Source organism: Falsibacillus pallidus, from assembly GCF_003350505.1.
Lineage (GTDB): Bacteria > Bacillota > Bacilli > Bacillales > DSM-25281 > Falsibacillus > Falsibacillus pallidus.
This window is the reverse complement of record NZ_QQAY01000010.1, coordinates 57672-103100: the sequence shown is the minus strand read 5'-3', so window position 1 is coordinate 103100 and position 45429 is coordinate 57672. Positions and strand designations below refer to the sequence as shown.

Sequence of the window (45429 nt, the reverse complement as noted above, 5' to 3'; positions counted from 1 at the left end):
TCCATAAAAGTCATCCTTTCATAAAGATTTCTTTATGGAAGGATAACGGATTTCACCCAATATTTACACCTTTTCGCTTAACTTGACGGCTATGGGGACAGGTTCCTCGTCCCGGTTGCGGGACAAGGAACCTGTCCCCGGTGTCCCGTATTCTCTTTGATAGGTAATCCATGCCGGAGCGGTTTCGAATGGAAACGACTTCATGATTGCCATTGCTGCTTCATCCGTTGTATCAAATTCACCAATGAGGCAGGAAACACCCTTTCTTCTTGAATAGTAGATTTGATGGCTCACTAAATGGTTTATGACATCGGTGTATTTCTTTTGGGACTCCCCGCACCATCCTAATTCATATGCATCATCCTCTTCCGAATCATGAAGGAAAGAATAGGCAGCTATCTCCCCTCCCCTTTCATCTAAGCAAATGTAGCTTCCATCCAGCAATGTGTCATCGGCCAGTATCAACTTTTTCCAATCATCTATTTCCATCTGTGCCACCGGATTTGCCAGGTGGGTATTTTCATAGTTGGTTTTGACAAGCCGGGCCAGTTTATTCATTAACGGTTCATCCAGCATAATCTCTTTCAATGTCTTAATTTTGAGATCAACATGAGTGGATGCGCGAGGTGGTGCTGCATCTCCCACCTTTAGCCTTGGCATATAGGTTCTTCTGATTTCTTCAAATCCCATTTTTTCATAAGCCTTTATTAATTCATGACGAGTCTCCCATAAAGAGGTTTGCAGCGGCAGCTCCATCTTTTCCTGCTCCTGTACCCATGCCAGTAATTGTTCCGCCGTCTCCGTTTCATCTTGACTTGGACTGACAACAATTCGAAAATATAGGCAAAAAGGATGAAACCTGCCAGTCCATCCAAAGAATAAAGCCGCTAATTCAGCCTCTACAAAAACACCATAAGCAATTTTGCAAGATGGACTCTTTAACATCTGCAAGATATTTTCATCTTCAGATCTCGCTTGTAAAATCTCAATTAACTGTTTTTCATATTTGGTTTCGTATTTTTTTATTGTGAACTGCATTATTTGCTCCTTAAACAGATCTTGGAATTGAATAGCTTTAATAGAACTTCTCCAAACCGAAGCATGTTCCCTTTATTTCAATAGGAATTAAAAGGAAGATAATTCTATTTCCATACTCTATAATGAAAGGGACGGAGGGACAAAGAACCTGTCCCTCCGTCCCATATGGAGCTATTGGAGGATGTCATATTGTGAGTACGTTTGTTTATATGGTAAGGCACGGCGATTCACCTAAGGATGGAAATGAAAGAACACGAGGATTAAGTGGAAAAGGGTATTTAGATGCCCAAAGAGTGACTGAACTTTTGAAAGAAGAACAAATTGATGCTGTAGTTTCAAGTCCCTATCTGCGCTCCATACTGACTGTCGAAAAGTTAGCTGAACATATAGGGCAGGAAGTGTTGGTCATAGAAGATTTGAAAGAGAGGAAATTTACGGCTGAGGACAATCGAATAGCTGATAAAGAATTGTTGCCACTTTTAGTGAAGTCGTTCGCAGATCCGCATTACTTCTTAGATGATGGAGAATCGAATGCGGACTGTCAAAGAAGAGCAGTTACCGTTTTAAAAGAACTATTAGAAATTTATAAAGGGAAAAGAATAGTGATAGGTTCTCACGGTGCTGTGATGACGCTGATGATTGGGTATTTCGATAACCAATATGACCTCACTTTCTTGCACAGCACATCAAAACCTGACATTTACAAAATGGAATTTCACGAACAGGAATTAGTCAACGTAGAAAGGCTATGGAGCAGCGGGACATAGGGACAGGTTAACTGTCCCTATGCTCCGCTGTGCTTATCTTGTTGGGGACGATGAACCTGTCCCCATGTCCCAGTTCACCCCATAATATCTTTAAGATGTTTGTTTAACCTTCTTGAGATTAGCCAAAACAAAAATAATACGCTAAATAGCACACACAAAAGAAGCGGTGTTTGGAAGAAACTCCAAGTGCTCGGCCCATAATAAGTCAATTGGTGATGCCTCTCGACAGTTGGCTCATATGAATGTTTATATTCATATTGGATGATCCAGTGTTTATTTGCCATCACAACGGTACCCAAGTCGTAGCCACTAGGCTGAATTGTTTCATCCTTCCTAATGATCCCTTCATTCCCAATGACGATAGCAGCTTTTTTGTATTCAATAGGATAGATTGCTGTAGGTTTCTGTTTAACTACTTCCTTATCCTGCAGCCATTTTTGATTTTCTTCTGCTGGAAAAACAGCCAGAAGGTTTAGTTTCCCGCTATACTTCTTAAAAGTGGCAAGCAATTTCTCTTCTTCTTGTTTAGATAATTCAGTTGATGATCCAAGAATCTGAAATACATGATTCATGATTTCATGTTTATCTTTTTCTACTACTTTTAATTTCTCAACTTCTTTTTTATGTTCATTAAAATTCATCAGTGAAGGAATTAAGAAAATGAAGCTAAGAATGAGCGCGGATAAGGCAGCCAGAAGCAAATATCTCGCAAGTCTCTTTTGACTATTGAAGAATCCAGCTATTTTTTGAAATGGCTTCTTAACTTCCACTTGATATATTTCATCTACCCCATCAGAAATATTGATATCTTCCTTCATATTTTCTAACACTTCCCTGCATTCAGCACAGGATTTGATATGTTCTTCAATAAATAAAACGCTATCCTGACTGCATAAATGGTCGATATAAGAAGGCATTAAATCCCTCACTATGCTGCAACTACTCTTTTCCATAATGATTCTTACCCCTTTCCCGTAATTTCATCTTGGCCCTATAAAACGTTACACGTGCCCAATTTTCATTTTTCTGCTGGATCTCTCCTATTTCGTTAAAACTTAGTCCGCCTAGTATCCTTAAAAGAAAAATCTCTTTATAGGGTTCTTCAAGCAAATGGATCAATCGATATAAAGCAACTTTATCTTCTGAATGCATCAATTCAACTTCCGGTGAGGTATGAAGTGCCGTATCTTGATTCATATGTAGTTGTTGTTTCAGTTGTTCTTTCTTATGGCGATCAAGATATTTATAATAAGTGTGCTTTGCTATCTGACAAAGCCAGACTGACATTTTGCATTCACCATTGTATCTATCAATGGATTTTACCGCTTGATAAAAGGTTTCCTGTGCTAATTCTTCAGATAAATCTGCATTGTGACAAAGACACATTAAATATTTGAAAACTTCTTCACCATAATTGCTGTATATTTCATCTAATTCCCCCAACCCATTGCCTCCTTTCGCCTATATATCCGATTCAAGTCCCATTCGTTACAAATTTCTATTAATTTTTATAATTTTTTTATTATACCGGGACATAGGGACAGGTTAACTGTCCCATTTTCTGCTGGATGATACTATATTTATTGGGACAAGAAACCTGTCCCCTCGTTCCAAGGAGGAGAGTACTCTTTTTTGTTGAATCTTATTATATATAGTCTATGAGATTATAAAAATCTATAGAGGGTGGCATCTATGTACTTTAATTCTCTACAAATCAATCTATACGTAGAGAATCTTGTAAAATCCAAGGAGTTTTATGAGAAACTTGGCTTTACACAAACGTTCGTCGCAGAAATTGAAGGTAAGCCGGTACATTATGAACTTCAATTAGATGGGTTCAAGCTAGGAATAGCCACTAAAGATTCTACGAAAGAAATCCACGGATTAAATCCTGGTGAAAATATGGGATGCGAAATTGTAGTATGGACTGAAGATACTGATTCTGCCATTCAGTATTTAATTGAATGGGGAACTGTAATGTTATCTGAGCCCCATGATTTTTTGGAAGGTAAATTAAGAGCAGGATGGGTCCAGGATCCTGATGGGAACCCGATACAGATTGTTTGTAAGAGGAATTAGTAATGTACTTTGGAGTTAGAAATGGCTATTTTTAATTTGACTTTTCAAAAAGGAGAGAAAGGACTCATGGGGGAAGAAAAAAATCTCTCACAGTTTGTTAGTCTGACGTTTAAAAAGATGAATATTAAATATTAAATGCTTCATTCTCCCACCCTCATCCTTGTGTAGAGGTTAATTTATTTGCCTTTAGACTTATAGGGCAAGAAAATATGTTCGTTTCAGCACTATACATTAATTAGTTGGAAGGTACCCCTTCCATTTTTCCCAAGCCACCATATAAACATCAAGGTCGTGCGGGTGCACATTTATACATACTCCAATACGTGTATATAGTTGGAAAAGCACTTCATCCAAAAGCTGTTCCTCAGTTATAGAATTCCCACCTTCCCATAATGAAAACAATGGAAGAAGGGTGTTTAAATCTAAACTATCTGGTGAAGAACAAAATGCGTAAGTAAAATCATAAATACTTGGCCCTATTAATGGTGAAGGATCAATTACTCCTCTTAATTGGTTGTCCAAATATATAAAATTATGTACGCCAGCATCACCATGCAGATAATACTTTTGCTCGTTATGAGGATATTCTTTTAGCTTATTTGCCAATTTTTCTACTCTTTTATGGTCCTCACTTGATAGAAAATCTCCAATATTCATTTGGGCAGACTCAAAACTTTCTTGATTGAAATCCGACCAGGTATTTCGGCTGATCCCATTGATTCTTCCCCACGTTGTTATTTTATCGACTTTCTTGTAATTATTAAAAAGTTCTTTTATCAAGATTGTCATCCATTCTATTTTCAAACCTCGATTGAAGTGGGTTTCACCAGAAATATATGAGTACACAATAAATCCTTTTTCAACATCTGAAAAAAGAAGATCAGGCAACAACCTTACATTTTTATATTCGTTAAGAAAATCATGTGTAGCAGAAATAATCATTGGGTTGTCTATTTTTATCACATAGCTTGGAATTTTGTTGATATGGAGTTCATATAATACACCATCAGTAGTACCACTTTTTAGTTCCTTCCAGTTCAAATCCTCATTTATGATCAATCCATTATTTAGAAGAATATTACTAATATCCTGTATTTTTTTCAACGCTTAAACCTCATTTGTTCTGTTCTTCAATATTATCTTTCAATTTCTTAAAATTAATGGGTGATACCCCTAGAAAAAACTCTTAATGTCATCCCATTCATATGTAAGAAGATTTAGCTCTTTACCACCGTTAATAATTTTCTCAGACCTATGTAATTTCGAACCGTGATATTCATAGAAATAACGTGTTTCATTCTCCTTTAATACTTCAACAAAAACATGATTGATATTCAATTCTACAAATTTAAGAAATACTTGCTTCATCAGTTTTTTCCCAATTCCACACCCTTGGTATTCTTTAAGAAGATAAATGGATGTCAAGTCGCCGGAATTTTCAACATTGTTTTTTTCTCTCTTTCCACGATCCGCAAATCCAACAATTTCTCCAGTGTTATCTTCTGCTACAAATACATAATTCCCTTCCCTTAATAAATAAGCCGAATACCAAAATCGCATACTGAACCGAAAATCGATTATTCAAAAAACACCCGATGCCCTCGGACTTTCAAGTATAATGAATCATAATCAGTTTATGTATATGATATTTCTTTACGAGAATCCTATATATAATTCGGATAATACAGTAAAAGAGGTCTATACATGAATGAAAAAAGCTTTGAAAAATACCATTTAAGCAATGAAATCAAGAGAGCACTTGAATTGTTAAAATATGAAATGCCCACAGAAGTTCAAGAAAAAGTCATCCCAATGGCTTTGGACCATAAAGATCTAGTAGTGAAATCTCAAACAGGCAGCGGCAAGACTGCTTCCTTTGGCATCCCCCTTTGCGAATTGGTGGAATGGGAAGAGAAAAAACCACAGGCATTGATTCTGACACCCACCAGGGAACTTGCCGTTCAGGTAAGAGAAGATCTAACGAATATTGGCCGGTTTAAAAGAATTAAAGCTTTGGCCGTTTATGGGAAAGAGCCCTTCTCCAAACAAAAAGAAGAATTAAAGCAAAAAACACACGCAGTCGTCGGTACACCTGGACGGGTAATGGACCATATTGATAGAGGGACGCTAGATTTGGATCAAATAAAATATTTGATCATCGATGAAGCAGATGAAATGCTTAATATGGGGTTTATCGACCAAGTGGAGGAGATTATCAATCAACTTCCTTCCAACAGAGTGACGATGGTATTCTCCGCAACTTTGCCAAAAGATGTTGAAGATCTTTGCCATAAATATATGACCGCTCCAATCAATGTGGAAATCAAGGCTGACGGCATCACGACCAATACAATCGAACATCTTTTATATGAAGTGAAGGAAGAAAGCAAACTGCCGCTTCTCAAAGATGTGACTGTTATCGAAAACCCAGACAGCTGCATCATTTTTTGCAGAACAAAAGATCAAGTCGATAAAGTATTCACGGAATTAGATGATTTAGGATATTCTTGTGAAAGACTGCACGGCGGCCTGGAGCAAGAAAGCCGATTTGCTGTCATGGATGGCTTTAAAACAGGGAATTTCCGTTATCTTGTCGCAACAGATGTTGCTGCCCGTGGGATTGATGTGGATAGTGTGACGCTTGTCATCAATTATGACGTTCCGATGGAAAAAGAAAGCTATGTTCACAGAACGGGAAGAACCGGTCGTGCCGGCAATAAAGGAAAAGCGATCACGTTCGCGACGCCTCATGAAGGAAAATTCATAAAAGCCATCGAAACATACATTGGCTTCGAGATTCCCCAATCGGAATTTCCAAAACCACAGGATGTTGCCAGAAACAGGGCTTCTTTCGAAGAAAAATGCAGTGGACGAAGAGTCGTGAAAAACAATAAAACGGCACGAATCAATCAGGATATCCTGAAACTGCACTTCAACGGCGGGAAAAAGAAGAAGATCCGGGCAGTCGACTTTGTGGGAACGATCGCAAAAATCCCCGGCGTCACAGCAGACGACATCGGCATCATCACCATCCAGGATAACCTGTCCTACGTGGATATCCTGAATGGCAAAGGCTCACTCGTTCTTCAAGCCATGGAGAACGCAACGATCAAAGGAAAAAAACTCAAAGTCAGCAAAGCGATAAAATAATAGCAACTCAGCCAGGGCGGTTATCTAACGATGATCGTCCTTTTTGTTTTTTGTTATGGCTGTTTTCGTAACGAATGTTAAAATCCTACTGCCGATTTTAACGCCAAAGTAGCTACTTAGTGCTTTGAAATATAATATCCAGCTCTTTTCTCTTCATTTACGCTATTTTGAGTTAAATCATGGCTTAAACAATCCCACTTTATTAGCTAAAGCAACAAAGTATGAGAAAAGAGCCTTTGTTATTTTTCTCCCTTGAATTTTTTCGATTGTCCAATCAACCATTGCCTCAGCAAAATAGATATACAATGTAGTGAATTGAATGGAGGGTGAAATAAATGACATTTGGATTTAGAGGATTTAATCGCAGTCACTCCTGATAAACAAGTTATTCTCTCTATTATAACTCTAGAGAACGATTGGGATTAATTTACTTTTTATGGTATCTTATAAGAAAATGTTATTCAGCTAAAATTGCAGTTAATTAATTGATTAGGTGGGGTGTTCTTCATTATTCAACCAATCTTTTCCCCAAAAAAGAATTCATATTTATTACTATTTGGATTGGGCATATCAACCTTAGGAGACTTTATTTATCTGGTAGCCATCAATGTATTAGTTTTAAAACTAACTGGCTCCGCTGCTGCTGTTGCTGGCTTGTGGATTATCGGGCCTATAGCCTCCATGTTAACGAAGTTTTGGTCCGGGAGTATCATAGATCGCTTAAACATTCGAAGGATAATGATCGGAACAGATATCATTCGAGCTGCTTTTGTAGCCATTATCCCATTCTTCAGCTCTATTTGGCCTATTTATGTATGCCTTTTTATTCTCTCAATCTCCAAATCTTTTTCTGAACCCGCCACAATTACCTATATCACTAACATTGTTCCTGAGAAAGGACGAAAACAATTTAACTCCTTTAGAAGTTTGATATCTTCAAGTGCCTTTTTAATCGGTCCAGCTATTTCCGGATTATTACTCCTCGTTTTCTCAGTTAGTGTTTCTATTTGGATTAATGCTTTTTCTTTTATTGTTTCAGCAATAATGGTGTACTTATTGCCTAACTTGAATATCGATTCTAATAAAGTCGTAGGGAAATTTAGCTTGAACATTTTAAAAAGTGACTGGAACAAAGTATTTAAATTCAGTCAAAGTAATCCATATATTGTGAAGGTGTACTTCTTATCTCAAATTTTTATGATTGTCGCACTTGGAATGGATGCTCAAGAGGTGGTATTTACACAAAAGGTGTTAAATCTGTCTGAAGCTGACTACGGTTTACTCATAAGCTTAACAGGAGTTGGATCAATTTTAGGGGCAGCAACCGTTTCGCTGGTTGTTAAAAAGTTGTCGATAAGATCTTTAATCACCCTTGGTTATTTTATGGTATCGATTGGCTATTTGGTATATGCCTTCTCTTTTTCATTTTGGACTGTAGCTATTGGTTTTATGATATTAGGATATTTCAACTCATTTTCTGGGACAGGGTTTATGACTTTTTACCAAAATAACGTACCAGTCCAGATGATGGGGAGAATTTCAAGCATTTATGGTATGTTTCAAAGTTTTCTTCAGGTTATCTTTATTTTAATGATTGGCTTTACAGGAGATATCATACCAGTGAGATACACTATCAATGCAGCCTCCACATTAATGTTATTGCTAAGCATTCTACAAATAAAGTTAGTTCTTTTGCCAAGCAAATCCATGTACTTTGAAGAGGAACATGAGCTCAAGAGCACCTCTTAATATTTCGACAAAAATAGACTAGGATTCATAGAGGGAAGATATTGAAACAAGTTGAAAAGAAGAAATCATTTGCAAGGACATTGCGCAGTATACGAATAATAAGTGTATAAGTAATCCTTTTGTTTATAAATTAACCGGCTGTAATAACAAGCGTAAAATTCTTGATCAAACAAGGTAAAATTTTATACTGCTGACACAAAGTGAAGTCATTATGATTTCACCTTTTCATTTATTTTTAATTTTACTGAACATCTTTCAATTCCTCAGCAATCTGGATCGCTAGTGATCTTTCTAATGGTTTCATTCCCATGTGCAACATAACTGTATAAAATAAATCCTTCTTTTTAAAAGATATGATTGTTGGATATTCTGGTCTAGTGGCTTCTATCATCCAAGCTTTTTCACCAGAACTCATCAAATGGTTATTCTTATAATCGGGATTCGATTTTGGACTGACCTTGATACTTAGATGATTTCTGGAAAAGTTCTCACCTAAGTATTCAAAATTAATGGATGAAGTATCGGGGTCCACTTTAGCATATTGATACGCAACCTTGAAAGGTATATCACTAGGCAGGATTAATCCTTTTTTATTATATTGTTTTAGGGCATTATCGAAATCTGTATAACCCATTAATTCATATGCTTTTTCCACTGACATAGGCTGCTCGGTGGAAATCGGATCTTTCCCCTCAACAACGGAACTTCCATTCCATAAAACCATCATTATTAAGATTGAAATCACTATTTTTGACATATTGTTCATTCCACTCCTAGCGCTAGAAACAGATGTACTAGGAATTATTGTGTGTATTTTAAAGTGATGTATACAAATATGGTATTCTTCGCTTGATGAAGCTTTAATCTAGCCCTAGCCATTCACCCCAACTATAGTCTCATCCAATCTCTGAATATTTGAGTTGGAAATTAAATATACATTGCCAAAAATGTCGGTTTTGTCTCCCTTAATACGTACAGCACAATCTTTGTTTGACGCATAAATTTTTATTTCCTCCGATAAGTGAGACAGTTCTCCTTGTACGAGCGCAATGTTATTTTCAAGATCAAAATGAGAAAGTATGGAAAAATCGTCAAGGCCGACCCCCTTATAAATGGAGCTCGTTTCTACTTCAAACCCTAGTTTTTTCGAGCATAACCATTTTGCGGACATGTTGATTGCACCAGCGCTTGCCCCAATGACAACGGCACTGCTTGCTTTTATGAAATCCGATAATTCATATTCCATCAAAAAACTATTTTGGTTAAGAGGATCTCCACCCAATAAGAAAATAACTGAAGCATTTTGAATTAATATTTGGGCATCTTCCTTTTGGACGCGATAATTAATTAAATGATATTCATCAAACATAATGCCAGCATGGTCAAGCCATGATTTTTCAGCCGCTCCTTCATGTTCATAAATAGAGGGATTCGAGCTAATCATGACAATTGATTTTCTATCAGTGATATCCTCCTGTAAAACCCTTCCCAGACTCTCTGGAAATAAGTTTGTAAACCACCCTAAATAATAGTGAGTTTTCATAAGTTTCCTCCATAGCAAAGTGTAAATAACTTAAATTCCCTATGGTTCTCATTCTGTCTTCTTGCCACGAACATGTAATTTGGCTGCTAAAAAAGGTGAAATACACCAAGAGGGAAAATCAACAACGATCCCTAATAGATTGTCTAATCTTATGTAAAAACAAAGTCTCTTACCCAAAAATCTGGGCTGCAATTCCATACAATGTATTGTTCCTAGGTGGCATATCAAGAGAATTGATGACCATTATAGGGGGCTCACTTACCTTAATGAATCCACCTTTCTCTAGCATCGCCATGAACTCTTCATTATTTGATGGGACATCAATTCTTAATTTCCCTTGATGTTTAGACGATAATTTATCAATTAATAGAGAAGCTGTTTGGAAGTCTGGTGCTGAAATGGGCCCTAATATAAGATTGACAGGTCCTAAGATAGACATTCCATACCCCACTATGGTTCCGCTATTATCTTTCACAACCAGACATTTTTCTGATTGCTCTATTCTATTTTTAAGAAACCGGCTTCTTCTATCCCCGAAAGCATCTTCATCTATCTTAAGTATTTCATTAATATCATTCTCGCTGAATTCTTCAATGATTACATCATTTCCAGTCAATCTGGAAATAGGTACATAGTTATCACTAATATACTTATGAATAACATCTACCTTGGTAAATCCCATTTTTTCATAGAGGCGTTTTCCTTCTTCTGTTGCAATTAGCATAATGGTTATGTTCTTTGAAACACTATTTATACATTTTAGAGTAGCCTCTTTCCCTAGTCCCATTCCTCTATAGCCATTATTCACAATAACCATACCAATCGTAGCTAAAGAACTATCATAGGGAATTATTGCAGCACTAGAAACGATTTTCCCATCAGCATTTTTATGCCCGAAAATCTCTCCTGACTCCAATACAGTTCCAATCTCGTTCTCATCATAATCCCATCCGACTGATGCAGAAAGCTCGATTAATCCCGTAATATCATATTCATTAAATTTAACGAGTTCTAGTACTGATTTATTGCATCTCTCCATGAATACTTCTCCTTCTTTAGGACATTTAAATATATGTTTTATGTAAAATTATACCATGACACTTCAAGTTCGAAGTAGGAAAGAAAAAAGTGAAACCACAAATGATTTCACTTTTTTTGACTTTCTTATGTATTGATTTCAAAAGGACTATTTGGTTGTACTATAAAAATGTGTGATTTGTAACCACATTAATAGTGCAATCGTCTAAATGAATACGGAGGTGAAAATGTATGAAACGATTCGTTTTAGCCTTAAGTCTAGTGCTGATAGTGAGTGGCTGCAGCAGCTTCTCGAAACCGAAAGTTACTGAAGAAGAAGCAAAGTCAATTGTGATGAAAGATCACTCTAAACACATTGGTACAGTGGAAATAATATCCGTTAGTCATAAGGGCAATCAATATATTGTTAAGTGGAAGAATGAAGATAATTGCGAGAACGGAACCGACTATGTTGATGACCAAAGCGGCAAAATTAAAAACGGTATTACTTCTATATGTTAGATGTTCTCTACCAGCTGGCAACTCTAAAACAGCAGTTCTTCTCGATTACTTACTCCTAGCCTCAAATAAGTATCATATTTTAGGCTAGATAACCTACAAAGAAAACAGCAATAATTACTGAGAAAACTGATATGTACTTCAAGACGCCCTTTTCTTTTTTTGCAAAAGCCATAACACCAAAAATGACACCAAAAATGAATATTGCGATGCCAATCGAAATCACTCCGAAAAATCCTTCCCAACTCGATGAACCATAATAAAACTTTGCTAAAGTTACTAAGATACCTATTAGTATTAAAATTGAAGAAAGCGTGCTAAATCTCTTGTTCAAACTACCACCCCTAAAACCATATTATTCCACCATATTGGATATATTGCTTCCATGTCTTTAATCAATGAAAGCTTAGCCATTAAAGTAGGCTGTTTAACCTAACGTTACTTACCTAAAAATCCACCTTCTGATTTGATAACTTGACCAGTAATCCATTGTGATTCATTACTAGCCAAGAAATTTATTAGATTTGCAGCATCTTCAGGAACCCCCACCCTCCCCATTGGGAAGAGAGTTGTTAACTGAGCTTTAATATCATCACTCATCCATCCCGTATCTGTAGGACCAGGATTAACAGAGTTCACTGTTATTCCAATTGGGGCTAAAGCAATCGATAAGGGCTCTGTAATAGCAATAATGGCACCTTTAGTCGCAATGTAGGCTAAGTTGTTAGGGTCCGGGCCGCCAGAAACTAGATTAATAATCCTTCCACCCTTTTGTCCAGAGAAGACTTTTTCATATCTCTTTGCAAATTCTGTACTTAATATAATCGTACCAAAATTGTTCACTTGATAATGTCGATAGAGAATGTCAGCATTTAAACTCCTGAAGTTGGATGGAGATTCGAATGTTGCATTATTTACAAGAATTGAAGGAGTGCCAATTGTTCTCTCTACTTCGCTTAGTAATTTCAAGGCGGAATCAGCTTTAGATAAATCCAATTCCATATGAGCACACCTTACACCTAAATTAGTTATTTTATCAGCTAAAAACTCTGGAAACCCTTTTTCAATACCATTTCCTTCATTCTCATCAAAAGGAGTCCAACGGGTAAAGAAAACATCTGCACCAGCCTCTGCTAATGACATACAAACGGCTGCTCCAATTCCATTAGCTCGACTGGCTCCAGTCACAATAGCGATTTTATCTTTAAGATTTTTTGTCAATATTAACCCTCCAATAAGAAATTAGTATAGTTATAGTCATTAATTACTCATTAGAGAGTTGGCGTTTAAACGGCTTGGCATTAAGTAGGATTATGCATCATGTAGTAAGATAAAGTTCTCCCCTCGTACTCTCTATCCTCTACAAAAGAAAAACCAAGTTTTTTTATCACGTTCTTTGACTTACCATTACTTGATCTAATTCGTGCATGAAGGGTATCGATTTTTAGAGATTCAAATGCAAATTGCACAGCAGCAGCTCCAGCTTCTGTTGCAAATCCTTGTCCCCAAAACTTAGGCTCTAAAAGGTAAATAATCTCTACATCCTGTGTCTCGTTAAAACACCTTAAACCACAATGGCCTATAATTCGATTATTAATCTTACTTATTACCGCCCAAACACCAAATTTATGAATAGTCCAGTGATTAATAATCGTATTTATATAGTTCTCCGATTCTACAAACGTCATTCCTCTTTCTACCCCGAGCCATTCTCCGACTTCATGCTTCTTAACTATTTCATAGAAATCAATTATATCTTCATCTTTGAATTTCCTTAGCAACACTCTCTTTGTATGGATTTTAGACTCAATCATCATGTTCTTTTTCCGACTCAATTTTATCTCCAACCTTTTCATTAACTAACTAATGGGGTTTACACAGAAAACACTTCTGTTGGATGGAAAAATATCATTTAGATTCTTTTCTTACTCTCTTTAAATAGTAGAATAAATAAAAGCATTAATATTGGGGTATAACCGATAAACTTTAACTCGTTTTCAGCACCAAGAAAGTAATAAGAAACTGGCAGAAATGATACAAGACTAATTATCATAGAGATCCAAGACCGTTTAAATAATCCGTAGGCAAAAGAAATAATCGAAATACCACATGAGAACTGCCATAGAAATACGATCCAATTCAATGTATTCAAATACCCCTCACTCCTTCATCAATATAATAACATATATTTCCATATCACTTATAAAAATATTGTAGGCATTTTCAAATTTAACTTAAGTCGAGCAAATTCAACTTTAAACCCTTAACTATGGGTTAAATAATATTGTTAATAAATGACCATAAAACAAGGACCCGAATTGGGTCCTTGTTTTAAATCCTTATTGAAGATGAGCCCCCGTTAGCGAAAGCACAATCTACCACAATCATTAACCTAAAGAACAACGATCCTGGATAAAGAGGGGTGCCTTCTACGACCTCTAAATCCTATTCGAACTGACTAATCCATCTAGAATATTCCCTTACTTTTTAGGGGCTATTGTAAATGTTTCTAATAGTTTTTTCATTTCTTCTACAGAAAAGCCCTGGCAAGACACTTCGTATATAATCCCGTTTATCTTTGTAGAAAATAAAGAATCATATTGAGCAACTTGATAACTAGCCCATGTAATTCCATTGGAACTAAATTCTCCGACTTGTTGGATGGAATCATACTGAAAATCTCCGTTGTAATCAGGATGATTTCCGTCTAGATATTTTTCTGGATATTCTTGTATCCAGAGAAACTTTTCAGTAACATGGTTATCCCCTGGTAGTGTCACTGTCTGCTTTATGCTACTATGAGGTGCAGGTTTATATCCCAACTTTACATGATAGCGAGCCCCGTCGTTCCGCAATACACTAGTTGTCATCTTCAAATCTGGAGACTGCAGTATCCTTAAAAAAGGAACAATATTTCGGATATTCTCATAAGCAGCATTCACTTCCATCGAATCATTTTTTCCCCCATAAATAGATTTCACATCAGGTTTTTCCACCAATTTTGCCCGTTTTAGAACCTGATAACCCTCTATCTTGTGCTTTCTTGCCGGACCTGCCATAATATCAACTGCAATGTATTTATCTGGTGATTTTCCTTTAATAGAATAATAATTGGAGTTCGGAGGGTATTGAGTCGTATCACCTTCTCGTAAAAACTTCCAATCTCCATTACGTGAAATCGTTCCTAGTTTCGTCTCTAACTGTTCTTTAGATATTTTCTGTACTGATGGGATGTAGTAGTATCCGTTGTGTACCAAGTATTCCGAATAAGGATGCGCTGGTTTTGGGCTTGTCCCAAAAAGCCTAAGTTCGGCCCAGCTTGGAGTCACATTGGGAATCAAAGTTAGGAAAAGAGTCAATATCACTACAATTAGGGCTGCCTGATTTAATTTAGCCCGTTTTTTCTTTTTTAGGATGCGTTCAATATGTATTTCTTTTGGATATCGGATTTGTCCTTGAACGTTTTTCAAAGTGTCTTTTAATTCTTGTTCCACGTCCACCCCTCCTTGAGAGATATTTCACCATGTGGAGATGACATCAATTCATTCTTAAGCTCACCCCTGGCATAATGAAGACGAGATTTAATTGTTCCTTCACTGACAGTAAGGATCGAAGCAATTTCTGAGACCGAAAACTCCTGCATGTAGTATAAAATGATCACGGTCTGATGTTTCTTAGAAAGCTTTCGAATAGTTTGATATAATTCTTTTTGGTTTTCTCCCTGCAGATAAACGTATTCCGGCTGCCCTTCACTAGAATTGTCCAATAATTCCTTCCACGGAGAGAAGAATCGTTTTCGTTTTGCCATTTTCCAGGTAACATGCAGCAAAATTTGATGAAACCAGGTTTTAAATGATGCAATTTCAGGATTAAAGCGATGTATGGATTTGTATGTACGAATTAGTGCTTCCTGCACCGCATCATCTGCCACAGCTCTTTCCCTTAGAATCATGAAAGCCACCTGATATGCTGACGGTAAATAGTGTCTTAACAGTGAATTGAATGCATGATGATCCCCAGACTGCGCTTTGATAAGTTCTTCATGTTCCGTCACGTCCCAACCTCCTATCTACCTACTTATTCCCACCGAGTTAGGAAATGGTTCATTTTTCCGTGAAAAATATCTAAAAGAAAAGCTCCCCTGTATTGGCAGCTGATCAGGAACATAAGCTCCGTTATGAAATAGAATTAAATTTCTTCTTGATATATTTCTAATTTTATCGGTTTTAAACTCAAAGGTATTTTAAACTCATTAGTACTTTCAATATGATTAAAAAAATTTTCTATGTCGTCATAATCCATTGACCATTCATCTACATTTAACTTTTTTAACTCGCTAGTTGGTTTAAATAAAAATTCACAGTGTAGTTGTTCCATGTGGGAATAATCATCTTCTTCATAAACTGTAAACTGACGTACAAGATCAAAATGGAATAGTTCTTCTCCTGTAAAATCATAGACACCACACTGAAATAAAATTTCTTTATCTTCTTCTCCCTCTACTGTCTCCATTGAAAAATCCTTGAATTTTTCCCAAACCTTCTTTATATCATCGGTATCTTCACCAATACTCCCTTTAAGATAACTTTCAGCATTTTTAACAGTTATCATTACAACATCTCCTATGTACTATTGATATAATTCTTCTATTATCCTGTCCGTTAGTTGAATCCTTCCCTGCAATTATTTTAACATATATATCCAGATGAACTTCCTAAAAAAAGGAGTATTAACAATACACTTAACACCTTTTTTACATACTTATCCAATAAGCGACAATAGGATATGATACCTTACTTAAGCTAATGAGGCTGCTGTTTGTTATATTGTCTACGGTTTCTCACTCTAATAAATCGAATTTATTAGGATTTTTACTCCACTCGTTTTTATATGTCAATGCACTTTCAATTTTGGCATAATTCTAGTTGTTATCAAGTTTATGAATTTGATTTTAATTTCCTACTATAAACTTTGAAATATTCTATTATCACAAAACTTCCACTTTTAAAGATTGACTCTGTTAACCTTAAAAAAGAAATTATAAAAATAACGCAACCTTTTCTAATGAAAATACATCTTACCTTTGAAAACAGCGTGGCACGAGGTTTTAAGGAGGGGAATTCTTGAATAAGAAGGAAATTTTAGCGGTTTGGATAGATAAGTATACAAACCGCCTGGTTAGACTTGCTTATACTTACGTCAAAGATTGGCTAAAAGCAGAAGACCAAGTACAAGAAGCATTTATCAAGGCGTTTCATTCGATGGAACAATTAAAGAATAGTAATGAGCCATTTCCTTGGCTTGCTAGAATTGTGATTAATGAATGCAATAATTCGTTCAGAAAATCATGGAGAGAAGTTATCTCTGACTTCTTACCTGACAAGAAACAAGAAAGCAGTGAAGAATCATATTTCAGAGCTGTTCAGGAAGAAGAGGTACATAATGCTGTTTATGATTTACCGAAACACTATAGTTTACCTATTACTCTCTTCTACTTTGATGAACTATCCATTCAAGAAATATCAGAAATCTTAAATCTAAATGTTGGCACGGTAAAGTCTAGACTCTCTCGCGGCCGCCAGTTATTAAGCAAAAAAATGAAGGAGGATGGATATGGAGGAAAAGAAATTAAGAGCAGCAAAAATGTACTTTAAGCATAAAGTAGACATAGAAAAGTTTAAAAAAGAGACATTCGATAAACTAGAATTGAACAGCGAAATCATCCATAAGCCTTTTAGGACTGAAAAGAGAAAGAGACGTTATTCTTCGTGGATACTTGCTGTAGCTGCTTCAGTATTAATAATTGGTATAAGTGTTGCTTACAACGGTACTCACATTGTCGATGCGGCTCAATCCTTCATTAGCCAACTATTTGGTTCAAGAGAAAACTTAAAGCAAGCTTATCCTGATGAAAGTAAAGAAGAACTTGATTTCTATGAACAAACGTTACAGATTGCAAAAGAAAATTTAACAGAAAAAGAGTTCAATCAATACAGTGAACTAATAAAAGAACAAACTAAAATCCATAGTAAAGTGCAAAAAGAAAAAAGGAAGTACCCAAATGAAGAAGAAGAAAAAAGATTAAAGCAAATTCAAAAATTATTGCAAGCGTATGAACATAAGATTATACCAATACAAGCCCAACAATTAGCAAGTTTTCCTTTTACTAACCCTTCCTATTTACCTAAAGGATATCAATTAGTAGATAAAAACTACATTTCGCAGAAGCCAGAAGATGAGCCAGTGGTTTCGTCAAATTATTCTGATGGAAAGTCATTTTTTTGGACAAAACAAATGAACTTAAAACAAAAAGATGACTTGGAAACTCCCCAAAAAATTGAAAACACCGAATCCTACTCTTTAAATGGATATCAATTTAAATTTGTAACTTTTGATGATGAAAGTTTTAATATGAAGGTTGGATTGAGGGTAACGGTGCCCCAAAAAGGATATAAAATCGTCATGTTGGCAGAAGAATTGCCAAAGCAGGAAATGGAAAAAGTATTAATTTCTATGATTGAAGAGTAAATAGACTTTTCAATTTAGATTTACTCTGTTTTCGTAATAATAATCGTATAAAACCTTTCGATAGCGTTAAATCATTGATCCTTCGATGTTATTGGGACCCTCTAATGCATATATTCCATTAGGGGGTTGTACAAATGACAAAAAATAAAAGCACTTTTTATTATAAGGGCTTTAGGAATCATAGGATCGTTAATGGGTTTATATTTGTGGAAGGATTACTTACCACAACATCAAGGTGATAACATTAAAGTATGGTTGGATATATTGAGAATAGAGCATTTAATATTTCTTTATATACCAAGTATGATTGCATTAGTTGCCTCCATCTTTTATAAGCCTTATCTAATGGTATTGGCCTTTCTGTTGAGTTTACCAGTAACAAGATTCCTTGGAGTTAACGGGTTCATTGATACTTTCCCTTTAGTCTATTATCCACTCATTTGCTATCTGGTTTCCTTTTTCTTAATGCTAGTTATAAAAGAGGAGGTTCCTAAGAATTAATAAAGCAGTTGTAATGCAAAACAACAGCTTTTTTTATGTGATTATTGCTTTGATTTACTAATTTTTATTGGTTGTAAAGTTTAATATTTGCCCTGTTCCTATATAACAAAAATCTAAATACATAATAAATGCAAATTATAGGGAAAACTTAAAGGAGACGGATTAAATATTTATTAAACAAAGCTTGATTCTTTAGTGGGAATTAAGACAGGAGAGTTTACTTTGAAAAAATATAAGTACTTTCTAATTGCATGTTCTTTTTTATCTTTACCTTTTATGTCCTTTAAGATTGCGAACGGGTACGATAGTCCTTACATTGGCACTATTTATCCTGATAACTCCTTCAAAAAATTGCAGGAGGTAAGTGCTGAAAGTTATCTTAACGGAAACAATCTACAAGGATATAAAATGATAAACAACCCAGATATTTACGTTGCAAAAAAAATATTATATAAAGAAAAAAATCAAATATTAAAAAAATACATTGGGGAATACAAAGCTCTTCTTTGGAGCTATTGCAAAGAAAATAAAGGTCAAAATATTGACCCTAATCGTCAAGTGTATTTTTATTTTTCCATGAAGAAAGATGATAACTGCATATTTGCTCAGATGGCAGTTGTTGATATAGAAACAAACACTACTGTATATGTAAGGGGGAATAAATCCTATTATTAAAATGTATGAGACTCTGATTAAGAAAAAGGATGGTAGAAAAAAAAGACCGTGTAATCGGTCTTTTTTATTCCTTAAATATAGTGACATTTTAATCAGCGCATTTATTATTGAAGCAAATAATTTCCGCAAGAAATAAGAAGCATAAGCTTGCCAAAGCGGCAATGATAAGGTTTAAGTCACAAGACAAAATAAAAACCACCAAATATGTATTTGGTGGAGACGGTGGGACATGTTATTCCATGCTTTCGTCATGGCACTGACTATATCTTGAACCTGTGTTATCAGGTCCCCTGGCGTATTATACGAAATGTAGTTTTGCTTTTTAAAAAGCGAATTTCGTATCCTAGTGCTACCCGGAGGGCAGTCTATAAGTCGATACACGGCTGTTGGATTGCTCCACATACCGCTCGGCATTGCCTTATCGCACGAAGCGACTTAGGTTTCACCGATAAAGCCAGGTTATCACTTATGTGTTGCCACATAAGGCGACTAATGCTTAATCGAACCCACGTCCAGAAATAACGGCACTTAAGCATCTACGAGTGTAGTCGGCATATTAGTGTTTCGCTGTACCTTATGCCTCCCGACAGGCGTCCGGACAGCTAGTCTGGTTAGTCTCTTCCTTCATCCTCAGACGGTGGAATCCGGCGTAGCCCACTAAAAGTGAGACCCTTACCCTACCACATGGGCGATGGAGGGAGGATCCGCTTTAGGCCTTATTAGGCAGCAAAAGCGAGGTTGTTGTTAGTTTTGCCAGTTATTATTGGCGTTGACGTTGATGACGGAGCCGATCCCTCCGACTCGCAACCTAAGCTCGAACTACCCCTGTCGAATCCGTAACGTCCCCATTGTGAAAAAATCGGCGGCGAATATCGGCGTCTGCTTCATTCGTTCAGATCCTCACGTATTAAAAATACGCTCCGGTCTTCACTCATTCGCATCCTTGACCTTCTTGCCGCTTTTTCCCCAATAATCAAAACAGACGAATCTCGGCTATCTGACGTTAGGAAAAGCTTTGATAGTAAAGCTTTAGATTACTTCGTTGCTACGTTTATTATTATAACACACTTGACCGATTTTTCAATTGTAATTAATTGTAAATCAGTCCTGCTGGCGCGCTTTGAACGCACGCTCGATGTCGCGCTTGGCTTCTTTCTTCTTGAGGTCTTCGCGCTTGTCGTATTTCTTTTTTCCCTTTCCAAGGCCGATTAAAACTTTTGCATAGCCATCTTTTAAATAAAGTTTTAATGGAACAAGGGAATAGCCCGCTTCTTTTGTTTCGCCGATCAGTTTGTTGATCTGCTTCCTATGCATGAGAAGCTTCCTTGTACGGAGCGGATCGTGGTTGTAGCGATTCCCTTGCTCGTATGGACTGACGTGCATATTAAACAGATACACTTCACCTTTTTGAATGCGGGCAAAGGCATCTTTCAAATTGACCCGGCCATTCCGGATGGATTTGATTTCGGTACCTTGCAGCACAATTCCTGCTTCATAGGTTTCTTCTATTGAAAAATCATGCCTGGCTTTCTTATTTTGGGCAATCAGTTTTCCTTCCCCTTTAGGCATCGGACTTCCCCCTTACATCTCTATCTAGAGCTCTATTATACAAGGTTGAGGGGAAGGATTAAAGCGTTATAACCTTTAACCCTTCCCTCTCCTTTTATCTTTTCTTTCTTCGCTTCTTGCCGCCGCCCGGCTTGCCGGATGTCGGTGCGCCTTCATAGAACTTGCGTCCGTTTTTTTTCTTGGCTTTCGGCGGATTTGTGGACCAGCCTTCAGACATGCCATCGGACTGCGGTCCCCGTGCTTTTCTGCGGCCTTCTTTTGATGTTCCAAGCTCACGGTTTTCGCGGTTGTTCTTAACCCTTGAACGTGTTTTGGTCTTCAGGACTTTTGGCTTTTCGTCACGGCGCTCGCGTCGCTTCGTATTTTTCATGCCGACGATTTCGAAATCGATGGAGTATTCGTCTTTATTGACGTTTACCACTCGGACAGTGATTTCATCCCCGATACGGAAGACATTGGCTGTCCTTTCACCAATCATTGCGAATTGGCGCTCATCATAGCGGTAATAGTCATCTGTCATTTCACTGACATGAACAAGACCCTCAATCGTATTCGGCAGCTCGACAAACATACCGAAGTTAGTGACAGAGCTGATGATGGCATCGTACTCTTCTCCAATTTTGTCGAGCATGTACTCTGCTTTTTTCATTTCATCCGTTTCACGCTCAGCGTCGACTGCCCTTCTTTCCATTTTAGAAGAGTGGTCGGCGATTTCCGGAAGGTCTGAATCCCATTTCGCACGCGTCTGTTCATCAAGCTTCCCTTCAATCAGATACGTCCGGATCAATCGATGGACGATCAAATCAGGATAGCGTCGGATCGGTGATGTGAAATGAGTATAGTAATCTGCAGCCAAGCCAAAGTGGCCCAGTGAATCTGGATTATATTTCGCCTGCTGCATGGATCTAAGCATGACAGTGGATACAACCATTTCTTCCGGCTGCCCCTGGACGCTTTCAATGATTTCTTGAAGTGCACGTGGGTGTACGGAATTAGCTGTACCTTTTACAATCAAGCCAAAGTTTGTGATGAATTCAAAGAATCGCTGCAGTTTATCTTCTTTTGGATCTTCATGGATCCGGTAGATAAACGGCACTTCCATCCAGTGGAAATGCTCTGCGACAGTTTCATTTGCTGCAAGCATGAATTCTTCGATAAGCTTCTCTGCAACGGATCGTTCACGGATGACAACATCAGAAGGCTTCCCTTCTTCATCAACAATCACTTTTGCTTCTTTGAAATCAAAGTCGATTGCCCCTCTTGTCATACGCTTTTTGCGAAGAATCGCGGCAAGCTTCTCCATACGCTGGAACATCGGAACAAGCGGCTCATAGCGATTGATCAACTCTTCATCCTGATCGACGAGAATTTTATTCACATCAGAGTACGTCATGCGTTCTGTTGTTTTAATGACGCTTTGGAAAATTTCATGGTGAACGACTTCACCGGAATTGCTGATTTCCATTTCGCAGGACAGCGTCAAACGATTAACTTTCGGATTCAGCGAGCAGATTCCGTTGGATAGGCGGTGGGGAATCATCGGGATGACGCGGTCCACCAAGTAAACGCTCGTTCCACGCTCAGCCGCTTCCCGATCAATCGGGGAATCTTCCGTCACATAATACGTGACATCCGCAATATGGACGCCAAGCTTGTAGTTGCCGTTTTCAAGTTCTGTAACCGTAACGGCATCATCCAAGTCTTTCGCATCTGCCCCGTCAATGGTGACAATCGTTTCGCCGCGGAGATCCCTGCGGTTGCCGATTTCGGATTCATCGATTTCATCCGGCGTCGCTTTTGCCTGGTCCATGACTTCATCTGGAAATTCCTGTGGAAGTCCATGTTTATAAATAATCGAGAGGATATCAACTCCCGGGTCGTTTTTATGCCCGAGGACCTCGATGACTTCGCCTTCTGCATTTTTGCCTCTCTCAGGATAAGCAACCAGCTTCACGACTACTTTATGTCCTTCAATGGCTCCCATGCTGGCGCTTTTCGGGATGAAAATATCTTGCCCGAACTTTTTATCATCAGGAATGACGAAACCGAACGTTTTGCTTTGCGTATACGTCCCGACGATCTCGGAGTTTCCTCTTTCGATGATTTTAACCACTTCGCCTTCTCTTCTGGAGCCTGAGCTTTCAGCAGAAATGCGAGCAAGGACAATATCGCCGTGCATGGCATTGTTCGTATGGTTAGGAGGGATGAAAATGTCATCCATTCCTGGCTCTTCCGGGATGACAAAGGCAAACCCCTTTGCATGTCCAGTCAGCTTCCCTTTCACAAGGTTCATTTTCTGAGGAAGCCCATAGCGGTTGCTACGCGTCCTGACAACGAGGCCTTTTTCCTCCATATGTACTAGCGCTTTGACAAAATCTTTGAAAGAAGAAGAATCCTCAATGCCAAAAGCTTCTTCCAGCTCCTGGACTGTAAGAGGCTTGTAGGCTTCATCCCTCATGTAGCTAAGCAGCCTCTCGACATGCTTTCCAATCATATCTTCCATCTAAATCCCTCCTATATTAAAAGTTTATACATTCCATTCAAGTTTCTCGAGGAACTGATACACATCTTCGTGGAGCTGCTCTTTTTCTTTGTCGAGCGTGATGACGTGGCCCGACTCCTCGTACCATTTGATTTCCTTCAATGGCGATTCCACTGCATTGTAAATGATATTCGCACTGTCCGTATTGATCATATGATCATGGCGTGCCTGAACGACAAATGTCGGAGCGTAAATCATATCCACGTTGTTTCTCACATCGGCAATCAAATTTTGAAGTGCCTTCAACGTATTCATCGGCGTCTTCTTGAATTCATTCATTTCCGTTTCGATCTGCTCTTCATTTTTTCCTTCAAATTTCTTATATTCTCTAGCGTAGTCGACAACACCTTCATACATGACTTTTTCGTCTTTTATATACATCGGCGCACACATTGGTACGATACCCTTTACAGGTACAGTGTAACCTAATTTCAGAGAAAATACCCCGCCGAGCGACAAGCCGGCAACAGCAATTTCTTCATAGCCGAGGCTCTTCAGATGCTCATATCCGCCCATGACATCTTTCCACCAGTCTTCAGGGCCGGTATGGACCAATTCTTCCGGCGGCACCCCATGCCCTTTATAGTGCGGCGCGTGGCTTGTATACCCTTTTTTCTCTAAAAACCGTCCAAGCATCCTTACATCTGCAGAGCTTCCAGTGAAGCCGTGCAAAAGAAGGACAGCTCTCTTTCCAGCTTCGAATGTAAACGGCTTTGGTCCTGTCAATTTCATGATGCTAACCTCTCCTTTTATGTAAATAACTAAATTTCAGTCTTATAGTAGATTTCTATTTATTTTTAACAGACTGCGGCAAAACAATCCAATATCCTGTCTGTTTTCGCGGAAAAAGAAAAAGGGCTGACTCATTACAATGTGAGTCAGCCAATTCCCTATCACTTAAATTACAGTCCGAAATAAGCAACTGCAATGGTCAATACGAAAAATAGTACAGAAAGGACAACTGTGATTCTGTGAAGAACCAAGTCCAGCCCGCGGGCTTTTTGCTTCCCGAATAGTTGTTCAGCCCCTCCGGAAATCGCACCTGACAAACCTGCGCTCTTCCCTGACTGCAACAGAACAACAACGATTAAGCCAATTGCATCAATGATCAGTAGAACCATTAACAAAGTATGCACGAATGACGCCTCCTGAAACGAACATAGTAATAGCTTAATCTTAACATACTGACAAATGATGGGCAATAACAAATGAAAATGGTGGAAAGTGAGTGTTGTGTGCCTTTGGTGAATATCGGCGCCAGCCGGACAAATTAGGGTTGGTTTTTGCTCTTGGCGGGTGCGAGCGGCGAGGGCTCGCCGACGGTTTGCTCCGAACTTTCGGGGTTGACCAACGAACTTTTGCGGTTTACCGCTAAACTTTCTTGGCCAACCGCCGCACTTTTCTGACTAACCCCTCAACTTTTTGTCCTAACCGCTCAACTCTCCTTTTTTTGAAATGGATCTTAGTACATTTCGCAATCCAGGCTCTGCTTTTGCCGAATATCGGCGCCAGCCGTTCAAATTAGGGGTTGTTTTCTGCTCTTTATGGAGACTACGGCGGTTTAATCAAACGTTTGATTAACGATCATTCGACAAAATCCGGCCCCCCCATGCCCCATCAACAGCCGATTTCGCGGCGTCCCCGTCACGTACCATCTCCTGTCAAACCACATCAAAAAAACCGGCCCCCATAAGGAAGCCGGTTCTCATCATAAACTTAAAATTAGCGCTTAACGTTGTAGAATGTTTTTACGCCAAGGTATTGTGCCAAGTCAGCCAATTCGTCTTCGATGCGAAGAAGTTGGTTGTATTTCGCTACACGGTCCGTACGGGATGGTGCACCTGTTTTGATTTGGCCAGCGTTTGTTGCTACTGCGATGTCAGCGATTGTGCTGTCTTCTGTTTCACCTGAACGGTGGGAGATAACTGCAGTGTAGCCTGCGCGCTTCGCCATTTCGATAGCATCGAATGTTTCAGTCAATGTACCGATTTGGTTCACTTTGATCAAGATGGAGTTTCCTACACCTTGCTCGATTCCTTGAGACAATTTGCGAGTGTTTGTTACGAACAAGTCATCGCCGACTAATTGAACTTTTTTGCCAAGGCGTTCAGTCAATAGTTTGTGGCCATCCCAGTCGTTTTCATCCAAACCGTCTTCGATGGAGATGATTGGGTATTTAGAAGCCATTTCTTCGTACCAGTCTACCATTTCAGCAGATGTAAGGACTTTGCCTTCGCCAGCTAGATGGTATTTGCCGTCTTCTTTATTGTAGAACTCAGAAGATGCTGCATCCATTGCAAGCATAACTTCTTCGCCTGGCTTGTAGCCAGCTTTTTCGATTGCTTCGATGATTGTTTGAAGAGCTTCTTCGTTAGAACCAAGGTTTGGAGCGAATCCGCCTTCGTCGCCTACAGCAGTGTTAAGGCCTTTGCCTTTTAATACAGCTTTAAGGTTATGGAAGATTTCAGCACCCATACGGACTGCTTCTTTGAAGTTTTCAGCTCCTACAGGCATGATCATGAATTCTTGGATATCTACGTTGTTGTCTGCATGCTCACCGCCGTTGATGATGTTCATCATTGGAACTGGAAGCTGCTTCGCGTTGAATCCGCCAAGGTATTGGTATAAAGGCACTCCAAGGAAGTCTGCTGCTGCACGAGCTGCTGCCATGGATACACCAAGGATTGCGTTTGCACCCAATTTTCCTTTGTTTTCAGTACCGTCAAGCTCGATCAACGCACGGTCGATTCCTACTTGGTCAGTAATATCAAAGCCGATAAGCTCAGGAGCGATAACTTCGTTTACGTTTTCTACTGCTTTCAAAACACCTTTTCCTAAGAAACGGTTTTTGTCGCCGTCGCGAAGCTCAACTGCTTCGTATTCACCAGTAGAAGCACCGGATGGCACCATTGCGCGTCCGAAAGCACCGGACATTGTCAAAATTTCTACTTCAACTGTTGGGTTACCGCGGGAATCTAATACTTCACGAGCATAAATCTGTTCAATGTATGGCATGTAAAATCTCTCCTTTTAAATGGGGGTTATTTTTTCAAAAGTGATTGTCCTGTCATTTCTTCTGGCTGCTGAACATTCAGCAATTCAAGCATGGTTGGAGCTAAATCTCCAAGTTTACCGCCTTCACGAACCTCTACTCCCTCTTTTGTCACGATGACAGGGACAGGGTTTGTTGTATGGGCAGTCATTGGATCGCCTTCGAGTGTCACCACTTCATCAGCATTTCCGTGGTCGGCTGTGATGATGGCTGAGCCGCCTTTTTTGATGATCAAATCAACAATTTCGCCAAGGCACTCATCTACGGTTTCGATGGCTTTCACAGTCGGTTCAAGTTTCCCTGAGTGGCCGACCATGTCCGGATTGGCAAAGTTAAGGATGATCGCGTCGAAATTATCGTTTTCGATTTCCTTCACCAATGCATCTTTGACTTCGTAGGCACTCATTTCAGGCTTCAAGTCATACGTTGCAACTTTTGGTGAATCGATCAGGATTCTTTCTTCGCCTGGGAATTTCTCTTCGCGTCCGCCGCTCATGAAGAACGTGACGTGAGGATATTTTTCCGTTTCCGCGATTCGGAGCTGCTTCAATCCATTTTGAGAAAGAACTTCTCCTAAGGTATTATCCAAGTTTGCCGGTTTAAATGCAACTAATCCGTCGACTGTTTCACTGAAGTGGGTCAAGCAGACGAAGAACAAGTTCTTAGGATGCTTAGGACCGCGGTCAAATGAACGGAAGTCTTTGTTTGTAAATGTATTGGAGATTTGGATCGCACGGTCAGGACGGAAGTTGTAGAAAATCACAGCATCGTCATCCTGGATGGTTGCGACTGGCTCACCGTTTTCCTTTGTCAAAACAGAAGGAAGAACGAATTCGTCATGGATTTCGTTTGCGTAGGAGTCATCTACCAACTCAATCGGATCTTTATAGGCTGGACCTTCACCGTAGACCATGGAACGGTAGGATTTCTCTACACGCTCCCAGCGCTTGTCGCGGTCCATGGAATAGTAGCGGCCAGACAATGTAGCGAACTCGCCGACACCATACTCTTCGAATTTCGCCTGAGTCTGTTCGATGTATTTCTTCGCTGTCTTCGGACCAACATCGCGGCCGTCAAGGAAGCCGTGTACATAGACTTTATCGACGCCTTCTTTCGCTGCAAGCCTTAATAAGGCAAACATGTGGTCGATGTGGCTGTGCACACCGCCATCAGATAGGAGGCCCATCAAATGAAGGCTTGTTCCTTTTTCCTTCACATGCTTGATGGCATCAAGGAATGTTTGGTTTTCTTCAAACTCGCCTTCACGGATTGCAAGGTTTACCCGTGTCAAACTTTGATAGACGATGCGTCCTGCACCGATATTCAAATGTCCGACTTCGGAGTTCCCCATTTGCCCTTCAGGAAGTCCTACCGCTTCACCTGAAGCTGTAAGCATGTTGTGGGGATATTGGCTCCAATAGCGGTCAAAGTTCGGCTTGTTGGCGTGTGCCACTGCGTTTCCTTTGGATTCTTCACGGAAAGCAAATCCGTCAAGAATGATTAAAGCAACTGGAGATTTACTCATTCTTACCAGCCTCCAATAATTGAAGGAAGGATTGAGGCTCAAGGCTCGCTCCACCCACTAAAGCACCATCGATATCAGTTTGCGCCATGTATTCTTTGATGTTGCCAGGCTTCACGCTTCCGCCGTATTGGATGCGTACAGCTTCTGCAGCATCGCTTGAGAAGCTTTCTGCAACGACTTGGCGGATATGTGAGCAGACTTCGTTGGCATCTTCAGATGTAGAAGATTTGCCTGTACCGATTGCCCAAATTGGTTCGTAGGCAATGACTGTTTGCTTCACTTGCTCTTCGGAAAGACCGTTCAATGCAGCTTTCACTTGAGCTCCGACCAATTCTTTTGTTTTATTTTCTTCACGCTGTTCCAATGTTTCACCCACGCATACGATTGGAGTCAAATCATATTGGAACGCAGCCAAAGTCTTTTTATTTACTGTTTCATCCGTTTCATTGAACATTTCACGGCGTTCAGAGTGACCGATGATGACATATTTCACGCCAAGATCCTGCAGTGCTTTCGGGCTGATCTCGCCTGTGAATGCCCCGTTTTCTTCAAAGTGCATCGTTTGTGCACCGATTTCTACAGGATAGTCTTTTGTCACTTCAACAAGTTTTTCCAAGAACAAAGCTGGAGCACAAATGACTGTGTCAATGCTGTCAGCAGATGGAACAAGTCCTTTTACTTCTTCAGCAAAAGCTTTTGCTTCGGATAATGTTTTATGCATTTTCCAGTTTCCTGCGATGATTGGTTTGCGCATTGCGAAATCATCCTTTCTATTATGGTCTTATTTATCGTCTAAAGCTGCAACGCCAGGAAGCGTTTTGCCTTCCATAAATTCCAATGATGCACCGCCGCCGGTAGAAATGTGGCTCATTTGGTCAGCTAGGTTGAATTTTTCAACTGCAGCTGCGGAATCTCCGCCGCCGATGACAGAATATGTATCTTTTGCATCTGCCAATGCTTGAGCGACTGCTTTCGTTCCGTTTGCGAATGCATCCAATTCGAATACGCCCATCGGTCCGTTCCAAATGACAAGCTTGGAGTTTTTGATGACATCTGTATAAACTTCTCTTGTTTTCGGTCCGATATCCAATGCTTCCCAGTCAGAAGGGATTTCATTGATGGCAACTGTCTTTTTGTTTGCATCCTCTGAGAAGTCGTCTGCTACGACAACATCAACAGGCATGTAGAATTTAACGCCTTTTTCTTTTGCCTTTTCCATGAAGGATTTAGCAAGATCTATTTTATCTTCTTCTAATAGAGATTTCCCGACTTCGTGGCCTTGTGCTTTTACGAATGTATAAGCCAAGCCGCCGCCGATGATCAAGTTATCTACTTTTTCCAATAGGTTATCGATGACGCCGATTTTATCTTTTACTTTTGCTCCGCCAATGATGGCTGTGAAAGGACGATCAGGGTTCGAAAGAGCTTTTCCAAGCACTTGAAGTTCTTTTTCCATCAATAGGCCGGCTGCTGAAGGAAGGTGCTGGGCAATCCCTTCTGTAGAAGCATGTGCACGGTGAGCTGCACCGAATGCATCGTTGACATAGACATCTGCCAATGCAGCAAATTCTTTTGCCAATTCAGGATCATTCTTTTCTTCGCCAGGGTAGAAACGTACGTTTTCCAACAACAGAACGTCGCCTTCATTCATCTCGGCGATTTGAGATTGAACAGCATCTCCATAAGCTTCATCCGCTTTTTTCACGTCTTTGCCCATAAGCTCGCTAAGGCGCTTCGCTACAGGAGTCAAACGGAGCTCTTCATTTACTTGTCCCTTCGGACGTCCTAAATGGCTCGCAAGAATAACCTTTGCACCTTGATCTGCAAGGTATTGAATCGTTGGAAGAGCAGCGCGGACCCTTGTATCATCGGTCACATTTCCATCTTTCATCGGAACGTTGAAATCGACGCGGCAAAATACGCGTTTTCCTTTTACATCAATATCTTTCACTGATTTTTTATTCATTGCTTAAGGACCTCCTTGAGTAGGTAGTTAAAATGGGAAAAAGGAGAGTGGGGAATCCTCCCCGCTCCCCTTTCATCCCTTTTATTATAGATGGTGGGCAAACATTTATCCATTTATAAGCGGATAAATGATGTCACATTTCATCAATTAGCATAACACTTTCGGGTTAAGCTGATACTTTATTGATTAAAGTCCTTGTTTTGCAATGTAAGAAACTAGGTCTACTACACGGTTAGAGTATCCAGTTTCGTTGTCATACCAAGAAAGAACTTTTACCATGTTGTCTTCAAGAACCATAGTGGACAAAGCATCGATAGTAGAAGATGCAGTGTTTCCGTTATAGTCGATGGATACAAGCGGCTCATCGCTGTATGCAAGGATTCCTTTAAGATCGCCTTCAGCTGCTTCTTTGAAAGCTGCATTGATTTCGTCAGCAGTTACGTTTTTATCCAACTCAGCAACCAAGTCTACTACAGAAACGTTTGGAGTTGGTACACGCATAGCCATACCGTTCAATTTGCCTTTAAGTTCAGGCAATACTAGAGATACTGCTTTCGCTGCACCAGTAGTAGTCGGGATGATGTTTTCTGCTGCTGCACGGGAACGACGGTAGTCTTTGTGCGGCAAGTCAAGGATTTGCTGATCGTTAGTGTATGAGTGAACAGTTGTCATCATACCGCGTTTGATGCCGAATTTTTCGTTCAATACTTTTGCAAATGGTGCAAGGCAGTTAGTCGTACAAGAAGCGTTAGAGATTACATGGTGGCTTCCTGCATCGTATTTGTCTTCATTAACACCCATAACAACAGTGATATCTTCGTTTGAAGCTGGTGCAGAGATGATAACTTTTTTAGCGCCTGCATCAAGGTGCTTCGCTGCATCTGCACGGTTTGTGAAGCGTCCAGTAGATTCTACTACTACTTCTACTCCAAGATCTCCCCAGCCAAGTTGTGCTGGATCGCGTTCAGCAAGAACTTTGATTTTTTTGTCGCCTACGATTAGGTAGTCGCCTTCAGCTGTTACTTTTTCAGAAAGCTTTCCATGAACTGTATCATATTGAAGCAAGTGAGCAAGCATATTTGCATCAGTCAAGTCGTTGACTGCCACTACCTCTACATCCGGGTTGTTTAAGCTAGCGCGGAATACGTTGCGTCCGATACGTCCAAATCCATTGATACCAATTTTAGTTGCCATGAAAATTTCCTCCTTAAAATATGTTAAGTATGTGTGAAATCTATTTAATCTATTTCAAAAGGGATTCACCCTTTTAAAAGCTCTTTCGCAGCGCCTTCATCTGTAATGAGGACAGATGCATGCGGTGCTCCTTTTAAGTATGCCTGAATGGCCTTAGCTTTTGATTTGCCTCCTGCCACTGCAATGACATGCTCGATTTTTTCAAGATCTTTCAGCTGGAGTCCGATGGTCATCACTTTGTGGACCACTTCTCCCTCTTGATTGAAGTAATACCCGAACGCTTCGCCGACTGCATTGGATTCAATGATCTCATCCATTGTTTCTGGCGGCGTCTTCCTTCTTTCAGCCATAGTAATAGCATCGCCAATTCCATGTAAAACCATGTTGGCTGATGAAATTAAATTTAGGACATCTTTAATGGCCGGCTCTGTCAAAAAGGATTTGTATACTTCCTTGCTTACTTGATCCGGTACATATAATACCCTGTGTCTGGCTCTTGTGTTTTCAGCCATTTTGGCGCAAATGGTATTGGCTTGATTATTTACATCTTCGCCAATCCCGCCCCTGGCCGGAACAAACAACAATTCTGAACTGGCAAAATCGGGTGTGAGCGTTTCAGCAACGGCTGCCATGGTGGTCCCGCCTGTTACAGCGATGATATTTTTTCCAATCAGGCGCTCTTTCATACTCTCAGAACAAGCTCTTCCTAATTCTTCTTTTACCCATGGGGTGCTGTCGCTGTCTCCGGGAACGATGACGACATCTTGAAGATTCATTCGCTTCTTCAACATTGCCTCCATTTCGTCTATACCCGATATCTCCCTCATCATGCCTTCCATTTCTTCCAGAATCATTTTTCCATCGAAAGTCGCGGTCATTCCGGACGCCTTTACATCAATCAAATTTTGATCTTTCAAAAATTCGACTTCTGCCCTCAGCACTCTTTCTGTCAAACCGAGCGTCTGAGCAAGGCTCCGTCTGCCTACCGGCTCCATAAAATGGATCGTTCTCAAGATGTGATAGCGTTTTTGCATAATGGATAGCAGGTCAGGCAATAATCTTTTTTGTATATCGATTAACGAATGCATTCACTAACTCCTTCATTTTCGATATTTCTTGATCAGTGGTTGGACTGTATATGTCCCGGTCAGACATATTATGTCCCACTTGATTCAAAAAAATATATCCCTGCTACAATTTACATTCTAACAGGGACGAAAACGCAATTCAACTAGGAAACCTCAAGATTTTTCATGTAAGCGGTTGCTTATCTCAAAAGGGTCAATTTGCCCATATTGAACGACTTCCCCATCCAATTCCACAACAGGAATCATCAATCCGAACCGCTCTGTCAGTTCATCACTTTCATCAATGTCGACCTCTACAATCTCCACATCCTCATGAAGATCTGCCACCAAGAGGAGCATTTCTTTCGCATCCCTGCATAAGGAACATTGATTTCTTGTATAAAAAATTAATTTCTTCACGGCTTTTCATTCCTTCTACTCATCAAATCGTTTCCGCTTGGAAGAAGCCGGGATTTGAAGCTGATCTCTATATTTCGCCACAGTCCTCCGAGACACCTTCAGCCCTTCTTCTTTTAAGCGGTCGGCAATCGCCTGGTCGGAAATGGGCGATTTTTTTTCCTCTCCATCAATCCATTCCTGAATGAGGTTTTTGACGGTGCTCGACGATGCATCCCCATCCTCATTTGTGGCGATTCCACTGGAAAAGAACGATTTCAATTCAAACGTCCCATAAGGCGTCTGGATATATTTCTCCCGTACTGCCCTGCTGACAGTGGACTCATGGACTTCAATCTCTTCCGCCACCTGCTTCATGGTGAGCGGCTTTAAATGCCTCGGACCTTTCAAGAAAAATTCGGTTTGAAGTTCGATCAGGGCTGTGCCTACCTTCAAAATCGTTTCCTGCCTTTGATATAGGCTCCTCATCAGAAACTGGTATTCCTGAAATTTATCCTTCAAAAAAGATTTTACACCTTTGTCCTTATACTTTTCCATTTCATCATAGTACTCTTTCTGGAAAATTAACTGAGGAATCGATGAATCGTGATGCCTCAATTGGATCTGCCCTTCCTTCACTTCTACGATCAATTCCGGAATGATATAGATGGACGATTGAGTCCCATATTCTGCTGCCGGCCTCGGCGTCAATGTTTGAATGAAATCGGAGACTGCCTGGATTTCTTTTAAACTGCAAGAAAGCTTCGAGGCGATGTCCTTCCACTTCCGATCAGCGAATTCCTGAAAGTGATGCAGCAAGATTTTCTCTGTCCATTGAGGGGCATCTTCTCTTCTCATCACCTGCAGCAGCAGGCATTCCTGAAGATTCCTCGCCCCTACACCTGCAGGATCAAGGCTCTGTATTTGTGTGAGAAGCTTTTCTACTTCCTCCACTGGTGCAGCTGCTTCACGGGCTATTTCATCTGTAGAAGCAGTCAGATACCCATTGGCATCCAAATTATATAATAGAAGATCAAAAATCTGTTTTTCTTCAAATGTCAGCGTTTTCATAATTAACTGTGAAAAAAGATGTTCTTGCAGGGTATCCGGCTTCTGTGCCACGCGTTCGAGCCATTCCTGCTTCGTTTTATTTGGTTGTGCGATTCGATTCGTTCTGATGCGGTCGGAGCGGGGGTCCATCAGCTGAACGTTCGGGGATTCCAGTCCGATCAACGGATTCTCCATCACCTTTTGTTCAAGGAACGAAAAAAGCTCCTGTGTGGAATACTGCAGAAGCGCAATCGCCTGAGACAATTCCTGCGTCATATTCAGCTTCAGCGACTGCTGCTGCCACAAACCTGCTTTCAAATTCATCTACTTCACCCCATCTTCCATTTTACAATAGTTCTTGGGATGTATGAATGGAAAATATGTGGAAAGATCAATGTGGTAAAATTTAAAAGAATACCAAAATTGCGTAGATAATGAAGATATGTAGGTGAATAGCATTGAATAAAGTAATTGATAAATTAAGAGAAATAGAAATTGGAGAAATCGGTATAGTAGTATTTTCTACTAAAGAACAGAACTATGCAGCTTCTTTTAATAGCAGCCTCTTAGTCCCGCTGGCATCAGCAGCAAAAACAGCAATAGGCTTTTGTGTGGCAAAATGGGTCGAAGAAGGATTGGTCAAGTGGGATGACATAGTGGAAGAAGTATCATTTAACCCAAATGAAGACAGCAAGGAGCTTTATCCTCATTTTCAAAAAAGAACCTCTCTTCCTTTACGGGAGGCAGTGGAAGTGATGATCGCTTGCCACGATAGCTATGTGGCTAAATGTGTAGTGAATTTTTGCGGCGGATGGGAAAAAGTAAATGAAACCATTCAAACCTATTATCCTTCCATACATGTGACTGAAAATCCAAGAGATGTTCTAAATAAGGGCCAGCTCGATCAAATGCTCGCCGTAATGATAGACATCTATGAAGGATACAAGAAACAGCCTCTCATATGGACTCCGATCATAAATGGGCTGGTGAGGCAAAAGGGAGACATTGCTGATATCCCAACACACCACCTAAACCATATGACAGGCGGCTTAGGAACTGCTTCAATTGATATTGGAATACTAGGCGACTTCAATGAGGATCCTTATATATTTGCTCTGGGGGCTGTTAACTTGCCTAATCGGTTTGAGAACCATGATGCAGATAACAAGATGATGGAGGGTATGGGGTTGCTTTACAAATCTATATAACAATAGTGAAACTGACTAAACTAAATACCTTAGGAGCTAAAGTCCTTCCTTTACTACATCTCGAATATCAACCAGATAAACATCCTTTTTAGACACTAAAAACAGCCTGTGCTTCCGTCCTACTGCAAATTCATAGTGAATAACCTCATTGATTTCATTCACAGGAAGATAGCTGTGAACTGCCCCAGTTTGTAATGAATAATGGTGAATTTGTCCTTTATCCATATAGCCATGTGCAAATAGGATATGTTCTTTCCATATTGAGAAAGCGTGACTTCCTACGATTGGAGGCTCATTCATTTGTTTCTGGTTGAACAATTCAAAATCGGTCTTGTTATGTAGCGCCAGAAGAGGAAAATCCAAATAATAATATAAATAAATAGTATTATTTGAGCAGACATTCATAGCATAACAATCATCGATGAAAGGAATTGTATTATTAGTAGGGTTTTGGGTAAATTTCGCAAAATCAAATAATGGGGTTCCTTCGCTGTCAAAGCAAAGCAATCCACTTTTTCCGATAGATTTACCAAAGACTCCTTCATCAAAATAGCTGGTCCAAATATCGCCATTCTTGCTAGTTTGGACATCGCTAATCCCATCACCCATATTAAAGGAATTGATTAAATTTGAATTCTTATCGTAAATAAATCCATTATGCATTCTATCACTATTTACTCGGGGACTTACAAGCAACCAATAATCCCCTAAAGGCTGCGCATAGCTGAAAGACTTTTTTGCAGGAGGAAAGATTATTTCCTCTACTCCCCCTTCTGTTACATGAAAAATGGAGTAATTGTATATTCCGGACTCATTAGTCTTTGTTAGCAGGATCAAATTCCCATCATAATCAACACACAAATTAAAATCGTCATATTTCCCCGCTATTCTATCAATATTACATTTATGAGTTGCTGGTAGATGGTTCACGATCGATCACCTATTTCTAAAGAAGTTGAGATAAAAATAGTACAATATTTGTAAAGTGCTTTCTTAATACTATTAAGAAATCTTATTTTGTTTAAAAAGATAAACAACACCCATTATAAAAATTATGATTAAAGGAAAAACCATACTAAAGTTAAGATATTTATACCAATGTGTATAATATTCACCTTCTAGTTTATCCACATATGAAATCAAGCTGCACATAGCAATTAAGATCGATAAGCCAGCTAAACCAATTGATATAATAATGAAACCTGCTAACTTCATATTCCCCCTCCTATATTTATCGCTAGTTAATTTTATTTCAGCGATTTGTAAATATTACCCATGCCAATATTCATAGTATACTACTTTATCAGGAAGAGCAGGTGCATAATCAGTTTTTCCTTGATACCTTTTGGTTGATACTCAATTTTCAATTGAAACAAAAAAAGACCCCATGTCTGCTGATTAACTCAACAAACATAAGGTCTTTGGTACGCCCTCGGCAGGAATCGAACCCACATCTCAAGAACCGGAATCTTACGTGCTATCCGTTGCACCACGAGGGCATGTCTAAAACGTCATGCTTTAATATTATAATTCAGAAAATGCCCCATTGCAACCTGTTTTCCTGTTTAAAAAAATCATGGCCAGGGTATGATGGATAAGGAGTTTTCAATTTTGATCCACGCATAGGAGAAAAGCATCACGTATGGAAATAAGGGATGAAACCACTTCCAAATTGTCGAAAAAAACAGGAGTGTTTCGTTTGACCTTAATTGACCATCAGTGTATGATTACAGTACATAAGTTTTACAGCTGAGGAAAAATATTTTCCTTCAGTGGATTGTATACTAAAGGAGGAACTTACATGAATTTAATTCCTACGGTTATTGAGCAGACAAACCGCGGTGAACGCGCGTATGACATTTATTCCCGTCTTTTGAAAGACCGCATCATCATGCTTGGAAGCGCGATCGATGATAACGTAGCTAACTCCATTGTAGCACAGCTGCTATTCTTGGAAGCTGAAAACCCTGAGAAAGACATTTCCATCTACATCAACAGCCCTGGCGGAAGCATCACTGCTGGTATGGCGATCTACGATACAATGCAATTCATCAAACCAAAAGTATCCACGATCTGTATCGGTATGGCCGCTTCTATGGGAGCATTCCTTTTAGCCGCTGGTGAAAAAGGCAAGCGCTATGCATTGCCAAATGCTGAAGTCATGATCCATCAGCCACTTGGCGGTGCACAAGGGCAAGCGACTGAAATCGAAATCGCTGCGAAGCGCATCCTTTTCCTTCGCGAAAAATTGAACCAAATCCTTTCAGACCGCACTGGCCAGCCGCTTGATGTCATCTCAAAAGATACAGACCGCGATAACTTCATGACTGCTGAAAGAGCGAAAGAATATGGTTTGATCGATCAAATTATTACACGCAACGAAATGGACACCAAAAAATAATTAATTGCTGTAAGGACCGCCCCACTTGTTGGGACGGTCCTTTTTAATGTCTTCGTAAAAGTATATTGACATCCAAAACCCAATTCATTAATATATTGATAATTACCAAATAAAAGCATTGAAGAGAAAAAGTAAAATGATCTTGTTTTTCACCAGAGAGCTTCGGCAGCTGAAAAGAAGCAAAAACAGTCATTTGAACAATGGTCTCTGAGCTTCGTACTGAACGTACTTTTGTATAAGTAGGATACGACGGGATTTGGCACTCGTTATTAATGCCACAGTATAAGAGTTGCATCAAAAACTCCGTACTTGTCGAGGCAGATGGTGTGAACCATTTGCGAATTAAGGTGGTACCGCGTGGATATTCAAACCCCGCCCTTAGCTATTACAGTTAAGGCGGGTTTTTTTGTATTTTCAAAAATAAATTCTGGGGGTTTTATTGATGAGTATTTTTATTGGGGGAGCATGGGCGTATGCCAACGGCTCACTGCATTTAGGCCACATTTCAAGTTTATTGTCCGGGGATATCCTGGCTAGATACTATCGGCAAAAGGGAGAAGATGTTCTTTATGTATCAGGGAGTGACTGCAATGGGACACCGATTACTGTCCGAGCAAGACAGGAAGGCGTCGCACCAAATGTGATTGCGGACCGCTACCATAGTGAATTTGAAGATTGCTTCTCAAGTCTGGGGTTTTCCTATGATGTCTATACGAGGACGGATACGGAGCACCACCACCGCCATGTGCAAGAGATTTTCTTAGAATTACTGGAGAAAGGATTGATCTATAAAAAAGAAAGCGAGCAAACCTACTGCGACCATTGCGAGCAGTTTTTGCCTGACCGCTATGTGGAAGGAATCTGCCCCGTTTGCAAGAAACCTTCCCGAGGGGATCAATGCGACAACTGCTCAACCATCCTCGAACCGCTGGAACTGTTAGAGAGAAAATGCAAGATTTGCGGCCACGAACCTACAACACGGTCCACGGAGCATTTTTACTTCTCCCTAAGCTCTTTTCAAAATGTCCTGGAAACCTACACGCAGGAAGCAGACGACAACAATCGATGGCGGGACAACGCCATTTCGCTTACGAAGCGCTACCTCAAGGAAGGGCTGCAGGACCGAGCTGTTTCAAGGGATCTCCCGATTGGGGTCAGTGTCCCCGTTGAAGGATATGAGGAAAAGAAAATCTATGTATGGATTGAAGCAGTCTCAGGGTATTACACAGCAAGCAGGCTTAGGGCTGAACAGACGGGACAGGATGATTTCGCATTTTGGAATGCCTCCACTCGCTCCTATTACGTTCACGGGAAAGACAACATCCCTTTCCATTCGATTATTTGGCCCGCAATCCTTGCAGGTCTTGAGAAAGAACCATTGCCGACGCATATCGTTTCAAATGAGTATTTGACGCTGGAAAAGAAGAAGTTATCGACAAGCAAGAACTGGGCAGTCTGGGTTCCGGATATTTTAGAAAGATATGATCCCGACTCCATCCGGTACTTCCTGACAATTAACGCTCCAGAGAACAGGGATGCGGATTTTTCCTGGAAAGAATTCATCTACAGCCATAACAGCGAACTGTTGGGAGCATACGGAAACTTCGTCAACCGGACATTGAAGTTTATCGAAAAGTCGTTTGACGGCGTAATTCCTGACAATAACATCACTTCTTCCATTCAGGAGAAAGTTTCTGAATTATACGAAGAGGTGGGCCGCTGTATCGAAACGACAGCCTTCAAACAAGGATTGGAGAAATCATTCGAACTCGTCCGTTTTTCAAATAAATATTTTGATGAGCGGCAGCCGTGGACCCAGGTTAAGGATGATCCAGAGGAATGCCGCCAAACCTTGGCAGACTGCGTTTATCTTATTGCTAATTTAGCAAACATCCTGACTCCTTTCCTTCCTTTTTCAAGCGAAAAAGTTAAGAAGCTTATCCGTGCTGAAGTCACCGGATGGAATCCATTCGTGATAAACTCGCAGACACTCTCAAAAGTAGAGCCGCTGTTTGAGCGGATTGATACAGCTAGAATAGACGAAGAACTTGCCAGATTAAATGAGCAATTATTGAAATAATGAAAAAACCCTTTCTTGTCCGAAAGGGTTTTCATTTTGTCCTATTATTAATTTTCGTCTTCTACGAATCGGACCAAGCGCTCAACTGCATCTGCCTCATCGCTTCCGTCAGCACTCAATGTGATGACAGCTCCTGCATTAACAGCAAGGCTCATCAATCCCATGATGCTCTTTGCGTTAACCTTTTTATTGTCTTTTGCCAGGAAGATTTCCGAACTGAATCGGTTGGCTTCCTGGACAAACAGCGCTGCAGGACGCGCCTGCAGGCCGGATTTCAATTTGACTTCCACTGTTTTTTCAATCATAACAATTCCTCCCCATCGTTTCCCTTTGTTTTTATATTCAAGTTAACGCTTTGCTGATACAGATTCCCCTGCGCGCAGTTTTTCTGCGATCTCATCAATCTTGCGCAGCCTATGGTTGATGCCGGATTTACTGATGGTCCCCCCGGAGACCATTTCTCCAAGCTCCTTCAGGGTGACATCCTGATAGTTGACGCGAAGCTCGGCAATCTCCCTTAATTTATCAGGAAGGATTTGTAGTCCGACGGTCCTGTCGATGAACTGGATATTTTCCACTTGCCTTAGTGCCGCTCCGATCGTCTTATTCAGATTGGCTGTTTCGCAGTTTACAAGGCGGTTCACTGAATTCCTCATATCCCTGACAATCCTTACATCCTCAAAGCGGAGCAAAGCATTGTGGGCACCGACGATATTCAGAAACTCCGTGATCTTTTCTGCTTCTTTTAAATAAGTAATGAATCCTTTTTTTCTCTCAAGCGTTTTGCTGTTCAAGCCGAAGCTGTTCATCAGCTCGCTCAGCGAATCGTTATGTTCACTGTATAAAGAAAAAATCTCAAGGTGATAGGAAGATGTCTCCGGGTTGTTGACCGATCCCCCTGCCAGAAAAGCCCCTCTCAAATAGGAACGCTTGCAGCATTTCTTTTTAATCAGGTCTGGGGAAATATCATGTACAAAGGAAAACCCTTCACCTAAGATCTTCAAGTCTTCCAGTATTTCTTTGGCTCCATCCTTGATGCGTACAATGTATACATTGTTTTTCTTGAGCCTCATTTTTTTCCGTACCAGCAATTCAACCGTCACTTCATAATTTTTCTTTATCAAAATATAAATGCGGCGTGCAATTGCTGCGTTTTCTGTCTGGATATTCAGCACCAGAAGCCGGTTGGAAAATGACAGCGAGCCATTCATCCGGATCAGTGCTGACAGCTCTGCTTTTGCACAGCAATCCTTCACTTCAATATTCGTCAATTCTTTCTTCGTTTCGGATGCAAATGACATCTCCTCACCTCCTCTTTCCAAACAACCGCTTGCACAACCATATTATGGGTGGGCAATAGATTGCTGTTCATCCTCCAGCAAGGAGTAAATGATTTTTGCTACTTTTTCTGTATCATGACGAATGACATCGTCTGTATAAGAAATGATGCGGTCATAGATTACATTCAAGCCCATTTTCATGAGTTTTTCCACATCATAGATGACAGGTTTGGCCTGCTCTTCCGTATAGCGGTTTTGAATGCTGGACGGAACGCCTTCGTTATTGACCAGGATCGTATCAATGAAACTACAGTTCATATGGTCATAGATGGCTTTCACATGGTCGCTCGCAGTGAAATTCAAGGTCTCGCCCGCCTGCGTCATCAGGTTGCATATATAGACCTTCTTTGCTTTCGAGCGGCAGACTTCTTCACCAAGTCCCGGGACAAGCAGGTTGGGAAGGATGCTCGTATACAGGCTTCCCGGCCCAATCACGATAATATCGGCCTGGCGGATGGCATCCAATGTTTCAGACAGCGGAAGGACATATTCCGGAGTCAAAAATACCCGGTCGATCCTCTTCCCTGCTTTAGGAATTTTGGATTCACCCTTAACGACAGTGCCGTCTTCCATGATCGCATTCAGTTCAACAGGCTGATTTGCTGCCGGCAGCACTTTCCCGCGCACTTTCAGGACCTTGCTCATTTCCTGGATCGCATGGACGAAATCTCCTGTGATGGATGTGAGGGCAGCAATGATCAAATTCCCAAGCGAATGTCCGGAAAGCTCATTGGATGTCCTGAACCGGTGCTGAAACATTTCTTCAATCAGCGGCTCTACATCCGATAGAGCTGCCAGTACATTACGGATATCTCCGGGTGGAGGAATTTCGAGATCCTCCCGCAGACGGCCGGAGCTCCCTCCGTCGTCCGCCACAGTTACGACTGCCGTGATATCTACGGGATATTTCTTCAAACCCCGTAAGAGGACGGGCAATCCTGTGCCGCCCCCGATAATCACCACTTTAGGCTGATTCTTTTTTTTCATGATGTCTGTCCCTTTCTCCTATCGATGTCACGATGAGAGATCCTTGTGTTGTAATCGCTCTGGAAGAAATGCCCGATATGCTCTGCCAATGCAACAGACCTGTGCTGGCCGCCTGTACAGCCGATGCCGACCACAAGCTGGGCCTTCCCTTCCCGCTTATAATGAGGAAGCATAAATCCTAATAAATCCGTCACTTTTTCAATGAACTTCTGGGTCTCCGTCCATTTAAGGACATAAGTGGAAACCTCTTCATCCAATCCCGTCTTCGGACGCATATGGTCTATATAATGAGGGTTTGGAAGAAATCGAACATCGAACACAAGATCTGCATCAATCGGAATTCCATGTTTGAACCCGAATGACATGACATTTACGGTGAAAATCGTCTTCTTGTCAGAAGAATATTCCGTTAAAATCTTTTCACGGAGCTCACGAGGCTTCATGACAGATGTATTGTAGATTGTTTGAGCTCTCCCTTTTAATTCCTCCAAGAGATCTCTTTCCTGCTTGATGCCTTCTAAAGGCAGCCCGGATGGAGCAAGAGGATGGGATCTTCGCGTTTCTTTATATCTTCTGACTAAAGAAGAATCATCCGCTTCAAGGAAAAGGATCTGTGGTGCAACCCATGAAGTCTCCGCCAAATCATCAAGCGCCTTGAACAGGTGGTCGAAAAACTCGCGCCCCCTTAAATCCATGACAAGCGCCACTTTATTCATTTTATTGCCCGATTCTTTCATGAGTTCCAAAAACTTCGGCAAGAGGGTCGGCGGAAGGTTATCCACGCAGAAAAACCCTAAGTCTTCAAAACTTTGAATCGCCACCGTTTTTCCCGCACCCGACATTCCCGTGATGATGACTAATTGCACATCATTGGCAGAAGCACCTGTATTCATGCTTATTCTCCCCCTCAAAACTTTTCTCTATCTATCCTTAGTTCGGATCCAGCCTGTATGAAATCAGCTTAAAATCCGGTGTATACGTAAATCTTCCATAGATCATTCCAGTTCCATGGATGCAGTAATCCAAAATATGAAAATCACCTTCAGCCATCGGGAGTTCCTTGATTGCCTCAATCGAGTGCCACTCAAGGGTACCTTCTTCGGACTGCTTCAGATTCACACCATCGCTCTCTTTTGCGAGGAACGTGAACATCATCCATTCCGATTTTATTTCATCCCCGTCTTTGATGACAAAGGTAAATATTCCTTTAACACTGGGGTTCTTTAAATAGACGCCTGTCTCTTCGCGGAATTCCCGGATGACAGAATCCTTGATAGTCTCCCCGGACTCCATTTTCCCTCCCGGAGCAACCCACCAGCCCCGGCTTGGTTTTTGCAATAACAATACTTGGTCCCCTTTTAAAAGGACACAATTGGTCACTCGCTGCATGAACTCACCTCAAAACCTGTTTTATCATATTGCCGTTCATCTATATCTATTCATTATACTATGTTTCATGGTCCTGCACAAAAGAGCTTTACCTGAAAAAAAGACAAAAAAAGAGCACAAGGATAAACCTTGTGCAAAAAAGGGATATATTAAAAAGGGGGTCAATTTCAATCTAGTTATAGTATACCCCACGATTATTGCAGGACTGTTACAGCATGGTTAAAACCCAATGACGAATTAGTAAAAAATGGACTTGACCTATGTCATATTTGAAATGGATAAGCTATCAGATCCGTGCAATCCCTTAATTACTTCGCCTTCAATTCCTCTATCAATTCCTCAACAAAATGCTGTGCGCTTTGAGCGGCGATGCTGCCGTCCCCTGTTGCTGTGACAATTTGGCGAAGCGTCTTCTCACGGACATCCCCGGCTGCAAAAATGCCTGGGACTTTCGTTTCCATGCGGTCATTCGTTTCAATGTATCCAGCCTCATTTGTAATCCCTAAGCCAGCAAAAGGTTTAGTCAATGGAACCATTCCGATGTAAATGAAAACACCGTCTGCTTTAAAGTCAACTTCTTCCCCATTTTCAGTGGAAACAAGCGTTACACTGCCGACTTTGCCGTTTTCTTCATTGATCTCTTTGATGGTATGATTCCAGATGAAATCGATCTTCTCGTTATCGAACGCGCGCTGCTGCAGGATTTTTTGTGCACGCAGCTCATCGCGGCGGTGAACGATGGTCACTTTATTCGCAAAGCGTGTCAAGTAGACTCCTTCTTCAACAGCGGAATCTCCTCCACCGATAACAACAAGGTTTTTGTTTTTAAAGAAAGCGCCGTCGCAGACTGCACAGTACGATACACCGCGTCCGCCCAATTCTTTTTCGCCTGGAACACCGATTTTTTTATATTCAGCACCCGGAGAAAGGATGACAGCACGTGCTTTATATTCCTTCGAACCCGCTTTTACGAGCTTATATTCTTTGCCATCGACGATTTCCTTGATATCGCCGTAAGCATATTCCGCACCGAATTTCTTCGCATGTTCAAACATTTTATTAGAAAGATCCGGACCAAGAATGTGGTCATATCCAGGATAGTTTTCCACTTCTTCCGTATTCGCCATTTGTCCGCCTGGAACGCCGCGTTCAATCATCAGCGTGCTCAAGTTGGCGCGTGAAGTATAAACTGCCGCCGTCATCCCTGCTGGGCCTGCTCCGACGATGATCACATCATAAATTTGTTCTTCACTCATTTTCAACACTCCTTGATTCCTCTATGTCCATGTATCACAATCCTAGTTCATAGGATGTAGTATTTCCTGTATAAACCTATCCTATAAGAGACGCCCATTTACGTCCAAAAATATGCTCAGCGAAGGTATTCCTCCAAAGCTTTCACATATTTCCTCAAAGTAGAGACTGAAATGCCAAAGGATTCCGCCAGATCTTTCTGGGGTTTCTTTGTATTACGAAGCTTTAGCCATAAGTATTCTACAGCCGCTGCACAACCATTAATATTCGAAAGCTCCACTTTTTGATTCAACATTTCTTGAAAAATCGAGAACCACATCAAGAAGAGTCCGGATTCCACCGGCCCCACAGGCTGATGCTTCTCGTAAAGCAGCTCAGCTGTATGATGGCCAACCCGTAAAAGTCCGGATAGCATATCCTTGCCTGCAGGCTTTTGAATGAAGGATAAATAGTTCATTTCCGCTGGAGAAAAATGAGTGAAGCTTCGGAATTCAGCATTAGACAAAATCGACGCCTGCTGCTTTGATACGGAAAGAAGGAACAAACCGAACCATCTTTCTTCCGCATAGGTGCTGCTCATTTTCTTCAACAATGAACTCGTATGGTCTTCATATCCGATTTCTTGGCTTTTTTCCGTATTCCAAGGTTCAAGCCCCTCTTTTTCCGGATTGAACTCAAGGACGATCTCCCATGCGGAATGCGCCGTTTTTGGGTGCCCCGTATGGTACGCCGCTTGAGACAGCCAATAATAGAATCCAGGATCCCCTTCGAATCCGACTTTTTGCAGCTTTTTCAGCCAAAAATAAGATTCTTCATACAATCCCAGCAAGGCAAATGTTGCAC

General features: G+C 40.4%; 46 protein-coding genes, 1 tRNA gene, 1 other RNA gene and 1 other annotated feature (1 of these 49 cut by a window edge). Of the genes, 11 read left to right on the top strand and 37 right to left on the bottom strand.

The window, feature by feature from the left end:
- Window positions 1-63 precede the first annotated feature (63 nt).
- A complete protein-coding gene (locus DFR59_RS14470) occupies window positions 64-1038 on the bottom strand; it encodes a hypothetical protein (protein ID WP_114746382.1) in 975 nt (324 codons plus the stop codon).
- Window positions 1039-1229: 191 nt separating this feature from the next.
- Between DFR59_RS14470 and DFR59_RS14465 the strand changes: the two genes are divergently transcribed.
- Window positions 1230-1805, top strand: a complete 576-nt coding sequence (locus tag DFR59_RS14465) for a histidine phosphatase family protein (protein WP_114746381.1) — start codon at window positions 1230-1232, stop codon at window positions 1803-1805.
- A gap of 74 nt (window positions 1806-1879) precedes the next feature.
- On the opposite strand, the gene DFR59_RS14460 is transcribed toward DFR59_RS14465, so the two are convergent.
- On the bottom strand, window positions 1880-2758 hold the full coding sequence (locus tag DFR59_RS14460; protein WP_114746380.1) for a zf-HC2 domain-containing protein: 879 nt from the start codon (window positions 2756-2758) through the stop codon (window positions 1880-1882).
- On the bottom strand, window positions 2745-3248 hold the full coding sequence (locus DFR59_RS14455) for an RNA polymerase sigma factor (protein WP_114746379.1): 504 nt from the start codon (window positions 3246-3248) through the stop codon (window positions 2745-2747). The genes DFR59_RS14460 and DFR59_RS14455 overlap by 14 nt, the downstream gene beginning before the upstream one ends.
- Window positions 3249-3497: 249 nt before the next feature.
- On the opposite strand from DFR59_RS14455, the gene DFR59_RS14450 reads away from it, so the two are divergent.
- Window positions 3498-3884 (top strand): VOC family protein, encoded by a 387-nt coding sequence (locus DFR59_RS14450; RefSeq protein ID WP_114746378.1) that lies wholly within the window; start codon window positions 3498-3500, stop codon window positions 3882-3884.
- A gap of 231 nt (window positions 3885-4115) precedes the next feature.
- Here DFR59_RS14450 and DFR59_RS14445 read toward each other — a convergent pair whose 3' ends face one another.
- A complete protein-coding gene (locus DFR59_RS14445) occupies window positions 4116-4988 on the bottom strand; it encodes a hypothetical protein (protein ID WP_114746377.1) in 873 nt (290 codons plus the stop codon).
- A gap of 69 nt (window positions 4989-5057) precedes the next feature.
- Window positions 5058-5444, bottom strand: a complete 387-nt coding sequence (locus tag DFR59_RS14440) for a GNAT family N-acetyltransferase (protein ID WP_114746376.1) — start codon at window positions 5442-5444, stop codon at window positions 5058-5060.
- A 144-nt stretch (window positions 5445-5588) separates the two neighbouring features.
- Here DFR59_RS14440 and DFR59_RS14435 point away from each other — a divergent pair, with 144 nt between their 5' ends.
- Window positions 5589-7034: a DEAD/DEAH box helicase gene (locus tag DFR59_RS14435; RefSeq protein WP_114746375.1), complete on the top strand. Its 1446-nt coding sequence runs from the start codon at window positions 5589-5591 to the stop codon at window positions 7032-7034.
- A gap of 498 nt (window positions 7035-7532) precedes the next feature.
- Entirely contained in the window at window positions 7533-8783 is a 1251-nt protein-coding gene (locus DFR59_RS14430) for an MFS transporter (protein WP_114746374.1), read from the top strand.
- A gap of 241 nt (window positions 8784-9024) precedes the next feature.
- On the opposite strand, the gene DFR59_RS14425 is transcribed toward DFR59_RS14430, so the two are convergent.
- The 3 genes from DFR59_RS14425 to DFR59_RS14415 form a co-directional block, all read right to left on the bottom strand.
- On the bottom strand, window positions 9025-9540 hold the full coding sequence (locus DFR59_RS14425; protein ID WP_114746373.1) for a hypothetical protein: 516 nt from the start codon (window positions 9538-9540) through the stop codon (window positions 9025-9027).
- Window positions 9541-9654: 114 nt separating this feature from the next.
- Window positions 9655-10326 carry a Type 1 glutamine amidotransferase-like domain-containing protein gene (locus DFR59_RS14420; protein WP_114746372.1) on the bottom strand — a complete coding sequence of 224 codons (672 nt, stop codon included), beginning with the start codon at window positions 10324-10326 and terminating at the stop codon, window positions 9655-9657.
- A gap of 169 nt (window positions 10327-10495) precedes the next feature.
- Entirely contained in the window at window positions 10496-11365 is an 870-nt protein-coding gene (locus tag DFR59_RS14415) for a GNAT family N-acetyltransferase (RefSeq protein WP_114746371.1), read from the bottom strand.
- A gap of 230 nt (window positions 11366-11595) precedes the next feature.
- Between DFR59_RS14415 and DFR59_RS14410 the strand changes: the two genes are divergently transcribed.
- Window positions 11596-11865, top strand: a complete 270-nt coding sequence (locus DFR59_RS14410) for a lipoprotein (protein WP_114746370.1) — start codon at window positions 11596-11598, stop codon at window positions 11863-11865.
- A gap of 79 nt (window positions 11866-11944) precedes the next feature.
- Here the strand turns inward: DFR59_RS14410 and DFR59_RS14405 are convergent, their stop codons facing one another.
- The 6 genes from DFR59_RS14405 to DFR59_RS14375 all read right to left on the bottom strand — a co-directional run bounded on the left by DFR59_RS14405 (window position 11945) and on the right by DFR59_RS14375 (window position 16473).
- Window positions 11945-12196: a hypothetical protein gene (locus DFR59_RS14405; protein ID WP_114746369.1), complete on the bottom strand. Its 252-nt coding sequence runs from the start codon at window positions 12194-12196 to the stop codon at window positions 11945-11947.
- Between the two features lie 104 nt (window positions 12197-12300).
- Window positions 12301-13083 carry an SDR family oxidoreductase gene (locus DFR59_RS14400; RefSeq protein WP_114746368.1) on the bottom strand — a complete coding sequence of 261 codons (783 nt, stop codon included), beginning with the start codon at window positions 13081-13083 and terminating at the stop codon, window positions 12301-12303.
- Between the two features lie 80 nt (window positions 13084-13163).
- Window positions 13164-13697 (bottom strand): GNAT family N-acetyltransferase, encoded by a 534-nt coding sequence (locus tag DFR59_RS14395; protein WP_245948493.1) that lies wholly within the window; start codon window positions 13695-13697, stop codon window positions 13164-13166.
- Window positions 13698-14342: 645 nt separating this feature from the next.
- Complete coding sequence (locus DFR59_RS14385) at window positions 14343-15356, bottom strand: hypothetical protein (RefSeq protein WP_114746366.1); 1014 nt, start codon at window positions 15354-15356, stop codon at window positions 14343-14345.
- Window positions 15341-15916 carry an RNA polymerase sigma factor gene (locus DFR59_RS14380; protein WP_114746365.1) on the bottom strand — a complete coding sequence of 192 codons (576 nt, stop codon included), beginning with the start codon at window positions 15914-15916 and terminating at the stop codon, window positions 15341-15343. Before DFR59_RS14380 ends, DFR59_RS14385 begins: the two co-directional genes overlap by 16 nt.
- A gap of 134 nt (window positions 15917-16050) precedes the next feature.
- Window positions 16051-16473, bottom strand: a complete 423-nt coding sequence (locus tag DFR59_RS14375; RefSeq protein WP_114746364.1) for a hypothetical protein — start codon at window positions 16471-16473, stop codon at window positions 16051-16053.
- A 512-nt stretch (window positions 16474-16985) separates the two neighbouring features.
- Here DFR59_RS14375 and DFR59_RS14370 point away from each other — a divergent pair.
- The 3 genes from DFR59_RS14370 to DFR59_RS14355 all read left to right on the top strand — a co-directional run bounded on the left by DFR59_RS14370 (window position 16986) and on the right by DFR59_RS14355 (window position 19566).
- Window positions 16986-17516: an RNA polymerase sigma factor gene (locus tag DFR59_RS14370; protein WP_114746363.1), complete on the top strand. Its 531-nt coding sequence runs from the start codon at window positions 16986-16988 to the stop codon at window positions 17514-17516.
- On the top strand, window positions 17476-18390 hold the full coding sequence (locus DFR59_RS14365) for a DUF4367 domain-containing protein (RefSeq protein WP_158538395.1): 915 nt from the start codon (window positions 17476-17478) through the stop codon (window positions 18388-18390). Before DFR59_RS14370 ends, DFR59_RS14365 begins: the two co-directional genes overlap by 41 nt.
- A gap of 723 nt (window positions 18391-19113) precedes the next feature.
- On the top strand, window positions 19114-19566 hold the full coding sequence (locus DFR59_RS14355) for a hypothetical protein (protein ID WP_114746360.1): 453 nt from the start codon (window positions 19114-19116) through the stop codon (window positions 19564-19566).
- A 497-nt stretch (window positions 19567-20063) separates the two neighbouring features.
- Here the strand turns inward: DFR59_RS14355 and ssrA are convergent.
- The 13 genes from ssrA to rpoN all read right to left on the bottom strand — a co-directional run bounded on the left by ssrA (window position 20064) and on the right by rpoN (window position 34251).
- Window positions 20064-20405: a transfer-messenger RNA gene (gene ssrA, locus DFR59_RS14350) on the bottom strand.
- A 262-nt stretch (window positions 20406-20667) separates the two neighbouring features.
- Window positions 20668-21135, bottom strand: a complete 468-nt coding sequence (gene smpB / locus DFR59_RS14345) for an SsrA-binding protein SmpB (protein ID WP_114746359.1) — start codon at window positions 21133-21135, stop codon at window positions 20668-20670.
- 94 nt (window positions 21136-21229) lie between these two features.
- Entirely contained in the window at window positions 21230-23638 is a 2409-nt protein-coding gene (rnr, locus tag DFR59_RS14340; RefSeq protein WP_114746358.1) for a ribonuclease R, read from the bottom strand.
- Between the two features lie 24 nt (window positions 23639-23662).
- Window positions 23663-24409 carry an alpha/beta hydrolase gene (locus DFR59_RS14335; RefSeq protein WP_114746357.1) on the bottom strand — a complete coding sequence of 249 codons (747 nt, stop codon included), beginning with the start codon at window positions 24407-24409 and terminating at the stop codon, window positions 23663-23665.
- Between the two features lie 170 nt (window positions 24410-24579).
- Window positions 24580-24813, bottom strand: a complete 234-nt coding sequence (gene secG, locus DFR59_RS14330; RefSeq protein WP_114746356.1) for a preprotein translocase subunit SecG — start codon at window positions 24811-24813, stop codon at window positions 24580-24582.
- Window positions 24814-25399: 586 nt separating this feature from the next.
- On the bottom strand, window positions 25400-26692 hold the full coding sequence (gene eno, locus DFR59_RS14325) for a phosphopyruvate hydratase (protein ID WP_114746355.1): 1293 nt from the start codon (window positions 26690-26692) through the stop codon (window positions 25400-25402).
- Between the two features lie 26 nt (window positions 26693-26718).
- Window positions 26719-28254, bottom strand: a complete 1536-nt coding sequence (gpmI, locus tag DFR59_RS14320; protein WP_114746354.1) for a 2,3-bisphosphoglycerate-independent phosphoglycerate mutase — start codon at window positions 28252-28254, stop codon at window positions 26719-26721.
- Window positions 28247-29008, bottom strand: coding sequence for a triose-phosphate isomerase (tpiA, locus tag DFR59_RS14315; RefSeq protein ID WP_114746353.1), 762 nt, complete (start codon window positions 29006-29008; stop codon window positions 28247-28249). The genes gpmI and tpiA overlap by 8 nt, the downstream gene beginning before the upstream one ends.
- 27 nt (window positions 29009-29035) lie before the next feature.
- A complete protein-coding gene (locus DFR59_RS14310; RefSeq protein ID WP_114746352.1) occupies window positions 29036-30220 on the bottom strand; it encodes a phosphoglycerate kinase in 1185 nt (394 codons plus the stop codon).
- Between the two features lie 186 nt (window positions 30221-30406).
- Window positions 30407-31414, bottom strand: coding sequence for a type I glyceraldehyde-3-phosphate dehydrogenase (gene gap, locus DFR59_RS14305; protein WP_114746351.1), 1008 nt, complete (start codon window positions 31412-31414; stop codon window positions 30407-30409).
- Window positions 31415-31479: 65 nt separating this feature from the next.
- Window positions 31480-32502, bottom strand: a complete 1023-nt coding sequence (locus DFR59_RS14300) for a sugar-binding transcriptional regulator (protein ID WP_114746350.1) — start codon at window positions 32500-32502, stop codon at window positions 31480-31482.
- A 153-nt stretch (window positions 32503-32655) separates the two neighbouring features.
- Window positions 32656-32901 carry a glutaredoxin family protein gene (locus DFR59_RS14295; protein WP_114746349.1) on the bottom strand — a complete coding sequence of 82 codons (246 nt, stop codon included), beginning with the start codon at window positions 32899-32901 and terminating at the stop codon, window positions 32656-32658.
- 15 nt (window positions 32902-32916) lie between these two features.
- Entirely contained in the window at window positions 32917-34251 is a 1335-nt protein-coding gene (gene rpoN, locus DFR59_RS14290; RefSeq protein ID WP_114746348.1) for an RNA polymerase factor sigma-54, read from the bottom strand.
- 134 nt (window positions 34252-34385) lie between these two features.
- Between rpoN and DFR59_RS14285 the strand changes: the two genes are divergently transcribed.
- Window positions 34386-35135: a serine hydrolase gene (locus tag DFR59_RS14285; protein WP_114746347.1), complete on the top strand. Its 750-nt coding sequence runs from the start codon at window positions 34386-34388 to the stop codon at window positions 35133-35135.
- A 36-nt stretch (window positions 35136-35171) separates the two neighbouring features.
- On the opposite strand, the gene DFR59_RS14280 is transcribed toward DFR59_RS14285, so the two are convergent.
- The 3 genes from DFR59_RS14280 to DFR59_RS14270 form a co-directional block, all read right to left on the bottom strand.
- Window positions 35172-36065, bottom strand: a complete 894-nt coding sequence (locus tag DFR59_RS14280; protein WP_114746346.1) for a hypothetical protein — start codon at window positions 36063-36065, stop codon at window positions 35172-35174.
- Window positions 36066-36137: 72 nt separating this feature from the next.
- Window positions 36138-36350 carry a hypothetical protein gene (locus DFR59_RS14275; RefSeq protein ID WP_114746345.1) on the bottom strand — a complete coding sequence of 71 codons (213 nt, stop codon included), beginning with the start codon at window positions 36348-36350 and terminating at the stop codon, window positions 36138-36140.
- A gap of 212 nt (window positions 36351-36562) precedes the next feature.
- Window positions 36563-36634: transfer RNA gene (locus DFR59_RS14270), tRNA-Arg, on the bottom strand.
- A gap of 302 nt (window positions 36635-36936) precedes the next feature.
- On the opposite strand from DFR59_RS14270, the gene clpP reads away from it, so the two are divergent.
- Both clpP and metG read left to right on the top strand, forming a co-directional pair.
- Window positions 36937-37536, top strand: a complete 600-nt coding sequence (clpP, locus tag DFR59_RS14265) for an ATP-dependent Clp endopeptidase proteolytic subunit ClpP (protein ID WP_114746344.1) — start codon at window positions 36937-36939, stop codon at window positions 37534-37536.
- 109 nt (window positions 37537-37645) lie between these two features.
- Window positions 37646-37919: a binding site (T-box leader), on the top strand.
- Window positions 37920-37978: 59 nt separating this feature from the next.
- Window positions 37979-39616 carry a methionine--tRNA ligase gene (metG, locus tag DFR59_RS14260; protein ID WP_114746343.1) on the top strand — a complete coding sequence of 546 codons (1638 nt, stop codon included), beginning with the start codon at window positions 37979-37981 and terminating at the stop codon, window positions 39614-39616.
- Window positions 39617-39663: 47 nt separating this feature from the next.
- Here the strand turns inward: metG and DFR59_RS14255 are convergent, their stop codons facing one another.
- From DFR59_RS14255 to DFR59_RS14220, 7 genes are all read right to left on the bottom strand, one after another.
- Window positions 39664-39921 (bottom strand): HPr family phosphocarrier protein, encoded by a 258-nt coding sequence (locus tag DFR59_RS14255; protein ID WP_114746342.1) that lies wholly within the window; start codon window positions 39919-39921, stop codon window positions 39664-39666.
- A gap of 42 nt (window positions 39922-39963) precedes the next feature.
- Complete coding sequence (whiA, locus tag DFR59_RS14250) at window positions 39964-40917, bottom strand: DNA-binding protein WhiA (protein ID WP_114746341.1); 954 nt, start codon at window positions 40915-40917, stop codon at window positions 39964-39966.
- 42 nt (window positions 40918-40959) lie between these two features.
- A complete protein-coding gene (locus DFR59_RS14245) occupies window positions 40960-41943 on the bottom strand; it encodes a gluconeogenesis factor YvcK family protein (protein ID WP_114746340.1) in 984 nt (327 codons plus the stop codon).
- Window positions 41940-42836, bottom strand: a complete 897-nt coding sequence (rapZ, locus tag DFR59_RS14240) for an RNase adapter RapZ (protein ID WP_114746339.1) — start codon at window positions 42834-42836, stop codon at window positions 41940-41942. Before rapZ ends, DFR59_RS14245 begins: the two co-directional genes overlap by 4 nt.
- Before the next feature lie 37 nt (window positions 42837-42873).
- Window positions 42874-43332, bottom strand: coding sequence for an NUDIX hydrolase (locus DFR59_RS14235; RefSeq protein WP_114746338.1), 459 nt, complete (start codon window positions 43330-43332; stop codon window positions 42874-42876).
- Window positions 43333-43640: 308 nt separating this feature from the next.
- Window positions 43641-44588, bottom strand: a complete 948-nt coding sequence (gene trxB / locus DFR59_RS14225) for a thioredoxin-disulfide reductase (RefSeq protein ID WP_114746336.1) — start codon at window positions 44586-44588, stop codon at window positions 43641-43643.
- Window positions 44589-44704: 116 nt separating this feature from the next.
- Window positions 44705-45429: the final stretch of a tetratricopeptide repeat protein gene (locus DFR59_RS14220; protein ID WP_114746335.1), read on the bottom strand. It continues 781 nt past the right edge of the window; only the last 725 of its 1506 coding nucleotides appear in the window; its start codon lies beyond the right edge, outside the window; it ends in the stop codon at window positions 44705-44707.

Coding starts and splice junctions, on each gene's coding strand:
- gap (WP_114746351.1), bottom strand. CDS start 31,414: ATGGCAACTAAAATTGGTATCAATGGATTTGGACGTATCGGACGCAAC.
- rpoN (WP_114746348.1), bottom strand. CDS start 34,251: ATGAATTTGAAAGCAGGTTTGTGGCAGCAGCAGTCGCTGAAGCTGAAT.
- clpP (WP_114746344.1), top strand. CDS start 36,937: ATGAATTTAATTCCTACGGTTATTGAGCAGACAAACCGCGGTGAACGC.
- rnr (WP_114746358.1), bottom strand. CDS start 23,638: ATGGAAGATATGATTGGAAAGCATGTCGAGAGGCTGCTTAGCTACATG.
- smpB (WP_114746359.1), bottom strand. CDS start 21,135: ATGCCTAAAGGGGAAGGAAAACTGATTGCCCAAAATAAGAAAGCCAGG.
- DFR59_RS14310 (WP_114746352.1), bottom strand. CDS start 30,220: ATGAATAAAAAATCAGTGAAAGATATTGATGTAAAAGGAAAACGCGTA.
- DFR59_RS14335 (WP_114746357.1), bottom strand. CDS start 24,409: ATGAAATTGACAGGACCAAAGCCGTTTACATTCGAAGCTGGAAAGAGA.
- DFR59_RS14375 (WP_114746364.1), bottom strand. CDS start 16,473: ATGATAACTGTTAAAAATGCTGAAAGTTATCTTAAAGGGAGTATTGGT.
- DFR59_RS14460 (WP_114746380.1), bottom strand. CDS start 2,758: ATGGAAAAGAGTAGTTGCAGCATAGTGAGGGATTTAATGCCTTCTTAT.
- DFR59_RS14410 (WP_114746370.1), top strand. CDS start 11,596: ATGAAACGATTCGTTTTAGCCTTAAGTCTAGTGCTGATAGTGAGTGGC.
- whiA (WP_114746341.1), bottom strand. CDS start 40,917: ATGTCATTTGCATCCGAAACGAAGAAAGAATTGACGAATATTGAAGTG.
- DFR59_RS14300 (WP_114746350.1), bottom strand. CDS start 32,502: ATGCATTCGTTAATCGATATACAAAAAAGATTATTGCCTGACCTGCTA.
- DFR59_RS14245 (WP_114746340.1), bottom strand. CDS start 41,943: ATGAAAAAAAAGAATCAGCCTAAAGTGGTGATTATCGGGGGCGGCACA.
- DFR59_RS14470 (WP_114746382.1), bottom strand. CDS start 1,038: ATGCAGTTCACAATAAAAAAATACGAAACCAAATATGAAAAACAGTTA.
- DFR59_RS14450 (WP_114746378.1), top strand. CDS start 3,498: ATGTACTTTAATTCTCTACAAATCAATCTATACGTAGAGAATCTTGTA.
- gpmI (WP_114746354.1), bottom strand. CDS start 28,254: ATGAGTAAATCTCCAGTTGCTTTAATCATTCTTGACGGATTTGCTTTC.
- metG (WP_114746343.1), top strand. CDS start 37,979: ATGAGTATTTTTATTGGGGGAGCATGGGCGTATGCCAACGGCTCACTG.
- DFR59_RS14435 (WP_114746375.1), top strand. CDS start 5,589: ATGAATGAAAAAAGCTTTGAAAAATACCATTTAAGCAATGAAATCAAG.
- DFR59_RS14420 (WP_114746372.1), bottom strand. CDS start 10,326: ATGAAAACTCACTATTATTTAGGGTGGTTTACAAACTTATTTCCAGAG.
- eno (WP_114746355.1), bottom strand. CDS start 26,692: ATGCCATACATTGAACAGATTTATGCTCGTGAAGTATTAGATTCCCGC.
- DFR59_RS14235 (WP_114746338.1), bottom strand. CDS start 43,332: ATGCAGCGAGTGACCAATTGTGTCCTTTTAAAAGGGGACCAAGTATTG.
- DFR59_RS14425 (WP_114746373.1), bottom strand. CDS start 9,540: ATGTCAAAAATAGTGATTTCAATCTTAATAATGATGGTTTTATGGAAT.
- tpiA (WP_114746353.1), bottom strand. CDS start 29,008: ATGCGCAAACCAATCATCGCAGGAAACTGGAAAATGCATAAAACATTA.
- DFR59_RS14275 (WP_114746345.1), bottom strand. CDS start 36,350: ATGAAGTTAGCAGGTTTCATTATTATATCAATTGGTTTAGCTGGCTTA.
- DFR59_RS14255 (WP_114746342.1), bottom strand. CDS start 39,921: ATGATTGAAAAAACAGTGGAAGTCAAATTGAAATCCGGCCTGCAGGCG.
- rapZ (WP_114746339.1), bottom strand. CDS start 42,836: ATGAATACAGGTGCTTCTGCCAATGATGTGCAATTAGTCATCATCACG.
- DFR59_RS14440 (WP_114746376.1), bottom strand. CDS start 5,444: ATGCGATTTTGGTATTCGGCTTATTTATTAAGGGAAGGGAATTATGTA.
- trxB (WP_114746336.1), bottom strand. CDS start 44,588: ATGAGTGAAGAACAAATTTATGATGTGATCATCGTCGGAGCAGGCCCA.
- DFR59_RS14365 (WP_158538395.1), top strand. CDS start 17,476: ATGGAGGAAAAGAAATTAAGAGCAGCAAAAATGTACTTTAAGCATAAA.
- DFR59_RS14415 (WP_114746371.1), bottom strand. CDS start 11,365: ATGGAGAGATGCAATAAATCAGTACTAGAACTCGTTAAATTTAATGAA.